Annotated in this window: 54 protein-coding genes and 1 tRNA gene (1 of these 55 cut by a window edge); 25 read left to right on the forward strand and 30 right to left on the reverse strand. The window is 62.3% G+C overall.

The annotated features are described in order from the left end of the window. On the reverse strand, window positions 1–356 hold the 5' end (the start) of the coding sequence (locus tag C6W91_RS04595; protein WP_274866779.1) for a GMC family oxidoreductase. It extends 1,234 nt beyond the left edge of the window; only the first 356 of its 1,590 coding nucleotides appear in the window; the start codon lies at window positions 354–356; the stop codon falls past the left edge of the window. Between the two features lie 279 nt (window positions 357–635). Then, window positions 636–1,094: an Lrp/AsnC family transcriptional regulator gene (locus tag C6W91_RS04600; RefSeq protein ID WP_065271314.1), complete on the reverse strand. Its 459-nt coding sequence runs from the start codon at window positions 1,092–1,094 to the stop codon at window positions 636–638. Window positions 1,095–1,228: 134 nt separating this feature from the next. On the opposite strand from C6W91_RS04600, the gene ald reads away from it, so the two are divergent. Together ald and C6W91_RS04610 are read left to right on the forward strand one after the other, a co-directional pair. Further along, window positions 1,229–2,347: an alanine dehydrogenase gene (gene ald / locus C6W91_RS04605; RefSeq protein WP_370570466.1), complete on the forward strand. Its 1,119-nt coding sequence runs from the start codon at window positions 1,229–1,231 to the stop codon at window positions 2,345–2,347. Window positions 2,348–2,619: 272 nt separating this feature from the next. Then, entirely contained in the window at window positions 2,620–3,429 is an 810-nt protein-coding gene (locus C6W91_RS04610; protein WP_274866780.1) for a mechanosensitive ion channel family protein, read from the forward strand. Between the two features lie 134 nt (window positions 3,430–3,563). Here the strand turns inward: C6W91_RS04610 and C6W91_RS04615 are convergent, their stop codons facing one another. The 3 genes from C6W91_RS04615 to C6W91_RS04625 form a co-directional block, all read right to left on the reverse strand. Beyond that, complete coding sequence (locus tag C6W91_RS04615; RefSeq protein WP_065271317.1) at window positions 3,564–4,094, reverse strand: GNAT family N-acetyltransferase; 531 nt, start codon at window positions 4,092–4,094, stop codon at window positions 3,564–3,566. After that, entirely contained in the window at window positions 4,091–4,540 is a 450-nt protein-coding gene (locus tag C6W91_RS04620; RefSeq protein WP_065273576.1) for a YtoQ family protein, read from the reverse strand. The genes C6W91_RS04615 and C6W91_RS04620 overlap by 4 nt, the downstream gene beginning before the upstream one ends. A 72-nt stretch (window positions 4,541–4,612) precedes the next feature. Next, window positions 4,613–5,251, reverse strand: coding sequence for a class I SAM-dependent methyltransferase (locus C6W91_RS04625; protein WP_274866781.1), 639 nt, complete (start codon window positions 5,249–5,251; stop codon window positions 4,613–4,615). 85 nt (window positions 5,252–5,336) lie between these two features. Between C6W91_RS04625 and C6W91_RS04630 the strand changes: the two genes are divergently transcribed. Then, entirely contained in the window at window positions 5,337–6,227 is an 891-nt protein-coding gene (locus tag C6W91_RS04630) for a LysR family transcriptional regulator (protein ID WP_274866782.1), read from the forward strand. Between the two features lie 53 nt (window positions 6,228–6,280). On the opposite strand, the gene pheT is transcribed toward C6W91_RS04630, so the two are convergent. The 6 genes from pheT to pyk form a co-directional block, all read right to left on the reverse strand. Further along, the gene (gene pheT, locus C6W91_RS04635) at window positions 6,281–8,677 is read right to left on the reverse strand and encodes a phenylalanine--tRNA ligase subunit beta (RefSeq protein ID WP_274866783.1); all 2,397 of its coding nucleotides are present in this window, start codon (window positions 8,675–8,677) and stop codon (window positions 6,281–6,283) included. 146 nt (window positions 8,678–8,823) lie between these two features. Continuing rightward, complete coding sequence (pheS, locus tag C6W91_RS04640; protein WP_065271321.1) at window positions 8,824–9,897, reverse strand: phenylalanine--tRNA ligase subunit alpha; 1,074 nt, start codon at window positions 9,895–9,897, stop codon at window positions 8,824–8,826. Window positions 9,898–10,058: 161 nt separating this feature from the next. Beyond that, complete coding sequence (rplT, locus tag C6W91_RS04645; protein ID WP_065271322.1) at window positions 10,059–10,424, reverse strand: 50S ribosomal protein L20; 366 nt, start codon at window positions 10,422–10,424, stop codon at window positions 10,059–10,061. A 15-nt stretch (window positions 10,425–10,439) separates the two neighbouring features. Beyond that, entirely contained in the window at window positions 10,440–10,640 is a 201-nt protein-coding gene (gene rpmI, locus C6W91_RS04650) for a 50S ribosomal protein L35 (protein ID WP_009178285.1), read from the reverse strand. A gap of 116 nt (window positions 10,641–10,756) precedes the next feature. Then, a complete protein-coding gene (locus tag C6W91_RS04655; protein ID WP_274866784.1) occupies window positions 10,757–10,978 on the reverse strand; it encodes a hypothetical protein in 222 nt (73 codons plus the stop codon). Between the two features lie 45 nt (window positions 10,979–11,023). Continuing rightward, window positions 11,024–12,469 (reverse strand): pyruvate kinase, encoded by a 1,446-nt coding sequence (gene pyk, locus C6W91_RS04660; protein WP_065271324.1) that lies wholly within the window; start codon window positions 12,467–12,469, stop codon window positions 11,024–11,026. 131 nt (window positions 12,470–12,600) lie between these two features. Between pyk and C6W91_RS04665 the strand changes: the two genes are divergently transcribed. The 3 genes from C6W91_RS04665 (at window position 12,601) to C6W91_RS04675 (ending at window position 14,638) form a co-directional block, all read left to right on the forward strand. Further along, a complete protein-coding gene (locus C6W91_RS04665; protein ID WP_274866785.1) occupies window positions 12,601–13,338 on the forward strand; it encodes an N-formylglutamate amidohydrolase in 738 nt (245 codons plus the stop codon). Window positions 13,339–13,403: 65 nt separating this feature from the next. Further along, complete coding sequence (locus C6W91_RS04670) at window positions 13,404–13,718, forward strand: DUF1244 domain-containing protein (protein ID WP_065271326.1); 315 nt, start codon at window positions 13,404–13,406, stop codon at window positions 13,716–13,718. 122 nt (window positions 13,719–13,840) lie between these two features. After that, window positions 13,841–14,638 carry a class III extradiol ring-cleavage dioxygenase gene (locus C6W91_RS04675; protein ID WP_237028435.1) on the forward strand — a complete coding sequence of 266 codons (798 nt, stop codon included), beginning with the start codon at window positions 13,841–13,843 and terminating at the stop codon, window positions 14,636–14,638. 79 nt (window positions 14,639–14,717) lie between these two features. Here C6W91_RS04675 and C6W91_RS04680 read toward each other — a convergent pair whose 3' ends face one another. The 3 genes from C6W91_RS04680 to dgcN form a co-directional block, all read right to left on the reverse strand. Next, on the reverse strand, window positions 14,718–15,581 hold the full coding sequence (locus C6W91_RS04680) for a D-amino-acid transaminase (RefSeq protein WP_065271328.1): 864 nt from the start codon (window positions 15,579–15,581) through the stop codon (window positions 14,718–14,720). Window positions 15,582–15,591: 10 nt separating this feature from the next. Next, the gene (dgcA, locus tag C6W91_RS04685; protein ID WP_274832663.1) at window positions 15,592–16,557 is read right to left on the reverse strand and encodes an N-acetyl-D-Glu racemase DgcA; all 966 of its coding nucleotides are present in this window, start codon (window positions 16,555–16,557) and stop codon (window positions 15,592–15,594) included. A gap of 114 nt (window positions 16,558–16,671) precedes the next feature. After that, window positions 16,672–17,673, reverse strand: coding sequence for an N-acetyltransferase DgcN (gene dgcN / locus C6W91_RS04690; protein WP_370570467.1), 1,002 nt, complete (start codon window positions 17,671–17,673; stop codon window positions 16,672–16,674). Between the two features lie 305 nt (window positions 17,674–17,978). Between dgcN and C6W91_RS04695 the strand changes: the two genes are divergently transcribed. The 3 genes from C6W91_RS04695 to C6W91_RS04705 all read left to right on the forward strand — a co-directional run bounded on the left by C6W91_RS04695 (window position 17,979) and on the right by C6W91_RS04705 (window position 20,212). Next, window positions 17,979–18,938, forward strand: a complete 960-nt coding sequence (locus tag C6W91_RS04695; protein WP_274866786.1) for an L-malyl-CoA/beta-methylmalyl-CoA lyase — start codon at window positions 17,979–17,981, stop codon at window positions 18,936–18,938. 169 nt (window positions 18,939–19,107) lie between these two features. After that, window positions 19,108–19,527: a Spy/CpxP family protein refolding chaperone gene (locus C6W91_RS04700; RefSeq protein ID WP_274866787.1), complete on the forward strand. Its 420-nt coding sequence runs from the start codon at window positions 19,108–19,110 to the stop codon at window positions 19,525–19,527. A gap of 79 nt (window positions 19,528–19,606) precedes the next feature. Continuing rightward, a complete protein-coding gene (locus C6W91_RS04705; RefSeq protein WP_274866788.1) occupies window positions 19,607–20,212 on the forward strand; it encodes a hypothetical protein in 606 nt (201 codons plus the stop codon). Here C6W91_RS04705 and C6W91_RS04710 read toward each other — a convergent pair. Beyond that, window positions 20,209–20,661: an Lrp/AsnC family transcriptional regulator gene (locus C6W91_RS04710; protein ID WP_065271334.1), complete on the reverse strand. Its 453-nt coding sequence runs from the start codon at window positions 20,659–20,661 to the stop codon at window positions 20,209–20,211. The two genes, C6W91_RS04705 and C6W91_RS04710, sit on opposite strands and share 4 nt — an antisense overlap. Before the next feature lie 72 nt (window positions 20,662–20,733). On the opposite strand from C6W91_RS04710, the gene C6W91_RS04715 reads away from it, so the two are divergent. Beyond that, window positions 20,734–21,330 (forward strand): LysE family translocator, encoded by a 597-nt coding sequence (locus C6W91_RS04715; RefSeq protein WP_274866789.1) that lies wholly within the window; start codon window positions 20,734–20,736, stop codon window positions 21,328–21,330. 126 nt (window positions 21,331–21,456) lie between these two features. Next, window positions 21,457–22,419 (forward strand): acetyl-CoA carboxylase carboxyltransferase subunit alpha, encoded by a 963-nt coding sequence (locus tag C6W91_RS04720; protein ID WP_274866790.1) that lies wholly within the window; start codon window positions 21,457–21,459, stop codon window positions 22,417–22,419. 134 nt (window positions 22,420–22,553) lie between these two features. Here the strand turns inward: C6W91_RS04720 and C6W91_RS04725 are convergent, their stop codons facing one another. Both C6W91_RS04725 and C6W91_RS04730 read right to left on the reverse strand, forming a co-directional pair. Then, on the reverse strand, window positions 22,554–23,207 hold the full coding sequence (locus C6W91_RS04725; RefSeq protein WP_274866791.1) for a GntR family transcriptional regulator: 654 nt from the start codon (window positions 23,205–23,207) through the stop codon (window positions 22,554–22,556). A gap of 68 nt (window positions 23,208–23,275) precedes the next feature. Then, the gene (locus tag C6W91_RS04730) at window positions 23,276–23,962 is read right to left on the reverse strand and encodes a M48 family metallopeptidase (RefSeq protein WP_274832656.1); all 687 of its coding nucleotides are present in this window, start codon (window positions 23,960–23,962) and stop codon (window positions 23,276–23,278) included. 99 nt (window positions 23,963–24,061) lie between these two features. On the opposite strand from C6W91_RS04730, the gene C6W91_RS04735 reads away from it, so the two are divergent. Further along, complete coding sequence (locus C6W91_RS04735; RefSeq protein WP_065271339.1) at window positions 24,062–24,388, forward strand: TIGR02300 family protein; 327 nt, start codon at window positions 24,062–24,064, stop codon at window positions 24,386–24,388. A 195-nt stretch (window positions 24,389–24,583) separates the two neighbouring features. Further along, window positions 24,584–24,659 (forward strand) — tRNA-Ala (locus C6W91_RS04740). Window positions 24,660–24,748: 89 nt separating this feature from the next. Here C6W91_RS04740 and C6W91_RS04745 read toward each other — a convergent pair. The 3 genes from C6W91_RS04745 to C6W91_RS04755 form a co-directional block, all read right to left on the reverse strand. After that, a complete protein-coding gene (locus tag C6W91_RS04745) occupies window positions 24,749–25,093 on the reverse strand; it encodes a hypothetical protein (protein WP_274866792.1) in 345 nt (114 codons plus the stop codon). Between the two features lie 78 nt (window positions 25,094–25,171). After that, window positions 25,172–26,500: an aspartate aminotransferase family protein gene (locus C6W91_RS04750; RefSeq protein ID WP_274866793.1), complete on the reverse strand. Its 1,329-nt coding sequence runs from the start codon at window positions 26,498–26,500 to the stop codon at window positions 25,172–25,174. 2 nt (window positions 26,501–26,502) lie between these two features. Further along, entirely contained in the window at window positions 26,503–27,279 is a 777-nt protein-coding gene (locus tag C6W91_RS04755) for a 3-keto-5-aminohexanoate cleavage protein (protein ID WP_274866794.1), read from the reverse strand. A gap of 428 nt (window positions 27,280–27,707) precedes the next feature. Here C6W91_RS04755 and C6W91_RS04760 point away from each other — a divergent pair, with 428 nt between their 5' ends. Beyond that, window positions 27,708–29,105, forward strand: a complete 1,398-nt coding sequence (locus C6W91_RS04760; protein WP_274829759.1) for an aspartate aminotransferase family protein — start codon at window positions 27,708–27,710, stop codon at window positions 29,103–29,105. A 100-nt stretch (window positions 29,106–29,205) separates the two neighbouring features. Then, a complete protein-coding gene (locus tag C6W91_RS04765; RefSeq protein ID WP_065271343.1) occupies window positions 29,206–29,799 on the forward strand; it encodes a GNAT family N-acetyltransferase in 594 nt (197 codons plus the stop codon). A gap of 212 nt (window positions 29,800–30,011) precedes the next feature. Here the strand turns inward: C6W91_RS04765 and C6W91_RS04770 are convergent, their stop codons facing one another. Both C6W91_RS04770 and C6W91_RS04775 read right to left on the reverse strand, forming a co-directional pair. Next, window positions 30,012–31,043, reverse strand: coding sequence for a permease (locus C6W91_RS04770; protein WP_370570468.1), 1,032 nt, complete (start codon window positions 31,041–31,043; stop codon window positions 30,012–30,014). Then, the gene (locus tag C6W91_RS04775) at window positions 31,036–31,347 is read right to left on the reverse strand and encodes a helix-turn-helix transcriptional regulator (RefSeq protein WP_274832649.1); all 312 of its coding nucleotides are present in this window, start codon (window positions 31,345–31,347) and stop codon (window positions 31,036–31,038) included. Before C6W91_RS04775 ends, C6W91_RS04770 begins: the two co-directional genes overlap by 8 nt. A 124-nt stretch (window positions 31,348–31,471) precedes the next feature. On the opposite strand from C6W91_RS04775, the gene C6W91_RS04780 reads away from it, so the two are divergent. The 4 genes from C6W91_RS04780 (at window position 31,472) to C6W91_RS04795 (ending at window position 36,809) form a co-directional block, all read left to right on the forward strand. Then, window positions 31,472–32,932: a PLP-dependent aminotransferase family protein gene (locus tag C6W91_RS04780; protein WP_274866799.1), complete on the forward strand. Its 1,461-nt coding sequence runs from the start codon at window positions 31,472–31,474 to the stop codon at window positions 32,930–32,932. Between the two features lie 186 nt (window positions 32,933–33,118). Then, window positions 33,119–34,897, forward strand: coding sequence for a sulfoacetaldehyde acetyltransferase (xsc, locus tag C6W91_RS04785; RefSeq protein WP_274866800.1), 1,779 nt, complete (start codon window positions 33,119–33,121; stop codon window positions 34,895–34,897). 5 nt (window positions 34,898–34,902) lie between these two features. Then, window positions 34,903–35,658, forward strand: a complete 756-nt coding sequence (locus tag C6W91_RS04790) for a TSUP family transporter (RefSeq protein ID WP_274866801.1) — start codon at window positions 34,903–34,905, stop codon at window positions 35,656–35,658. Beyond that, window positions 35,658–36,809 (forward strand): acetate/propionate family kinase, encoded by a 1,152-nt coding sequence (locus C6W91_RS04795; RefSeq protein WP_370570469.1) that lies wholly within the window; start codon window positions 35,658–35,660, stop codon window positions 36,807–36,809. Before C6W91_RS04790 ends, C6W91_RS04795 begins: the two co-directional genes overlap by 1 nt. Window positions 36,810–36,828: 19 nt before the next feature. On the opposite strand, the gene C6W91_RS04800 is transcribed toward C6W91_RS04795, so the two are convergent. Next, the gene (locus tag C6W91_RS04800; RefSeq protein ID WP_274866803.1) at window positions 36,829–37,680 is read right to left on the reverse strand and encodes a phosphate acyltransferase; all 852 of its coding nucleotides are present in this window, start codon (window positions 37,678–37,680) and stop codon (window positions 36,829–36,831) included. A 33-nt stretch (window positions 37,681–37,713) separates the two neighbouring features. On the opposite strand from C6W91_RS04800, the gene C6W91_RS04805 reads away from it, so the two are divergent. The 4 genes from C6W91_RS04805 to C6W91_RS04820 all read left to right on the forward strand — a co-directional run bounded on the left by C6W91_RS04805 (window position 37,714) and on the right by C6W91_RS04820 (window position 43,448). After that, on the forward strand, window positions 37,714–38,847 hold the full coding sequence (locus tag C6W91_RS04805; RefSeq protein WP_274866804.1) for a citrate/2-methylcitrate synthase: 1,134 nt from the start codon (window positions 37,714–37,716) through the stop codon (window positions 38,845–38,847). Window positions 38,848–38,965: 118 nt separating this feature from the next. Beyond that, window positions 38,966–41,800: a molybdopterin oxidoreductase family protein gene (locus tag C6W91_RS04810; RefSeq protein ID WP_274866805.1), complete on the forward strand. Its 2,835-nt coding sequence runs from the start codon at window positions 38,966–38,968 to the stop codon at window positions 41,798–41,800. Further along, on the forward strand, window positions 41,797–42,561 hold the full coding sequence (locus tag C6W91_RS04815; protein WP_274866806.1) for a 4Fe-4S dicluster domain-containing protein: 765 nt from the start codon (window positions 41,797–41,799) through the stop codon (window positions 42,559–42,561). Before C6W91_RS04810 ends, C6W91_RS04815 begins: the two co-directional genes overlap by 4 nt. Continuing rightward, window positions 42,561–43,448 (forward strand): DmsC/YnfH family molybdoenzyme membrane anchor subunit, encoded by an 888-nt coding sequence (locus C6W91_RS04820; protein ID WP_274866807.1) that lies wholly within the window; start codon window positions 42,561–42,563, stop codon window positions 43,446–43,448. The genes C6W91_RS04815 and C6W91_RS04820 overlap by 1 nt, the downstream gene beginning before the upstream one ends. Before the next feature lie 74 nt (window positions 43,449–43,522). Here the strand turns inward: C6W91_RS04820 and dapA are convergent, their stop codons facing one another. Next, window positions 43,523–44,395: a 4-hydroxy-tetrahydrodipicolinate synthase gene (gene dapA, locus C6W91_RS04825; protein ID WP_274834916.1), complete on the reverse strand. Its 873-nt coding sequence runs from the start codon at window positions 44,393–44,395 to the stop codon at window positions 43,523–43,525. A 140-nt stretch (window positions 44,396–44,535) separates the two neighbouring features. On the opposite strand from dapA, the gene C6W91_RS04830 reads away from it, so the two are divergent. Then, entirely contained in the window at window positions 44,536–46,494 is a 1,959-nt protein-coding gene (locus C6W91_RS04830; RefSeq protein ID WP_274866808.1) for a lytic transglycosylase domain-containing protein, read from the forward strand. Here C6W91_RS04830 and C6W91_RS04835 read toward each other — a convergent pair. Together C6W91_RS04835 and mnmD are read right to left on the reverse strand one after the other, a co-directional pair. Further along, entirely contained in the window at window positions 46,468–47,355 is an 888-nt protein-coding gene (locus C6W91_RS04835; RefSeq protein WP_274866809.1) for a DMT family transporter, read from the reverse strand. The genes C6W91_RS04830 and C6W91_RS04835 overlap by 27 nt on opposite strands. Next, on the reverse strand, window positions 47,352–48,020 hold the full coding sequence (gene mnmD, locus C6W91_RS04840) for a tRNA (5-methylaminomethyl-2-thiouridine)(34)-methyltransferase MnmD (RefSeq protein WP_274866810.1): 669 nt from the start codon (window positions 48,018–48,020) through the stop codon (window positions 47,352–47,354). The genes C6W91_RS04835 and mnmD overlap by 4 nt, the downstream gene beginning before the upstream one ends. A gap of 58 nt (window positions 48,021–48,078) precedes the next feature. Here mnmD and C6W91_RS04845 point away from each other — a divergent pair, with 58 nt between their 5' ends. After that, window positions 48,079–49,143: an FAD-binding oxidoreductase gene (locus C6W91_RS04845; protein WP_274866811.1), complete on the forward strand. Its 1,065-nt coding sequence runs from the start codon at window positions 48,079–48,081 to the stop codon at window positions 49,141–49,143. A gap of 237 nt (window positions 49,144–49,380) precedes the next feature. On the opposite strand, the gene C6W91_RS04850 is transcribed toward C6W91_RS04845, so the two are convergent. The 4 genes from C6W91_RS04850 to C6W91_RS04865 all read right to left on the reverse strand — a co-directional run bounded on the left by C6W91_RS04850 (window position 49,381) and on the right by C6W91_RS04865 (window position 52,777). Continuing rightward, window positions 49,381–50,238 carry a MaoC family dehydratase N-terminal domain-containing protein gene (locus tag C6W91_RS04850; protein WP_370570470.1) on the reverse strand — a complete coding sequence of 286 codons (858 nt, stop codon included), beginning with the start codon at window positions 50,236–50,238 and terminating at the stop codon, window positions 49,381–49,383. Between the two features lie 86 nt (window positions 50,239–50,324). After that, window positions 50,325–50,867, reverse strand: coding sequence for an NADPH-dependent FMN reductase (locus tag C6W91_RS04855; RefSeq protein WP_274866812.1), 543 nt, complete (start codon window positions 50,865–50,867; stop codon window positions 50,325–50,327). Window positions 50,868–51,067: 200 nt separating this feature from the next. After that, entirely contained in the window at window positions 51,068–51,733 is a 666-nt protein-coding gene (locus C6W91_RS04860; protein WP_065271359.1) for an OmpA family protein, read from the reverse strand. 138 nt (window positions 51,734–51,871) lie between these two features. Further along, window positions 51,872–52,777 (reverse strand): bifunctional helix-turn-helix domain-containing protein/methylated-DNA--[protein]-cysteine S-methyltransferase, encoded by a 906-nt coding sequence (locus C6W91_RS04865; RefSeq protein ID WP_274866813.1) that lies wholly within the window; start codon window positions 52,775–52,777, stop codon window positions 51,872–51,874. Between the last annotated feature and the right edge of the window lie 211 nt (window positions 52,778–52,988).

Genomic DNA, 52,988 nt, shown 5'->3' on the forward strand with positions numbered 1-52,988 from the left:
GGCAGCACATCGTCCCAGCCCCAGCCCGCGAGGCCGCGCTGGCGCCAACCATCATAATCCGCTGCCTGCCCACGCAGATACAGCATGCCGTTGATGGACGAGCAGCCTCCCAGCACCTTGCCGCGCGGATAGATCAGCGCCCGACCATTCAGCCCCGGGTCGGCCTCTGTGCGATACATCCAGTCGGTGCGCGGGTTGTTGATGCAGTAGAGATATCCCATCGGGATATGCACCCAGTGATAATTGTCACGGCCGCCCGCCTCCAGCAGCAACACCTGCTTGCCCGCCTCGCTCAGCCGCTTGGCCAGAACACAGCCGGCACTCCCGGCGCCCACAATTATGTAGTCGAACTGCATGATCTGCTCCCCCGTCTTTCCCTCGTCCTCCTGTTGAACCAGAAGCAGGACCGAAATGTAAGACAAATAAGCCCTCTACGCGCCGATCTGCATTCAAAGCACACAACTGTCCGGCCAAAACAGCCAAGCAAGAGGCCCTCCCGCGCCCGCAGGGGCGCCGCCTGCGTCCGCACCCCTTGGCAGCCTTGCGTGGCAGCGCGCCCGCGGGCTGCCACGCCCAACGGGAGGAGGTCTTTTTCATAAAGCCGCCGACGGGCGGGAGCGCGACGAAGAGAAAGCTCAGACGGGCAGCGCCGTTGTCTTGAACACCGTGCGCAGCGCGAAACTCGATTGCATCTGCGCCACCCCCGGAAGCCGTGTCAGATGCTGGCGATGTATGCGGGCAAAATCATCGGTATTTTCGGCCACGACCTTCAGGATGTAATCCGCCGATCCCGCCATCAGGTGGCACTCCAGCACATCCGGGATCCGCGCCACCGCACGTTCAAAAGCATCCAACAGTTCATCCGCCTGCCCCTGCAGGGTGATCTCCACGAAGACGGTTGTCGGAACGCTCAGCTTGCGGGCGTCCAGCAGGGCGACGTAGTCCTTGATATAGCCCTCAGCCTCCAGCCGCTGCACCCGGCGATGGCAGGCAGATGCGGAAAGGTTCACCCGCTCGCTCAGATCCGCGTTGGAAATACGGCCCTGCCGTTGGAGGACCTCCAGAATACGACGATCCGTCGAATCAAGAGACATAATTGCGCAGTACCTTGCTCATATTCCGCATCTATTCGAATTTTCTTCGATCCGCATCTTTTTATTTCGCCCAAAAAAGCAGCACATTTCCCAACAACGGATCTAGGGTTTTAGTATAGCAGGGAGGAAGCTACATGAAAATCGGATGCCCGACTGAAATCAAACCGCAGGAATTTCGCGTCGGCATGACCCCCGACGCGGCCCACGAAGCCATCGCACATGGCCATGACGTTTTCATCCAGACCGGCGCCGGGGCCGGTGCCGGATACACCGATGCCGACTATGCCGCCGCCGGTGCGACGCTGCTGGAGACGGCCGAAGAGATTTTTGCCACCGCAGACATGATCGTCAAGGTCAAGGAACCGCAAGCCGGTGAGCGCAAGATGCTGCGCGAAGGGCAGTTGCTATTCACCTACCTGCACCTGGCCCCCGATCCCGAACAGACCCGCGACCTCCTCGCCTCAGGCTGCACCGCGATTGCTTATGAAACCGTCACCGACAGCTTTGGCGGCCTGCCGCTGCTGGCGCCGATGTCCGAAGTGGCCGGACGGCTGGCACCGCAGGTCGGCGCCTGGACCCTGCAAAAGGCAAACGGCGGCCGCGGCGTCCTGATGGGCGGCGTACCCGGCGTCCCTCCGGCAAAGGTGGTGGTGATCGGCGGCGGTGTGGTCGGCACCCATGCGGCCCGCATCGCCTCGGGCATGGGCGGCGATGTCACCGTTCTGGACCGCTCCCTGCATCGCCTGAAATACCTCGATGATGTATTTGGCCGAGACTTCCGCACCCGCTATTCCACCGCTGCCGCCACCGCCGAACTCGTCCGCGAGGCCGATCTGGTTGTTGGCGCAGTGCTGGTGCCCGGCGCAGCGGCACCGAAACTGGTCTCCCGCGCGCAACTCAGCGAGATGAAACCGGGCGCGGTCCTGGTCGATGTCGCGATCGATCAGGGGGGCTGTTTCGAAACCTCGAAAGCCACCACCCACGCCGACCCGATCTACGAGGTCGATGGCGTGATGCATTACTGCGTAGCGAACATGCCAGGCGCCGTTGCCCACACCTCGACCCAGGCTCTGGGCAATGCAACCCTCCCCTTCCTGCTGGCATTGGCGGACAAAGGCTGGAAACAGGCCTGCGCCGATGATCCGCATCTTCTGAACGGGCTGAACGTCCATGCGGGCCAGTTGACCTACTATGCCGTCGGCAAGGCGCTGGGGATCGATGTCGTTTCCCCAGCACTTGCGATCAAATCCTGAGTTCCGGTCGGCGAACCTGACTGATCATTACGGATCACCCTGCCATATCCCCCCCCGCCAGCGCCTACGCACTGGCGGGGATTTTTATCTTCCGGAAATCTGCCACCACCAGCCGGGCGGCCCGGCGCAAGGTCGCTAAATGCAAACGCGGCCAAGAAATTCCCTGTCAATTCAAACAATCTTGATAGTAACAATAAGGTTGAGTCGGAGAATCCGACGTCGACCAAAGCAGGTCCGCGCCGGATGACAGGATTGAAAGAGGACCTATTGGTATGGAAGAGATGATTGAACAGGCCGGAGCCCTCTGGCCGCTGGCACTGAGCGCTGCCAAGGCGCTTGTTGTTCTTATCCTTGGCTGGGTGGCAGCGGGAATGATCAGCAACATGGTGCGCCGCCGCATCAACAAGACCCCTCAGATCGATCCGACGCTAGGCAATTTTGCCGCCAGCATGATCCGTTGGGCGCTGCTGGCTGTGGTGCTGGTTGCGGTTCTCGGGATCTTCGGCATAGAGGCCACCAGTCTTGTCGCCATGCTGGGCGCTGCCACGCTGGCCATCGGTCTGGCCCTACAAGGCACGCTGAGCGATCTGGCAGCCGGTTTCATGCTGGTCCTGTTCCGCCCCTACAAGCTGGGTCAATACGTCGACATCGGCGGCACCGCCGGGACGGTGAAGGATCTGAACCTTTTTGTGACCGAACTGGCCACTGCGGATAACGTACAGATCATCATCCCTAATGGTCAGGCTTGGGGATCGATCATCACCAACTTCTCGGCCCATGACACCCGCCGGGTAGATCTGGTCTTTGGCATCGATTATGGCGACAGCGCCGACAAGGCCAAGGCGATCATCCTGCAACAGGCTGCCGCCGATGCACGGGTCATGGCAGATCCCGAACCCTGGGTTCGCGTGACCAACCTTGGTGACAGCTCGGTCGATCTGACCGCGCGCCTGTGGTGCAAGGCATCGGATTACTGGGAGCTGAAATTCGCCATGACACAGGCGGTGAAGGAAGCCTTTGACGCCGAAGGCATTTCGATCCCCTACCCGCACAGCGTGGAAATCCAGAAAAAGGAGGGGTAAGCCTCCCGCCCGTTATCGGGTCTTGCAACCCTCTGCCCGTTGGGCCTGGCGCCCCGCCTTTGGCGGGGCGTTGTTGTTTCCAGGCCCCCTGTGCGCCCAATCGCAGACGCCGATGAAGGCAGCCGCGCCGCAGATCAGCTGCCGGAACCCCGGACCATCACGACGGTGGGATCGCCCCGATATACCGCCGCCTCTTCGCGCATCTCGTAGCCCAGTTTCCGGGCAACGTTCTGTGACACCAGATGCTCCGGGTCGAACAGGCAGACCGTTTCCGACCAGTCCATGCAGCGATCCGCCCAGTCATGGATAGAGCGCACCGCCTCGGTCGCGATGCCGCGGCCATGGGCATGGGCTGCCAGCACCCAGCCGGCCTCGGGCACTCCGTTCAGCGGCGGAACGATGCCCCGTTTGAAGTCGGAAAACCCGACCTCTCCCAGGAACCGGCCATCGGTGCGATCCGTGACCGCCCAATAGCCAAAGCCCATCGCCTGCCAGTGCCCCATGTTCCGCAAGAGCCGCGCCCACGAGGCTTCTGGGTCAGAGGGAACGCCGCCGATGTATTTCACCACCTCGGGATCACCCCAAAGCGCGGCCACATCGGGGAAATCCTCAGTCCGGTGCGGACGCAGGATTAGCCGGTCGGTTTCAAGGATGACCTCGCTCACCCGGGCAGCTTGCCCGTCAGCACATAGGTCAGGATTTCCACCACCTGCCGCGGCTCTTCAGCCACCGCCAGCGCGGCGGCGTGCACTTCTTTCAGCGCGTGCTGATGGTCCGGCTGGCTCAGCACGATGATCGATTTGCCCAGCGCCGCCGCATAGCCTGCGTCAAAGGCGGCATTCCACTGCTTGTACTTGTCGCCAAAGCGCACGACGACCACATCGGCATCCTCGATCCCCTTGCGGGTACGGATCGCGTTGACCATGGCCCCTTTGTGATCGTGCCAGTATTTGTTCTCTTCGGCGCCCAAAATGGCCACACCGCAATCATCGCTGGCCCCGTGGTCAGTGACCGGGCTGTTGAAAGCCACGTCCAGATCCGCCGCGCCAGTCACGATCTGCTCGCGCCAGTCCGTGTGGATTTCACCCGAAAGATATACATTCAAAGTCATCGCACCCTCCATTCGCTGTTCCGCCATGCTTAGACCGGATCGCCCGAACGGACCAGCCCCGCCCCCAACAGATCACTTGCGGCGTGCAACCAGAAACCGGTTGGGCGGATCGGCCGGGTAGTTTCCGGTCTCGATGATCTCGAAACCCGCAGCCTCCAGCCGTGCCTGCCAATCGGCCACTGACAGGAAATGCACCACCGAGGGCGGCGCCTTGCCGACAAGCCGCATCACCGGAATCGCGACTCGCATCATCAAACGCTGTACCGCGCTTTTGCTATCGGCCAGGCAGGGCGTTTTCGAGATGAAGGTGCCACCAGGGCGAATGGTCCGGTAGATATGCGCCAAGGCGCCATCCAGATCGCCTATCAGGTGGAACAGGTTGAATGCCATCACCGCGTCAAAGGGTCCCACGGGTGCATTTGCGATGTCAGAGACGACGAACCGCAGATTGGTGAAGCCTGCCTCATCCTTCTTGCGCTGCGCGATGGCGATCATGGAAGGCGCCAGATCGGTGGCAGTATAACAGGCGACCGCCTTCCTGAGGCGCAGCGCGGTGGTTCCGGTGCCGCAGCCCAGTTCCAGAACCCGGTCGCCCGGATTCAGATAGGCCTGAGTGCGTTCCAGCGTATAGTCATAAGCGGCCGGATCCCGGATCTGACTGCGGGCATATTTTTCGGCAATTCCGTCCCAGAACTGAATTGAGGTCTGCATGGTTTTGTCTCCTTTGCGAGGAAACTACGAGAAAGCCATACATGCAGGAATTGCCGAAATATGCAGGCACGATATACGGTAATGTATGACCAGCACCCCAAACGCCTTCGACTGGAACCACATCCGCGCCTTTCTCGCCACCGCCGAGACGGGGTCTCTCTCTGCGGCGGCCCGGCGTCTGAACCTAACGCAACCCACGCTGAGCCGTCAGGTGGCTGCGCTGGAGGAAAGCCTTGGACTGATGCTGTTCGAACGGATTGGCAAATCTCTGCAGCTGACGCAAGCCGGGATCGAGCTTCTGGAACATACCCGCCCCATGGGTCTGGCCGCTGACCGGATCGCCCTTGCAGCGCTGGGACAATCGGAATCCATCACGGGCACCGTCCGCATTACCGCCAGCGATGTTTATTCTGCTTACCTGCTGCCGGATGTGCTGCGACGGTTGCGCCAGTTGGCGCCGGATCTTCACATCGACATCATCGCCTCCAACGACATCCGCGATCTGATGCGGCGCGAGGCGGATGTCGCCATCCGCCACGTGCGCCCCGAGCAGCCCGAGCTGATCGCCCGTCTTATCAACGAGGAAACCGCCCGCTTTTATGCCGCGCCGCAATATCTGGCAAAGGCCGGGCGGCCCGAAGACCTCCGGGATCTGAGCAGCCATGACTTCATCAGCTTCGGCGATGCCGAAGGAATGGTTGGTCATCTCACGCCCTTGGGGATCCCCCTGACAAAGCACAATTTTCGCTATGAATCGCAAAGCGGGCTGGTCGCATGGGAACTGGTCAAACGGGGATTTGGCATCGCCCCCATGTCAGATCGCATCGCCCGGCAAACGCCCGAGGTCGAGCAGATCCTGCCGCAGATGGAGCCAATTCGGTTCCCCGTCTGGCTGACCACCCACCGGGAGCTGCACACCAGCCGCAAGATCCGCCTGGTGTTCGATCTGCTGGCAGAGCATTTTTTCCAAAAATAAGGCCGCACCCGGATCGGGCACGGCCTGAAATTCCAACCATTCCGCTCAGCAGATCAGCCCCGCAGAATGCCTCCGGTGGCCTTGCTCACCTTGGCAATGATCTTCTCGCTCACCGCTTCGATGTCCTTTTCCTTCAGCGTCTTGTCGGTCGGCTGCAGACGTACGGTGATGGCCAGGGATTTCTTACCCTCGCCCAGGCTGCCACCGATGAATTCATCAAAGACGCGCACGTCCTCGATCAGCGCCTTGTCGGCACCGGCAGCGGCATTGACCAGGGTCAGCGCCTCGACGCTCTCATCCAGCACAAAGGCAAAGTCACGCTCGACCGCCTGCAGGTCGCTGATGTCCAGCGCCGCGCGGGTGGCACCGGATTTACGCGGCAGCGGCACCTCGTCCGGCCAGATGGTAAAGGCCACGGCAGGTCCTTTGACGCCCATTTCGCTCAGCGCCTTGGGGTGCAGCTCACCGAAGACGCCCAGCACCTTTTTCGGGCCGAGGCAGATCTTGCCGTGACGGCCCGGATGCCACCAGGCGTCGCCGCCCCGCAGCACCTGCACCTTGGCCGGCGCGCCGATAGCGGCCAGAACCGCCTCGACGTCGGCCTTTGCATCAAAGGTATCGACCGGGCGCGCCGCGCCATGCACATCCTTGGGGCCAGTGCGGCCGACCAAGAGACCCGAGATCTGTTCGCGCTGCTCGCCCGGCTCGCCGCCGTGGAACACAGGACCAGCTTCGAACAAGGCGAGATCCATATAGCCCCGCGCCTGATTGCGCGCGGCGGCCTGCATCAGACCGGCCAGCAGATCCGGCCGCATATGGGACATTTCCGAGGAAATCGGATTGGCCAGCATGGTCGCATCATCGCCACCGCCAAACAGCGTGGCCGAGGCCTTGTCGATGAAGGTGTAGCTGACGATTTCATTGTAACCGAGGCTGGCCGCCGTGCGGCGTGCCATCTGCTGTCGGCGCTGCTGCGGCGTCATCACCGGCTTGGGGATACCCGGCGTCAGGCGCGCCAGCGGCTTGCCCTGCAGCTTGGTCAGCGAAGCGATACGCGCGACCTCTTCCACCAGATCCGCCTCACCCTGCACGTCGGGGCGCCAGCTGGGCACATGGGCCAGGTTTCCCTCCAGCCGGAAGCCAAGGCGGGTCAGGGTCTGACGCTGATCGCTTTCGGGGATGTCCATACCGACCAGCGACTGCACCCGCTCCGGATCCAGCTTGTAAGCGCGCGAATGATCCGGCACATCACCTGCGATCACCACTTCGGACGGCTCGCCGCCACACAAATCAAGGATCATCTGAGTGGCACGGTGCAGCCCTTCGAGGGTGAATTCCGGGTCAACGCCACGCTCAAAGCGATAGCGCGCGTCCGAATTGATCTTGAGCGCACGGCCTGTGGTCGCGATCTGCACATGATCCCAGAAGGCACTTTCGAGGAATACATCAACCGTCTCGTCGGTACAGCCGGTCTCCTCACCGCCCATGATACCGGCGATGCTTTCGGGGCCATTTTCATCGGAAATCACCATCTGGCCTGCGCCAAGGGTGTATTCCTTTTCATCCAGCGCCAGCAGCGTCTCGCCGCCCTTGGCGCGATGCACCCGCAGATCGCCCTGCACCTTGGCCACGTCAAAGACGTGCAGCGGACGGTTCTGATCGAAGGTGAAGAAGTTGGTGATATCCACCAGCGCCGAAATCGGGCGCAGACCGATGGCTGTCAGCCGGTCCTGCAGCCACTGCGGGCTGGGGCCGTTCTTGACGCCCTTGATTACCCGGCCAGTGAACAGCGGACAACCATCCAGCGTGTCTTCGTCGATGGTCACCTTGACCGGGCTTTCGAAGTCACCCGGGACCGCCTCGTAGTCGTGGGTTTTCAGCGTGCCGATCCCGCGCGCCGCCAGATCGCGGGCAATGCCAAAGATACCCAGCGCATCGGGGCGGTTCGGAGTAATGGCGATCTCGATCACCGGATCAACCTTGGCCGGATCGTTCTCTGCCAGCCAGTCAATGAACCGGTCGCCGACCGCACCCGAGGGCAGCTCGATGATGCCGTCGTGTTCATCGGACAGTTCCAGCTCCCGCTCGGAGGCCATCATGCCGAAGGATTCGACGCCGCGGATCTTGCCAACGCCGATGGTGATATCCAGACCCGGCACATACATGCCCGGTTTGCAGACCACCACGGTGATGCCCTCCCGGGCATTTGGCGCGCCGCAGATGATCTGCATCTCACCTTCGTCGGTGTCCACCTTGCAGACACGCAGTTTATCCGCATCAGGATGCTTCTCCGCGTGTTTCACATAGCCCAGGGTAAAATCCTTGAGCCGGTCGGCGGGGTTCGAGACCTCTTCGACTTCCAGTCCCAGGTCGGTCAGGGCCTCGGTGATCTCCGCAACGGAGGCATCGGTATCAAGGTGGTCTTTCAGCCAGGAGAGAGTGAATTTCATATCTCAGCGCCCTTTTGGCAAATCGGTTGACTGGCGGCCCGGCACTCCATTTCTGGCAGCGCGCCCGGCCCGGGGTGGGTGCGGAACGCGCCCGCCCATGGGGCGGGTCGGGCGCGTCGCAGGGCCAAGGCCCTGCGGTTCAAGCGTTATCGGCTCAACCCGCCATGCAGTGTTGGAACGTCCAGGCAGCTGAAGCCATAATGGCGCAGCCAGCGCAGATCGCTGTCAAAGAAGGCACGCAGATCGGGGATGCCGTATTTCAGCATCGCCAGACGGTCGATACCGATGCCAAAGGCAAAGCCCTGGTAGACCTCGGGGTCAATGCCACCGGCGGCAATCACCTTGGGGTGGACCATGCCGGAACCAAGGATCTCCATCCAGTCGTCGCCCTCGCCGATCTTCAGCTGGCCATTATCCCAGGAGCAGCGGATATCCACCTCGGCCGAAGGCTCGGTGAAGGGGAAGTGGGAGGCGCGGAAGCGCAGCTCCACATCGTCCACTTCGAAGAAGGATTTGACGAATTCCTCCAGCACCCACTTGAGGTTCGCCATCGAGATGTCCTTGTCGAGCGCCAGGCCTTCGACTTGGTGGAACATCGGCGTGTGGGTCTGGTCGTAGTCGGCGCGGTAGACACCGCCCGGGCAGATGACGCGCAGCGGGGCGCCCATCTTCTCCATCGACTGGATCTGTACGGGCGAGGTGTGCGTGCGCAGCACGTGCGGCGGGCGGTCATCGCCTTCGGCCCGATGCATGTAGAAAGTATCCATCTCGGCGCGGGCCGGGTGATGGCCAGGAATGTTCAGCGCATCGAAGTTGTACCAGTCGGTTTCAACACGCGAGCCTTCGGCGACCGAGAAGCCAAGTTCGGCAAAGATCGCAGTCAGCTCTTCGCTGGCCTGGCTGATCGGGTGCAGGCTGCCGCGGCGCTGCGGGCGCGTGGGCAGGGTCACATCCAGCCACTCAGTGCGCAGACGCTCGTCCAGCGCGGCATCGGCCAGCGCGGCCTTCTTGGCGGCCAGCGCAGAGTTGATTTCATCCTTGAGTGCGTTGAGCGCCGGGCCCACGGTCTGGCGCTCCTCAGGCGTCATCTTGCCCAATTCCCGCATCTTCAGGGCCACCTCGCCCTTTTTCCCGACGGCGGCGAGGCGGATTGCCTCCAGCGCGTCCTCGTCGTGGGCATCGGCGATCTGCCCCAGATATTTTGCCTTAAGATCGTCCATGACGGTCCCCTGAATTTTGCTTGGCTCGTGCTACCACAGCAGCCGCTGAAAGCAAGGCCCGACGGACCAGCCTTCCCCAGCTTAGGGATCCGTTTCCTTGGCCAAAGCGCAAAAAAGCCGCCCCTGAGGGGCGGCTTTCTTAAATCTCAGCGTGGAACGCTTCAGGCTGCCAGTGCGGACTGTGCCTGCTTGACGATCGCACCGAAGGCTTCGGGCTCGTGCACGGCCAGATCGGCCAGGACCTTACGGTCAACTTCGATACCGGCCAGGTTCAGACCGTTGATGAAGCGCGAGTATGTCAGCGATTCGTCGTGGCTGCGGACGGCAGCGTTGATACGCTGGATCCACAGGGCGCGGAAGTTACGCTTGCGCGCCTTACGGTCACGGGTTGCGTACTGGTTTGCCTTGTCGACGGCCTGACGGGCGACCTTGAAGGTATTCTTGCGGCGGCCATAGTAACCTTTGGCTGCCTTGATGACCTTCTTGTGACGGGCGTGAGTTGTGGTACCACCTTTAACGCGGGACATGTGTCAAATCTCCTCTTAGCGGTCGTAGGGCATGAAGCCCTTGACGATCTTGGCGTCGGGGGCGGACAGGGTCGTGGTGCCGCGGGCATCACGGATGAATTTCTTGTGACGTTTGATCATGCCGTGGCGCTTGCCGGCCTGACCTGCCATCACCTTACCGGTGGCGGTCACCTTGAAGCGCTTTTTGGCGCTCGATTTCGTCTTCATTTTGGGCATTTCCGTCTCCTTCAATGCGAGTTCGGTAGATACGCGACTCGGCATGCCACTCTGGCCGGCCACGTGAACAGGGCCGCCATGTACGAAAACGGGATCACAAGGGCAAGCGGTTTCTTCTAAAAAACCTGGCCAATCACGTTGAAAAACGCATCTGGCACATCGCGCAGACGATAACCGCCCGGCTGCGTCAGAAATGCATAGGCGATCAGGCCCGCACTGCCCAGCAGCAGGAAGACAGAGACCTGTGGCCGCCGCTTGTCGCTATAGGCCGATAACATGGACGGTACCGCCAGCCATGCAAGCAGAAGGCCAAGCACCAGAAACAGGTCACTGTTCATGCAACATCCCTCCAACCGCAGCCCGACGCCGGGCTGGAGGAAAGCTTATTCCGGGTCGGTGCTGTAAATCAAACGTTCATCACAGGGGGCGACGCGCAGGATGTTAGTGGTGCCGGGCACGTTGAACGGCACGCCTGCGGTCACGACGATCTGATCCGTCTCGGAGGCGAACCCGCCGGCGCGGGCGGCGCGGGCTGCGTTGACCACCGCCCCCTTGAACCGGTCCTGTCCGCTGGTCACCACGCAGTGGCAGCCCCAGCTGAGCGCCAGACGCCGGGCGGTGCCTTCCAGCGGGGTCAACGCGATGATCGGAACACCAGGACGTTCCCGCGCGGTCAGCAGTGCAGTTGTGCCGCTCTGGGTGAAGCAGCAGATCGCCTTGATATCCGTCTTCTCGGCAATTTCGCGGGCGGCAGCAACGATGGCATCCGCAATCGTGTTGCCCTTGGAGGAGCGCGAAGAGGCGATGATCTGCGCATAGGTGGGGTCGGTCTCCACCTCGGCGGCGACGTTGTCCATGGTTCGCACCGCTTCGACCGGATACTGCCCGGCAGCGGATTCAGCGCTCAGCATGATGGCATCGGTGCCCTCATAGATCGCGGTCGCCACGTCCGAGACCTCGGCGCGCGTGGGCATCGGGCTTTCGATCATGCTTTCCAGCATCTGGGTGGCGACGATCACCGGTTTGGCCGCCGCGCGGCATTTGCGCACCAGCCGTTTCTGGATCGGCGGCACGGCAGACACCGGCAGTTCGACGCCCAGATCGCCGCGCGCCACCATGATCCCGTCCGAGGCATCGAGGATTTCCTCGAACTGCTCCACAGCCGAAGGTTTCTCGATCTTGGACAGCACCGCAGCGCGGCCATCGACCAGGCCTTTGGCCTCAAACACATCCTTGGCCCTCTGCACGAAGGACAGTGCGATCCAGTCCACACCCAGGGTGCAGGCAAACTCCAGATCATCACGGTCCTTGTCCGACAGAGCCGCCAGGGGCAGAACCACATCGGGCACGTTCACGCCCTTGCGGTTGGAGATGGTGCCGCCGGTCACGACGCTGCAATCGGCAAAATCGGCGCCGCAGCGCTCCACCCGGAGGCGGATCTTGCCATCATTCACTAGCAGATGCGCGCCGGGCTCCAGCGCCTGAAAAATCTCGGGATGCGGCAGGCAGACCCGCGTGGCATCACCATCGGTGGGATCCAGATCCAGCCGGAAAGACGCGCCCTCTTCCAGTTCCTCGGAACCATTTGCAAAGACGCCCACGCGCAACTTGGGCCCCTGAAGGTCGGCCAGAATACCGATCGAGCTGTCCAGATCCTTTTCCACCTTGCGGATGATCTCGTGCTTTTGGGTGATCTCTGCATGGGTCCCGTGCGACATGTTCAGGCGGAACACGTCGGCGCCGGCCTCGTGCAGGGCGCGGATCGTTTCATAGGTTTCGGACGCCGGTCCCAGGGTGGCAACAATCTTCACACTGCGGGAACGTTTCATGGGGTGGGTCCTTCTGGTGTCAGCTCAGCAATAGGCGGTGTTACCGCAAACATATCTTGCGGTGCTTATCGCGCAATTTCCATTTTGCCGCAACTCCCCTAAAGGTATCGTCAACAATCGATGACAGGCGCATGACATATACTCCCTTCTTTGTTCACGGGGCCGACCGCCCTGCCCGCTGGCTGATCACCTGCGACCATGCCACCAACCGCGTACCTCCCTTCATCAACGGCGGCGACCTTGGCCTGCCGCATGAGGATATGGAGCGTCATATCGCTTATGATGTGGGGGCCTATGCCGTCGCCCGCCATCTGGGTGAGCTGCTGGACGCGCCGGTTGTGGCCTCCAATTTCTCCCGTCTGGTGATCGACCCCAACCGGGGCGAAGATGATCCAACTCTGCTGATGAAGCTCTATGACGGGACCATCATTCCCGCCAACCGTCACGCCGATGCGGCAGAGCGCGCGGCGCGGCTTGAGGCCTGCTACCGCCCCTATCACGCAGAAGTGAGCCGCCTTGCCGCGCGCCCGGACACGGTCATCGTCTCGATGCATTCCTTCACCCGGCAATTGCGCGGACGTCCCCCACGTCCCTGGCAAATCGGCGTGCTCTTCCCCGAGGGAGAGCGGTTTTCCCCGGAGCTGATCGACACATTGCAGGCCGAGCCTGACCTTTGTGTCGGGATCAACGAGCCCTACACCGGCTACCTGCCCGGCGATGCCATCGACACCCACGGCACAGCCCATGGTCGCCCTAACACGCTGATCGAACTGCGCAACGATCTAATCGCTGATGCGGCAGGACAGCGGCAGTGGGCCGAACGACTCGCCAAGCTCCTGCCCCGGGCCCTTGCGAACTCGGGCCTGTAGCAGAGCTTGCCTCTGGACAGTGGCACCCACATATTACGGAACGCAAGACAACCGGGAGGATCCCCATGGACCAGCAAACCGAGATCGAACTTCAGGCCGCCGCATTCCGCCGCCTGCAAAAGCATCTGATGGAAGACCGCACCGATGTGCAGAACATCGACCTGATGAACATGGCCGGGTTCTGCCGCAACTGCCTCAGCCGCTGGTATCAGGAAGCAGCAAACGAACGCGGCATCGAAATGGACAAGAATGAAGCCCGCGAAATCTACTATGGCATGACCATGGATGAGTGGAAGTCCAAGTACCAGACCGAGGCCAGCCCGGAAAAACAGGCCGAGTTCGAAGTCGCCTTCAAGGAAAACGTCACAGACAAGGCCTGATCCCTGGCGGATTGCCCCCCCCTGTCGCCATCGGCGCACAGGGGGTGTTCGCTGCTGGGGATAACCCCGGCGGCCCGGATCCCTTAACATCTGAACCAACAGTATGTGTGATGGAGGTTCGGATGCGTTCAAGGATGCCAAGCTATTTCATTTCCCACGGCGGCGGACCGTGGCCCTGGATCCCGAACATGCGGGAGGCGCTGGCACCGCTGGCAGATGCGCTTGCCCGTATGCCGCAGGAAATCGGGCGCCGTCCCTCGGCGGTTCTGATGATTTCCGGCCACTGGGAAAAGGACACATTTGCAGTGATGAGTGCTGCAAAACCGCCGATGGTCTATGACTATTACAACTTCCCGCCAGAGACCTACGAAATCCAATACCCGGCGCCCGGCGCGCCAGAACTGGCCCAGCACACTGCGGATCTGATCGCAGCGGCGGGATTGCCGGTCTCGATGGACGCGGAACAGGGATACGACCATGGCACCTTCGTGCCCATGGCCCTGATGTACCCGGAGGCCGATGTGCCGCTATTTCAGGTCTCCATGCGCCATGGCTACAGTCCAGAAGAGCATTTCGCTCTTGGCCGCGCGCTTGCCCCCCTCCGTGACGAGGATGTGCTGATCGTTGGCTCCGGTCTCAGCTACCACAATCTGCGGGAATTCGGCCCCCGGGCCAAGGTGCCCTCGGAAGAGTTCGACACATGGCTGAATGCGGCGCTGCAACTGCCAGCCGCCGCGCGGACCGAGGCACTGCTCAACTGGGAACAGGCCCCCTATGCCCGCGCCTGCCACGCGCAGGAGGATCACCTTGTGCCGCTCTTTACGGCCCTTGGCGCGGCAGAAGAGGAAGCAGCAACGCAGGTCTACCACCAGAAGGACATCTTTGGCGGCGTCACAGCCTCCAGCTTCCGGTTTGGATAAGACCTCGTGCCTCACCTGTAACGAAAAAGGCCGCTCCTGACGGGGCGGCCTTTCTCGTGAACAAGCGGGGAAGCAGCGCTTAGATTGCGGCCTTCACCGATTCATCCAGATAGATCTCGCGCAGACGCTTGGCGATCGGGCCCGGCGTGCCGTCACCCAGCGCGGTGCCATCAATCTCCACGACCGGCATCACGAATGCGCTGGCAGAGGTGGTAAAGGCCTCATCCGCCTCTTTCGCCTCGTCGATGGTAAAGAGACGCTCTTCGATTTTCAGCTGCGCTTCTTCTGCCATGCGCAACACGGCCTTGCGGGTGATGCCGTGCAGGATGTCATTGGAGAGCGGGCGGGTGACGATCACACCATCCTTGACGAAATAGGCGTTGTTCGAAGTGCCCTCGGTCACGTAGCCGTCTTCGACCATCCAGGCGTCATCGGCTCCGGCCTTCTTGGCCATCATCTTGCCCATCGAGGGGTACAGCAGCTGCACCGTCTTGATGTCGCGGCGGCCCCAGCGGATGTCCTCGATCGAGATGATCTTGGCGCCTTTCTTGGCGGCGGGGCTGTCGGCCAGACCCGGCTTGTTCTGGGTGAACAGCACAATCGACGGTTTGGTGGTCTCGGGATCGGGGAAGACGAAATCGCGGTCGCCATCGGACCCGCGGGTGACCTGAAGATAAACCAGCCCTTCGTCGATGCCGTTCAGTTCCACCAGCTTGCGGTGGATCTCCAGCAGTTCGTCCTTGGTGCAGGGTTCCTGCATGTCCAGCTCATCCAGCGAGCGTTTCAGGCGCACCGCGTGGCCTTCGAAATCAATCAGCTTGCCGCCCAGAACCGAGGTCACCTCGTATACCGCATCAGCCATCAGGAAGCCGCGATCGAAGATCGAGACCTTCGCTTCGTCTTCCGGCAGGTATTCGCCATTCACATAAACAGTACGGGTCATTGTCATCTCCTCAGCCCCAGAGTTCTGCCTTGGGCGGATGCACACCGGCAGCATCGTATTCCATTGTCGTTTCGCGGTCTTCGGACAGAAGCAGCGGTCCGTCAAGGTCCGTCACCATCGCCCCTTGTGCCAACAGCACCGCAGGCGCCATAGCCAGCGACGAGCCCATCATGCAGCCAACCATCACGCGGTAACCTTCGGCCAGCGCCGCTTCGCGCAGTTTCAGCGCCTCGGTCAACCCGCCGGTCTTGTCCAGCTTGATGTTGACCACATCGTATTTGCCTTTGAGTTTCGGCAGGCTGGCGCGGTCATGGCAGCTTTCGTCCGCGCACACCGGCACCGGGCGCTCCATGCCAATAAGCGCGTCATCTTCACCGGCGGGCAAGGGCTGTTCGACCAGCGACACGCCCAGACGCACCAAATGCGGCGCAAGCTCGGCATAGACCCCGGCGCTCCAGCCTTCGTTGGCGTCGATAATGATATCCGAGTCCGGTGCCCCGGCGCGCACGGCTTCCAGTCGCGGCATGTCATCGGCGGTGCCCAGCTTGATCTTCAAAAGCGGGCGATGGGCGTTCTCGGCGGCCTGCTCCTGCATCACCTCGGGTGTGTCGAGCGACAGGGTATAGGCGGTAATTTCGGGGCCGGGTTTCGGCAGTCCGGCCAGTTCCCAGACCCGTTTGCCCGTCAGTTTCGCCTCAAGATCCCAAAGCGCGCAATCCACCGCGTTGCGAGCCGCACCGGCAGGCAGCAGGTCCTGCAGCTCTTCGCGGGTAAAGCTGTCGGGCAGGCCGGTAATTTCGGCGGTCACGCTGTCCAGCGTTTCATCATAGCGGGCATAAGGCACACATTCGCCCCACCCCACAGCCCCGTCCTTTTCGATCCTGACGGTCAGCACCTTCGCCTCGGTCCGCGAGCCGCGGGAGATGGTAAAGGCCCGCGCCAGTTTGAATACATCCGGCGTCACGGTGACTTTCATGTTCGATCCTTTCGGGGTCTTTGTTCGGTTTCTGGGAATGGGTAAGGCCGCACACCTCAGACGCCTGAATTCACATAAAAAGGGCGCCTGCTGCCAGACGCCCCCTTATAACAATCAGATTGCGGCGAGCGCGTCTACCAAGCGGTCGGCGCCATGGCGGTAGGGATCCACCGCGGGGAGCCCCATGCGCTTTTCCACTTCCTCAAGGTAGGCAACCGCCTCTTCCTCGTTCAGGTGCTGAGTGTTCACCGAGATACCGACAACCTGACAATCCGGGTTGCCCTTGCGCGCCAGCGGCAGCGCGGTATCGCGCAACTCTTCGAGGCTGGGCAGGGAATAGCCCGGCAGACCGCGCATATGTTCACGGGTCGGCTCGTGGCACAGGATCAGCGCATCGGGCTGACCGCCATGCACCAGCGCCATGGTCACACCGGAATAGGAAATGTGGAACAGGGAGCCCTGCCCTTCGATCATGTCCCAGTGGTCTTCATCGTTGTCCGGGGTCAGATATTCGATGGAACCCGCCATAAAGTCGGCAATCACAGCGTCCAGCGGCACACCCTGGCCAGTGATCAGAATGCCGGTCTGGCCGGTGGCGCGGAAGGTGGATTTCATACCGCGTTTTTGCATCTCGGCGTCCATCGCCAACGCAGTGTACATCTTGCCCACCGAGCAGTCGGTGCCAACGGCAAGACAGCGCTTGCCTTTGCGCTTCACGCCATTTGCAATCGGGTAGCCGACCGAAGGCACACGCACGTCATGCAGTGTGCCGCCGTGAGTTTGGGCAGCAGCGACCAGATCGCCTTCGTCGCGCAGCAGGTTGTGCAGGCCGGACGCGATGTCATAACCCATTTCAAGCGCCTTGATCAGCACTTCCTTCCAGGCGGGGGAGATGATCCCGCCGCGGTTGGCGACACCGATCACCAGCGTCTTTGCACCGGCGGCCTTGGCCTCTTCGAGCGACATTTCGGTCAGTCCCAGATCGGCGCCGCAGCCCGGCAGAGAGATCTGCCCGACCGCGTGGTCCGGGCGCCAGTCGCGGATGCCGATGGCAACCTTTGCCGCAAGCATATCGGGCGCATCGCCCAGGAACAGCAGATAGGGTGTCTCGATCATCTCGGGGCCTCCGTTAAACGTGATTCACCGCGAACGATAATCGAGCGGCCTTGCGAAGCGGTCCCATTTTTGCATTTGCAGGAAAGACATGATCGAAGTTTCTTCTACAAAAATACATTTTCATCGAAGAAAATTCCGACAATGGCGCATTACTCGCTCACTATTATGCGGCAACACGGGAATTCATTGCGATTGCAGCATAGTTGATGCTGCGCCTGCAAAGTCCCTCTTGCATGGGGTTGCGCAATTTCATACCACAATGACCAGTCAAATCGTAATTTCCTTTCCCAGCAAGGAGCGCCCTCATGAGCTTCCGCATCCAGCCCGCCGCCCCGGCCCGTCCCAACCGCTGCCAGTTGTTCGGCCCCGGCTCCAATACCAAACTCTTTGCCAAGATGGCCGCCTCGGCTGCGGATGTGATCAATCTGGATCTGGAAGATTCCGTTGCTCCCACCGACAAGGACATTGCCCGCGCCAATGTCATCGAGGCGCTGAACACCGTGGACTGGGGCAACAAATACATGTCGGTCCGCATCAACGGTCTGGACACGCCCTATTGGTACCGCGACGTGGTCGATCTGCTGGAACAGGCCGACGACCGTCTGGACCAGATCATGATCCCCAAGGTCGGCTGCGCCGCCGATGTCTATGCCGTCGATGCGCTGGTCACCGCCATCGAGCGCGCCAAGGGCCGTACCAAACCGATTTCCTTTGAGGTGATCATCGAATCCGCTGCGGGCATCGCACATGTGGAAGAGATCGCCGCCTCCTCTCCGCGCCTGCAGGCGATGAGCCTTGGCGCCGCCGACTTTGCCGCCTCCATGGGCATGCAGACCACCGGCATCGGTGGCACTCAGGAAAACTACTACATGCTGCATGGCGACACGCGGCACTATTCCGATCCGTGGCACTGGGCCCAGACCGCCATCGTCGCCGCTTGCCGGACCCATGGTGTACTGCCGGTCGATGGTCCCTTCGGTGATTTCTCGGATGACGACGGCTATATCGCACAGGCCAAACGCTCGGCCACGCTGGGCATGGTCGGCAAATGGGCCATCCATCCGAAACAGATCGCCCTGGCAAACGAGGTCTTCACCCCCTCGGAAGAAGCCGTCGCCGAAGCGCGAGAGATCCTGGCCGCCATGGAACAGGCCAAGGCCAACGGCGAAGGCGCCACAGTATACAAGGGCCGCCTGGTCGACATCGCTTCGATTAAACAGGCCGAAGTGATCGTCGCACAGTCAGAGCTGATCGCAAAAGGCTGACCTTTGAACGCAGCTGACCATGGGGCGTCCGGAATCCGGGCGCCCCATTTTTATTCCGCATTCGCCAAACACATTCAATTTTTTTGATGCATATCAACTCAAGAACCCTCCAGTGCTGGAATGTTGCCGCAGAACAAAACCGACAGAATCGGCAACCACTGGTGACGACATGAAAAAAGCCCTTCTTTCCGCAGCACTTGTTCTGGCAACTGCGACCGCCCTCCCCGCCCAGCAAGGCAAGAACCGGAGCGAGCTCTCCGCGCCCATCGTGCGCCTGACACCGCTGATCAAACAGAATGCCTCCGCGCTTGGCCTGACGGCAGAGCAACGCGCTGATCTGCAGAACTGGCTGGCGACCAGCCCGCCCAAACGCAAGGCCTTGGAAGCCGAGGCAATCGAAGCCCGCGCCGCCCTGCGCACCGCCATTCTGGACGGTGCCCCGGCAGAGGAGCGCGCCAGCCTTGCAGCCAAGGTCGGGGAGTATGAGGTCAAGCTGGTGACCATGCGCTCCAACTGCGCGGACCACTGGCGCACGGTTCTGACCCCGGAACAGTTCGCGCAGGTCGTGGCCATGGCGCAGAAACAATAATCCCAGATCATTCTTTGGGTCGGCCCCGTTGCCTTTGGCGCCCTATTCCGCGACTAATTGACAGAAACGCGGGGCCGACATGACAGATCTGACCTTATTCCACACGGCCGACGTGCATGTGGCGACATTCGATGCCCTGGCACCCGAGGCCGATCTGACGCATGTGGTGCGTACCGACTGGCTTGAACGGGCCCAGACCGGCGTCGATGCCGCTCTCCGTCGGGAAATTGCCGAAGCGATCCGCGCGACAGAGGGGCCCTCCTTGTGCACCTGCACCACCATCGGCGCAGTGGCTGAAGAAGCAGGCGCCACGCGAATTGACTGGCCGATGATGCAACAGGCCGCGGGCACCGGTGGCCCGGTGATGCTGGTCTATTGTCTGGACAGCACCCGCCTTCCCTCCACCGCCCTGCTGGAACGCGCCTTCACGGAACAGGGCCGCGCGCCCGACATCCGCACCCTGCCTCTGACCGGCCTTTGGCACCATTTCACCAACGGCGACACCGAAGAGTTTCACAAACAAGTCGCCACCTGGGTGAGTACAAGCCTCACACTCACGCCTGGCACCGCTTGCGTGGTTCTCGCGCAAGCCTCGATGGCGGGCGCGGCCGCGCTGATCGACAGCGATGTACCGGTGCTGACCTCGCCCGAGACCGCCATGGCGGCCCTTCTGGGACAGGGTTAGGCGCGCATATCCTTGGGCGATCCCATGACCACATAGGTTGTGATCCCCGTGACATAGGGCGAGGTGCCCAGAATATCGGTGTGAAACCGTTTGTAGCTGGGCAGATCCGCGCATTCGACCCGCAACAGATATTCGATGGTGCCGGTGATATTGTGGCATTCCACCACTTCGGGCGCGGCCTGCATGGCGCGCTCAAACGCCTCTTGCGCCTCCTTCGTGTGTTCGCCCAGGCCGACACCGATATAGGTGACAAAGCCCACCCCCATCGCCTCGCGGTTCAGCACGGCCTTGTAGCCGGTGATGACTCCGGCGCGCTCCAGATCCTGCACCCGCCGCAAACAAGCCGAGGGCGACAGGCCCACACGCTCAGCCAGCTCCAGGTTGCTGATCCGCCCGTCACGGGACAGTTCCTGCAATATCTGCTGATTTATGCGATCATTTTTAGCCATTGGTTGCAATTTTTCGCAGCTGACGCACAAAAACGCAATTTCATTCGGGCATTGACGCGTCAAATTCTCGCCATGACATACGATCTTCTCCTCGCGCTTGCGCTCTTCGCCTTTGTCTCGTCGATCACGCCGGGACCGAACAACCTGATGCTGATGGCCTCGGGCGCCAATTTCGGCTTTCGCCGCACCATCCCGCATATGCTGGGGGTGGCGTTGGGGTTCGTCTTCATGGTCGTTCTGGTCGGCGCCGGTCTGGTCGGGATTTTCGAAGCCTTCCCCGTCAGCTATACCGTGCTGAAGGTCGCCTCTGTGGCCTATCTTCTGTATCTGGCCTGGAAGATCGCCAACGCGGGGCCTGCAGAAACCGGCGAAGGCAAGGGCAACCCGATGACCTTCCTGCAGGCCGCCGCCTTTCAATGGGTCAACCCAAAGGCCTGGGCGATGGCCCTGACCGCGATCAGCGTTTATGCCCCGGATCAGACCCTTTGGGCGATCCTTCTGGTGGCGGCGCTGTTTGGAGCGGTCAACCTGCCCTCGGTCAGCTCCTGGACCCTGCTGGGGCAGCAAATGGCGCGGGTGCTGACCAATCCGCGCCGCCTGCTGCTGTTCAACTGGGCTATGGCGGCGCTGCTGGTCGCATCGCTTTACCCGGTGATCTGGCCCGCGTAACGCCACCGGCCTGCGCCGCCGCAAGCCACCGGGGACAAGACAGATGCGTGTGGCGAGTTGCATCCGGCGCCCGACAAGGCCATATATCGCACAAACCGCGCACCGTAAGGCGCTCAGTGAGGCGACATGACCCAGTATCTGGAATTTGAAAAACCGCTGGCCGAGATCGAAGGCAAAGCAGAAGAACTGCGCGCCCTGGCCCGCACCAACGAAGAGATGAACGTGGCCGATGAGGCCGCCGCGCTGGATGCCAAGGCCGAACAGCTGCTGAAGGATCTCTACAAGGACCTGACGCCCTGGCGCAAATGCCAGGTCGCGCGCCATCCCGAGCGCCCGCATTGCCGCGACTATATCGATGCGCTTTTTACCGAATACACGCCGCTGGCCGGTGATCGGAACTTTGCCGATGATCTGGCGGTGATGGGCGGTCTTGCCCGTTTCAACGATCAGCCGGTGATGGTGATCGGCCACGAAAAGGGCGCCGATACCAAGACCCGCATCGCGCATAACTTTGGCATGGCCCGCCCCGAAGGTTACCGCAAGGCCGTGCGCCTGATGGAAATGGCCGGGCGGTTCGGCCTGCCGGTAATCACCCTGGTGGACACCACCGGCGCCTACCCCGGCAAGGGCGCCGAGGAACGCGGCCAGTCCGAAGCCATCGCCCGTTCCACTGAAATGAGCCTCCAGATCGGCGTGCCGGTTGTGTCGGTCATCATCGGTGAGGGTGGATCCGGCGGCGCCGTCGCCTTTGCCACCGCCAACCGGGTCGCCATGCTGGAACATGCGGTTTATTCGGTGATCAGCCCCGAAGGCTGCGCCTCGATCCTGTGGAAGGATGCCGAGAAGATGCGCGAAGCCGCCGAGGCGCTGCGCCTGACCGCGCAGAACCTTCTGGAACTGGCCGTCATCGACCGGATCATCGCCGAACCGCTGGGCGGTGCCCATCGGGATGCCTCCGGCACCATTGCCTCCGTCGGCGCAGCGATCACAGCGATGCTGGATGAGCTGAAGGACAAGGACGGCGCTGCCCTGATCAAGGACCGCCGCCAGAAATTCCTCGATATCGGCTCCAAGGGCCTCGCGGCCTGATGTGACCTGACCGCGGCGCCGCTGCCAGCGGCGCCCGGCCCAACGGGCCGCGGAGTTTCGCAGAAACACCAAGGCCGGGCGGGAGCGCTCCTCCCCACCATTCACAATCACACATGGATTGATTTTCCGGCGCCCTAGCCCGCCAGCAGGCGCAGACCCTGGGTCACATCCGACCGCACCGCCAGCCGCAATCCCGGCTCATCCCCTGCCTTCAATGCCGCGATGATCAGCTTGTGATTATGCGGCGGTTCGGTCCGGCGAAGGCGGCCATAAAGCGCCCGCATGGTCGGCCCCAGCTGCAACCAAACCGTTTCCGCCATCGCCAGCATCGCAGGCGCCTGCGCCCGCAGGTAAAGCGTGCGGTGAAATTCCAGATTGGCGCGGATGTATCCCACCGCATCGCGTTTCGACACCATTTCGGCCACGGTGACATTGATCGCCTGCAGCCTGTCGATCAGCGCCATGTGGGCCCGCGGCAACGCCCGGCTCGACAATTCCACCTCCAGCAGCGACCGCAGCGCTGCAAGCTCCTCGATCCGTTCGTTGCTCAGCTCGGGTGTCGACACCCGCCCCGAGGAGGACAGGAACAAGGCCCCCTCGGCCACCAGGCGGCGCACCGCTTCCCGGGCCGGGGTCATGGAAACATCGAACTCACGTCCAATCCCGCGCAGGGTCAGCGCCTCACCGGGCGCGATCTCTCCGTGCATGATACGCGTGCGCAGCGCCCGGTAAACGCGGTCATGGGCTGACGACAGCCCGTCGGATGTGGAGCGGGTAGACAAGGTCATGGCCTGTTGTGATCACAAATGGAACCAAGGTCAATGCGCCACGCGCGCACATCCCTGGCTCGCCCCGGTCAATCCGTGAACCGGTAGCGGTGCAACTGGCTGCCATTCTCCCTCAACCATCTGCGCGGTGCCTCATGATCACCGAAAAGATCCTGAACCACGGCCCAGAAATCTGCCGAATGGTTCATTTCCTGCAAATGCGCCACCTCATGCGCCGCCACATAGCGCAGGACCTCTGGCGGGGCGAGGATCAGACGCCAAGAATACATCAGCGCCCCGGCCGAGGAACAGGACCCCCAGCGCGAGCGCGTGTCGCGCAGAACCAGCTTGTGAAACGGACGGCCCAGCTGCGCCGAATAGGCATCTGACGCCGCGGCCAGCCGATCTCGGGCCAATTCCCGCAGGTAGCGTTCCAACGACCGGGCCGGCCTGTCGCCTGAGACCGCGATCTCATCCCCGGCGACCCGCACGCCCCGCGCCTGCCCGCGCACGACCCGCAAGTCGCGCCCAGCCACCGGCAGCACCGTTCCAAATGTCACCGCGACCTGTCCGGGATGACGCGCCAAATGCCCGCGGATCCAATCTTCCTTCTCGGCAGCAAATTCCAGGGCGGCGCGTTCAGGCAGGGATTTCGGCAATGTCAGCGTGACCCGGCCATCGAGCGCCGAAATCCGCAGGCTGATCCGACGCGCACGCGCGGAGCGACGCAGAAGCAGTGGCACCGGAGGGTCCCCCGGCAGATGATGGGCGCTCATCGGCTCTCCCTTGCAGGCAAAGGCTTTGACAGTACCATCCTCATATGGCAAGGCACCTGAATCGTCGATACGACTCACCAGTAAATCAAGGGGATCCACATGCCCAAGGAAGAATGGGGTGTAAAGCGCGTTTGCCCGACCACCGGAAAACGCTTTTATGACCTGAACAAGGACCCGATCGTCAGCCCCTACACGGGCGAGGTCGTTGCCCTCGACACCGGCAAGAGCCGCATGATCGAAGCCGACTCGGAAGACGCTGCGTCGATGAAGGCCAAAGAGAACATGGACGGGGACGACGCAGTTCTGGAAGATGACGAAGACGTCGATCTGGATCTGGGCGATGACGTTCTGGACGATGATGACGATGACGACAACGTCTCGCTCGACGAGATCGCCGACGTCGCATCCGAGGACGACGAGTCCTGATCCAAGGCCCGCGTATGGGCCCGGATGCCGCCAAATGGCGGATTGACCGGGGCAGTTTCGGCCCCGTTTTACCCGGGCCCGGATGGGCCACAAAAAAACTCTGAATGATGGTGCATTTTGCACTTGCAGCCTGCTCCATCGTCCCTTAAACGACCACTCACACCGGATGAGGCAACAGCCAAGCCGGATGTGAATGGGGCCTTAGCTCAGTTGGGAGAGCGCTTGCATGGCATGCAAGAGGTCAGGGGTTCGACTCCCCTAGGCTCCACCATTCACCCCCAGACATTGTAAGCTGTTCAGCCTTCTAGGCATGTATTTTGCGAGCCTCCCGCTTTCGACCTATGGGCAAATCAGGGATGCTCAGCCTGCGTCAATCCAAGGCGGTTCAATCCGGTCACCGTTCACCCGCACCTCATCCTGCTTATTGTCGAGCACGACAGGATTGTCGTAGATCTCCAGCGTCGGGCGTACACCAAAGCGCCCTTCCATCCAGTCCGCCCATCCTTCATTGAACCAGGCTTCGGCATCCGCACGGGTATCGAACTCATAAATTCCACCACCACCTGCGTCGCTGTTGAGGAAATACTTGCGCCTCAACCCCTTGACGTTGTGGAAAATCTTCGTCGCCTCAACGGATTGGCGGGTGACCAGATCCGTATCCCGTTTCGGTCCTTCCAGAGGAATTCTGACGATGGCGATGATCATGACGATGGCCCTCCCTGGCTCGTTCATGGGCACGAGACAAGTCTAAGACCATCGTCCGTTTCAAGACAATGACCCCTGTCAGCGTTGAGGCAGGGACTGTGTTATCGCCACGTCCAGCTTGTCGACCACCTCGGTGATCTGATCCTCTGAAATGATAAAGGGCGGCGCCAGAAGGATGTGATCGCCGTTGCGGCCATCGCGTGTGCCCGACATCGGATAGCAGATCAGCCCGGCTTCAAAAGCGGCCTTCTTGATCTTCGCGGCCAATCCCAGTGACGGGTCAAAGGGCGTCTTGCTGTCGCGGTCACGGACCAACTCGATGCCCCGGAACAGACCACGCCCGCGAATGTCGCCGACATTGGGATGCTGGCCGAACCGCTCCTGCAGGGCAGATTGCAGGCGATCGCCCATTGCCGCGCAGCGGGTCACCAGATCCCGCTCCAGCATTTGGCTAACCACCGCCAGCCCGGCGGCTGTGGCCACCGGATGGCCGATATAAGTATGCCCGTGTTGGAAAAAGCCGCTGCCACCTTCGATGGACTCGTAGATCTGGCGGGAGCACAGCATCGCCCCGATCGGCTGATAGCCGGCGCCCAGCCCCTTTGCGATACACAGGATGTCGGGCGCGACACCGTCGGCGTCACAGGCAAACAGGTGACCGGTGCGCCCCATGCCGCACATAACCTCATCCAGGATCAGCAGCACGCCATATTTGTCGCAGATCTCGCGGATGCGTTTGAAATAGCCTTCGACCGCAGGTACCGCCCCGGATGTGGCGCCCACTACTGGTTCGGCCATGAAGGCCATCACGGTTTCGGGGCCAAGACGCAGGATCTCCGCCTCCAGTTCGTTCGCGGCGCGCTGGCCATAGTCAAAACTGCTCTCGCCCTCGGCCCGGTCCACATATTCATAACAAGGCGCGATATGGGACACGCCGATCAGCAGCGGATCGAATTGCTGCCGCCGCCAGGCATTGCCACCCGCCGCCAAGGCGCCAAGCGTGTTGCCGTGATAGCTTTGCCGCCGGGCAATCAGGTGCCGCCGCTCCGGCTCCCCCTTTTCAAGGAAATACTGTCGTGCCAGCTTGATCGCCGCCTCGGTCGCCTCGGATCCGCCAGAGACAAAATAGACCCGGTCAAGATCGCCCGGCGCATTGGCTATCAGCAGATCGGCGAGCGCCTCGGCCGGTTCCGAGGTCATGAACCCGGTATGGGCAAAGGCCAGCTGTCCCACCTGCTGCTGCACCGCCGCGATGACTGCCGCATCGGAATGGCCAAGGCAGGACACCGCCGCGCCGCCCGATCCGTCGAAATACCGCTTTCCTGTCGAATCAATCAGATAACAGCCATCGCCCCCCACGGCAGTGGGCAGGTTCGCCTTGGTATGACGGGGAAATACATGAGACATTTTCAGCCCTCCTTGAGGCTGTGACCGGCATCCTGTGCGGCCCTGACCAGCGCCGCTACCGAGGCTGCATTGTCCTGCAGCATCTCGCCCTCCGGCGTTTCAATATTATTCTCAAATCCGATTCGCGCATCCCCTCCGGCAGCAATCGCCGCCACCAGGCAGGCCCGTTCGTTGCGGCCAAAGGCGCAGGCGGTCCAGTTGAGTCTCAGATCCGCTGCCGCCGACAGAAACCCGGCCAGATCCTCCGGCTGCCCCAACACCGGCGGTGCGTAGCTTCCGAGGACAAAGATCGCATCGCGCATCGAGGGCGGCACCGTGCCATCGCCGTACCATTCCTTCAGCTGCGCGATACAGGACGGCCCATACAGGATATGCTGAACCCGCGTTCCGACCTCAGCACTAAATGCATAGGCCCGCGCGGCTACTGCCAGATCCCGCGCCATTTCCCGGACCGAGACCGAGGCCGCCGCCGGGCGCAGCTGCATCAGGCAATGTAACTGGTCCTTGGGAGAGAAGAGACCCGCGCTTTCGGTGGTGATCTGCACCTTCATGCCGGGCGCCGCCTCCTGCACCGCTTCCATCGCCGTGCGATAGCGCCCGACGTCCAGCGAATGCCGACCCTCCTCATCCCGCACATGCAGGTGCAGCGCCCCTGCTCCGGCCACATAACAGTCCGCGGCCGTCTGCGCGATTTCCTCAGGTGTCACCGGCAGGTTCAAATGATCCCGCTTGCCACGCCGTGCCCCACTCGGGGCAACCATCACTGTGAACTCCGCCACGCCCATTCTCCGCTGGCCAATGCTGCGCCCGACCATGATAGGAAAAATGCACGCTCTCAATTAACACACGAAAGAACACACGTTCTTTTGATCTGCACCGGATCGCGATATACTGGGAAAACCCGCGTTTATCCCCGGATCACCCGCCCCGGAACACTGCCACGCCCGATTTTCGGGCAACCTGCCGGGCCACATGCGGAAAACCGCTGGAGCATAGCGGCGCACCCAAGGCAAAGAACGGAAGTTCTGCCCTTGAAAACAGGAGCCTGATGCGGGCGGCGCAGGAAACTCGCTGCACTGGCCACAAAGCTCATCACCATCTGGACCTAGTGCAAGCGGCAGATTTGGCGTTTCGTCAAACTCAGAAAAGTCCGGCTTGCCCTTTTGCGCGCCGGACCAGAACACCACTTTTTAGGGAAGGACATGTCATGGACGGCACGTTCAACGAAAACGACCTCAGCCGGGTGATTGACGCCGACAAGGCGCATGTCTGGCACCACCTGATCCAGCACAAACCTTTTGAGACCAGCGACCCCCGGATCATCGTCGAAGGCAAAGGCATGCGGGTCTGGGACCAGAACGGCAAGGAATGGCTGGACGCGGTCTCCGGTGGGGTCTGGACGGTGAACGTCGGCTATGGCCGTGAGGAAATCTGCAAAGCGGTCTATGATCAGCTGATGAAGCTTTGCTATTTCGCGCAGTCCGCAGGTTCTATTCCCGGCTCGCTCTTTGCCGAAAAGCTGATCGAGAAGATGCCCGGCATGAGCCGCGTCTACTACAACAACTCCGGCTCCGAGGCGAACGAGAAAGCCTTCAAGATGGTGCGCCAGATCGCGCACAAGAAATACGGCGGCAAGAAGCACAAGATTCTCTACCGCGACCGCGATTACCACGGCTCCACTCTGGCGGCGATGTCGGCGGGCGGCCAGGATGAGCGCAACGCCCAATACGGCCCCTTTGCCCCCGGTTTCGTGCGCGTGCCCCACTGCATGGAATACCGCAAGCACGAGCTGGGTCTTGAGCATCTGTCGGGCGAGGAATTCGGCATCGCGGCCGCCAACCTGATCGAAGAGGTTATCCTGCGCGAAGGCCCCGACACCGTTGGCGCCCTCTGCCTGGAACCGGTGACTGCCGGCGGCGGCGTGATCGAGGCCCCCGAAGGCTATTGGCCGCGGGTGCAGGAGATCTGCAAGAAATACGACATCCTGCTGCACATCGACGAGGTGGTTTGCGGGATCGGTCGTACCGGCACCTGGTTCGGCTACCAGCACTACGGCATCCAGCCCGATTTCGTCACCATGGCCAAAGGCGTCGCCTCGGGCTATGCTGCGATCGCCTGCATGGTCACCACCGAAGAAATCTTCGAGATGTTCAAGGACGACGCGGACGATCCGATGAACTATTTCCGTGACATCTCCACCTTCGGCGGCTGCACCGCTGGTCCCGCTGCCGCGCTGGCCAACATGCAGATCATCGAAGACGAGGGCCTTCTGGACAACTGCACCGCCATGGGCGAGCGGATGATGAACAACCTCAAGGCGCTGCAGGAAAAACACCCCGTGATCGGCGATGTGCGCGGTAAGGGTCTGTTCCTCGGCGCCGAACTGGTCACCGACCGCGAAAGCAAGGAACCGGTGGACGAGAAACAGGCACAGGCCGTAGTGGCCGAGGTCGGCGCCCAGGGCGTTATCATTGGCGTAACCAACCGTTCGATCCCCGGCAAGAACAACACCCTCTGCTTTAGCCCGGCACTGATCGCAACGGCCGAGGATATCGACGCCATCACCGATGCGGTGGACGTGGCCCTGACCAAGGTCTTTGGCTGATCAGGCCAATTGGACTACTTAGATTTTTGAAAGGCGGCCCTTTGCACCAGGCCGCCTTTCGCTTTTTCTGGCGGGGTGACACAGCACAAGGATCCCTGCCATGCCCGCTCCCCTCTGGATGACAGCATCCACCCTGACCTCGGACAATGTGACTCTGGCACCGCTTACGCAGGATCATGCCGCCGATCTGGCAGAGGCGGCGGGCGATGGCGCCCTGCACCGGCTCTGGTACACTGCGGTTCCCGCACCAGACCGGGTCCCGGCAGAGATCAACCGCCGCCTTGCCCTGCAAAAGGCTGGATCCATGGTGCCCTTCGCCATCCTCGACCCACAGGGCCGCGCCGTGGGCATGACTACCTATATGAATATCGACCACGGCAACCGCCGCGTCGAAATCGGCTCCACCTGGTACCGCAAATCGGTACAGCGCACCGGGATCAACACCGCCTGCAAGCTCATGATGCTGCGCCACGCATTCGAAGACCGCGATGCCATCGCGGTGGAATTCCGCACCCACCGCCTCAACCGGCAAAGCCGCGCCGCAATCGAACGGCTCGGCGCCCAGCTCGACGGTATCCTGCGGGCGCACATGATCATGCCCGACGGCAGCCTGCGTGATTCCGCTGTCTACTCCATAACCGCCGCCGATTGGCCCGCGGTCCGCGCAAACCTGGAATTCATGACCCAAAGGTGATCCCCCCGCGGGTCAAGGAGGCCGCAAGGCCCCGCCGTCAGGCGGCTTGTCCTTGACGCGCAAATCTTAAGACACTCGAAAACGGCCCTTGTGGGGCAGACCTGCCCCGTAAGGGCCATCTCAGCAAGAAAGAGCGCCGCGCCCTGGCCCAACGGGAGAGGGGCAATCTTCGATTGCCACGATCCGGGCGGGAGCGCTCCGCCCGCGCGCCCTCACAGCATCTGAAACAGAATGCCGGACAGGATTGCACCGCTGACCCCCAGCCCCAGATAGGCGGCAAAGACCTGCGGCTTCACCAGCGACCAGACCGCAGCCATGGCCGGGATCGAACTCACCGCACCGGCAATCATAAAGGCCATGGCCGCCCCAGCGCTCATCCCCTGCTCCATCAGCCCCGCCAGCAGCGGCGGCGCTACGTAGGAGTTGAGGTAGGCCGGCATGCCCACCAGCGCGGCCACGGCAATCGGCACCACGCCTTCACCGCCAACCAGACCCGTAATGACATCCGCCGGGACATAGGACACAAGCAGCGCCTCCAGGACATAGGCCAGCGCCAGCCACTTCAGCAGGAACAGACCGTTGGCGACAAATTCGCTGCGGAACCGTTGCCGACGCTCAGGTTCGGACCAGAAGGCCCAGACCGGCTTTGCATCGGCCTTTGGCGCACCGCAGCCGCAACAGCTGGTTTTCTGCACCTGTTTTAGCGGGTTTGCAAAGACACCATGGCCCATCAGTGCCTTGATGGCAAAGCCCCCGAACAACCCCAGCGCCACGGCAGCAACCGCCTTGCCGATGGCAAAGGGCCAGCCCAGCGCCCCGGCAGTGATCAGCAACGTCGGCGGATCGATCAGCGGCGACGACAGCCAGAAGGCCATGACGGCTGACAACGGCGCCCCCAAGGCCAGCAGCCCGGCGATAAAGGGAATGACCTCGCAGGAACAGAAGGGCGCCAGTCCGCCAAACACCGCCGCAAGAAAGATCATCCGCACCTCGCGCCCCTCAAAGGCCCGCGCCACCAGAGCTTCGGCGCCGGTTGCCTTCAGATACGCCAGCAGCAGCACCGCAAACAGGATGTAACGACCGGTATGGGCCAGCGCATTCAGCGCAAAGATCACAATGGTCTGGAAATTTCCCATATCCAGCACCGCAACAGAAACCAGCAGCGCCACGATCACGGCCCAGGGCGTTTTGAGCCAGCGCAGCAGCGCCTGCGAGGCCCCGAGATTTTGAGTGAGATCAGCCATCGTTTGCAGCCTCCTGCATTTGATCCGAGCAGCATTCACAGAGAATGAAGTCCGCCAGCGCCCGCAGCCGGTCGAAATCGGCCCGGCTAATCGTCGCGCGTCCCACCTTCTCCTGCACCACGACACCGGCGCCCGAAAGAAATTTTAAATGATGCGCCAGCGTCGAGGGCGCGATGCCCGTGCGGGTCTGAATGTCCTGAACCCGCAATCCATCGCGCCCTGCCCGGACCAGACAGCGCAGGACCTTCAGACGCGCCTCTGACCCCATGGCCGCAAAACCACCTGCTGCTTCTTCCCACTGCATGACATGCTCCATTATAACCATAAAACTAGTTATTTCGATTCGATATTCAAAATCAAGCTCAAAAAATCATCCAGGACGGTAAGTCCAGATTGCGCTCCCCCTAAGGCCAGCCTACTGTCCCGGAATGGCCATTTCCGTCGACACATTCTTTCTCAACCCGGATGCGCAGGGCACGCTTCAGGCGCAGATCCAGGAGATGATCGCCGAAGGCGTTCTGTCGGGCCGTTTCCGGGTCGGAGAGAAGCTGCCATCCTCGCGCAAACTTGCCAGCCACCTTGGCATCAGCCGCATCACCGTGACGCTGGCCTATACGGAACTTCTGGCCAATGACTATCTGACGTCGCGCGGGCGGTCTGGGTATTACGTCTCGGAAAACGCGCCGGTGCCGCCCAGTTACACGCCGCCGCAACGCTCTGATGACGCGGTAGACTGGTCGCAGGCCATTGCCCGCACCTTTACCGGTGGCGATACGCCTCGCAAACCGCGCGACTGGCGCAACTACCGCTATCCTTTCATCTATGGTCAGGCCGATGCCTCGCTGTTTGATCATGCCAACTGGCGGCTTTGCGCACTGCGGGCGCTGGGGCAGAAAGACTTTGCCGCGCTGACCAACGACTATTTCGATCAGGATGATCCCCTGCTGATCGAATATATCGCCCGCCACACCCTGCCACGCCGTGGTGTCACCGCTCGCCCCGAGCAGATCCTGATCACCCTCGGGGCGCAGAATGCCCTGTGGCTGGTGATCCAGCTTTTGCTGAACCGGGGGCGCAAGGCGGCGATCGAGGATCCGACCTATTACACCCTGCGCGATCAGCTGACCCATGTGCGCTGCCAGATGGATTGCATTCCGGTTGATGCCGACGGTCTGCCGCCGGAGCAGATCGCGGAAGACACCGACGTGATCTTTTGCACCCCGAGCCACCAAAGCCCGACCACCGCCACCATGCCCATGGCCCGGCGCAAGCAACTGCTGGAGCGCGCCCGCGAGATCGATGCGGTGATTGTCGAGGACGACTACGAGTTCGAGATGTCCTTCCTCGGCGCCCCCTCCCCGGCGCTCAAATCCCTGGATACCGACGGGCGCGTGGTCTATGCCGGCAGCTTTTCCAAATCGCTGTTTCCGGGGCTGCGACTGGGCTATCTGGTAGGCTCTGAAAGCTTCATCCGTCAGGCCCGCGCCCTGCGCGCCAGCGTGCTGCGCCACCCGCCTGGGCACATTCAGCGCACGGTCGCCTATTTCCTTTCCCTTGGGCACTACGATTCTCAGATCCGCCGCACCGCCAAGGAGCTGCACAACCGCCGCCTGGTCATCGAAGAGGCCATCGCCGCGCATGGGCTGTCGATCTCGGGTGTTGGCGTCTACGGTGGCTCATCTCTCTGGATGCGCGCGCCGGAGGGCGTCGATACCGCCGCCGCAGCAGAGCGCCTGAGGGAAAAGAGCGTCATCATCGAACCCGGCGCGCCCTTCTTTGCGCCCCAACACCGCAAGCAGAACTATTACCGGCTGGGCTATTCCTCGATCCCGGCAAGCCGTATCGAACCGGGGCTGGCGCTGCTGGCCGAGGCGCTGAAACCGTCCTGAGGTTGCCGCGGCCACAGGCGCGCATGCGTTTTCTGCAACCGCGATACACCCCCATCAGGCCGCGCCATATCTGGCCCTAATCCGGACAGGTATCTGGCCCTAACCCCTCCCCTTCCGACAGCCTAAACCGGATGTAACGCCCGGCGCCGGCCCGGCCCTGTCAGCGTCTCATCAGGAGAACACACCATGAAAATGACCACCGAGGAAGCCTTTGTCAAAACCCTGCAAATGCATGGGATTGAACATGCTTTCGGGATTATCGGCTCGGCGATGATGCCGATTTCGGACCTGTTTCCCAAGGCAGGCATCACCTTCTGGGACTGCGCGCATGAAGGAAGCGCCGGCATGATGGCCGATGGCTACACCCGCGCCACCGGCAAGATGTCGATGATGATCGCCCAGAACGGCCCTGGCATCACCAACTTTGTCACCGCCGTCAAAACCGCCTACTGGAACCACACCCCGCTGCTGCTGGTCACCCCGCAGGCGGCGAACAAGACCATCGGTCAAGGCGGTTTCCAGGAAGTCGAGCAGATGAAACTGTTCGAAGACATGGTCGCCTATCAGGAAGAGGTGCGCGATCCTTCCCGCGTGGCCGAAGTTCTGAACCGGGTGATCATGCAGGCCAAACGCGCCTCGGCCCCGGCGCAACTGAACATCCCGCGCGATATGTGGACCCAGGTCATCGACGTTGCTCTACCCGCCATCGTCGAATTCGAACGCCCCACCGGGGGCGAAACCGCGCTAGCGCAGGCGGCTGAGCTGCTGTCCGAGGCCAAGAACCCGGTGATCCTGAACGGCGCCGGTGTGGTGCTGTCCAAGGGTGGCATCGCCGCCTCCAAGGCGCTGGCCGAACGTCTGGATGCCCCCGTTTGCGTTGGCTACCAGCACAATGACGCCTTCCCCGGATCGCATCCGCTGTTCGCAGGTCCGCTTGGCTACAACGGCTCAAAGGCCGGTATGGAACTGATCAAGGACGCCGATGTGGTGCTCTGCCTTGGCACCCGGCTCAACCCCTTCTCGACCCTGCCGGGCTACGGCATGGAATACTGGCCCACCGAAGCCAAGATCATTCAGGTCGACATCAACCCGGACCGCATCGGCCTGACCAAACCGGTCACGGTCGGCATCGTTGGCGATGCTGCCAAGGTGGCAACGACGATCCTGAACCAGTTGAGCGACAGCGCAGGTGATGAAGGCCGCGCGGATCGCAAGGCGCGGATCGCCGAAGCCAAGTCCCGCTGGGCGCAGCAGCTCAGCTCGATGGATCACGAGGATGACGATCCCGGTACCACCTGGAATGAACGCGCCCGCGCCGACAAACCGGATTGGATGAGCCCCCGCATGGCCTGGCGCGCGATACAATCGGCGCTGCCCCGCGAGGCGATCATCTCTTCCGACATCGGTAACAACTGCGCCATCGGCAACGCATATCCGTCCTTTGACGAGGGCCGCAAATATCTGGCGCCGGGACTGTTCGGTCCCTGCGGATACGGTCTGCCTGCCGTGGTCGGCGCCAAGATCGGCTGCCCGGACGTGCCGGTTGTCGGCTTCTCCGGCGACGGTGCCTTTGGCATCGCCGTGAACGAGCTGACCGCGATCGGCCGCGATGAATGGCCCGCTGTCACTCAGGTGGTATTCCGCAACTACCAGTGGGGCGCAGAGAAACGGAACTCGACCCTGTGGTTCGATGACAACTTTGTCGGCACCGAGCTGGATCAGCAGGTCTCCTATGCCGGGATCGCCAATGCCTGCGGCCTGAAAGGCGTCGTCGCCCGTACCATGGAAGAGCTGACCGCTGCGTTGGCACAGGCGGTCGAGGACCAGAAGAACGGCATCACGACCCTCATCGAGGCGATGATCAACCAGGAACTGGGTGAACCCTTCCGCCGCGACGCCATGAAGAACCCGGTCGAAGTCGCCGGGATCTCTGCCGACGACATGCGTCCGCAGCAGGTCGGCTGAACGCAATGATGCTGCCCTTTGATCTGCCATTTGATCTGAATGGAGGTCAGGGCGCCTATCTGGCCGCCGCATTGTTTGTGGCGGCCTTTATCCGTGGCTATTCGGGATTTGGGTTTTCCGCGATCTTCATCATCCTGGCAGCGCTGGTGACCAACCCACTGCCGCTGATCCCGGTGGTCTTTGCTTGTGAAATCACGATGACCGCCTTTCAGGCGCGCGGCATCCGGCCTCATATCGACTGGCAGCGGGCACTGTTGCTGCTGGGCGGGGCCGCCATTGCCACGGTCCCCGCCATCTCCATCATGTCCCGCCTGGGCGAAGATCAGGCCCGGCTTGCCATATCGGCACTTGTGCTGATGCTAAGCCTCATCCTGCTCAGCGGCTGGCAGCTGCGCCGCCCCATCGGGGGCAAAGGCAACCTCGGCGTCGGTCTTGTGGCCGGCATTGCCAACAGCGCCGGTGTCGGCGGCCTGCCCGCTGCCGCGTTTCTGACCGCTCAGCCGATCCCCCCTGCCGTATTTCGCGCCACCATGATCGTGTTCCTGACCGGCATCGACATGATGGCCCTGCCGGTGATGGCGGCAAACGGGCTGACCGGGGTCGACACGCTTTACGGTGTGCTGCTTGCCTTTCCCATCCTTGGGGCCGGGATCTGGACCGGCAGCCAGCGCTTTGCCAGCGCCGACCAGAAGAATTTCCGCCGTGGTATCGTGCTGTTGCTGACCGTGCTTTCGGTGTTGAACATCGTGCGGGTGCTCTGATGGCCGATGCACGGGTTCTGATCCTCAATGCCGGATCCTCTTCCATCAAATTCGCTGTCTTCGACAGCGCGTTCGAAGAGCAGGTGCAGGGGCTTGCCGACGGGATCGGCGGCGCCTCGCGGCTGATCGTGGACGGCGCCGAGACCGAAATCCCCTTTATCGACCATAAGGCCGCGCTTTCGGCCATCCTAAAAGCGCTGGCGGATCGCGGCATCACGGCAGGCAGCTTGACGGCGATAGGCCACCGGGTGGTGCATGGCGGACGCAATCTGACCGCCCCCACCCGCATCACGCCCGAGGTCCGCGCCGAGATCGCCGATTGCACCCCGCTGGCGCCGCTGCACAATCCACACAGCCTGGCCGCCATCGACACCATGGGGGAACTCGCCCCGGACCTGCCGCAGTTCGCCAGTTTCGACACTTCGTTTCACGCCACCAATCCCGATGTGGCGACACGCTATGCCATCCCGCGGATGATCGAAACGAAGGGCATCCGCCGCTATGGCTTCCATGGGCTGTCCTACGCGGCACTGGTGCGGCGCCTGCCGGACCTCTCTGGTGATAAACTACCCGCCCGGCTGCTGGCCTTTCATCTGGGCAATGGCGCCTCGCTTTGTGCTATCCGGGGCGGGCAATCCATCGCCACCACCATGGGCTATTCACCGCTGGACGGGCTGACCATGGGTACCCGGTCGGGCGGCATCGATGCCAACGCAGTTCTGCGCCTCGTGGAAGACAACGGGCTGGAACGCACCAAGGCGATCCTCAATCACGAAAGCGGGCTTCTGGGCCTATCGGGTGGCAAATCCGACATGCGCAAGCTTATGCTAGACCCCAGCGCCGACAGCGCCTTTGCCATCGATCACTTCTGCTACTGGACCCTTCGTCATGCGGGCAGCCTGATTGCCGCGCTCGAAGGGCTCGACGCCATCGCATTCACCGGCGGCATCGGAGAGAACGCCACCGCCATCCGCGCGCGAGTTCTGCGGAGCCTTGAATGGATTGGTGTGCGCATGGACCCCGATGCCAATGAGGCCCGCCAGATGGCGCTGCATTGCCAGTCTTCAGCGGTGAAGATCTGGGTGATCCCAGCCGATGAAGAGCGCCAGATCGCCATGGACGCCCTTACCCTGATGCCGGCGGCGACATGAGCTGCGCCCAGCATATCCCTCAGACCTGCGCGGCGGTCAGCACCGTTGCCGCGACGATGTCGTCAACGCTGGCGCCACGGCTAAGATCGCAGACCGGGTGGGCAAAGCCCTGCAGGAACGGCCCCAGCGCCTGCGCGCCTGCCAGTTCTTGGCACAGCTTGTACCCGATATTGCCCGCATCCAAGCTGGGAAAGATCAGCACATTGGCATCCAGAGCCTCGATCCCCTTCTTGGCGGCAATGGCACCGTTCAGCGCCGCATCCGCCTGCACCGGCCCAGCAAAGCCCGCAAGCTCGGCTGCTTCGCGCACCCGCGCCACGCTGTCGCCGTCACCCGATGTGCCGGTGGAAAAGGACAGCATCGCCACCCGCGCCGTGCCCAGCAGAGCCTTGGCGGAGGCCGCCGAAGCGCGTGCGATATCGGCAAGTTGCGCCGCATCGGGTGCCACATTTACCGCGCAGTCAGCAAAGACCAGTTCGCGCCCACCCGGAAACACCATCAGGAAGAACGACGAGGGCAAGGACACCCCGTCGGCCAGCCCGATACCGATGCTGGCGGCCTCGATCACCCGGCGGGTGGGAACATCCGCGCCTGCGACCATCGCATCTGCCTCGCCCAGCGCAACCATCGCGGCAGCGCGGTACAAGGGTTTGGAAACCATGCGTTTTGCGATCGCCTCTTTCAGACCGCGCGCGGTAACCAAGGCCTCCACATGGGCCTCGGACGGCTCCGCCAGCGGCAAGGGGTCGCACAGGCCGTCGGCGCGCAGACGCTGCGTGGCCTCTGCCACCCGTGCGTCTTCCATTTCCGGGAAAACCACCCGCGCCCGCCGTGCCTTTGCCGCTTCAAATGCATTTTCCAGAACAGTCATATCATTCTCCCTTGCCACACGAAGGAGCCAGCAATGAGCGAAAACGTCAAGATCAACCGCGGCCTGAAGGGCGTCTACTTTGAACGCTCCGGCGTTTCAGATATTGATGGGGCCAAGGGCGAGTTGAGCTATCGCGGCTATTCCATCCACGATCTGGCTACCCATTCCACCTTTGAAGAGGTCTGTTACCTGCTGATCTACGGCGAACTGCCAACCGCAGGGCAACTGGCGGATTTCGATGCCGATCTGAAAGCGGCGCGGGTGCTGCCGGATGAGATCCACGCAATCATCCGCGCCTGCAAGGACGGCCACCCGATGGATGTGCTGCGCACCTGTGTGTCGGCCCTTGCAGCGTTAGAGCCTGCCAGCCAGCAGGTCGGCGAGGAGGCCTTCCTCGCCAATGGCGTGCGTCTGACCAGCCAGGTGCCGATGATCATCGCCGCGCATGAAGCAATCCGCAACGGCCGCGATCCGGTGGCGCCCGACATGACCCTTGGCCATGCAGCCAACTGGCTGTGGATGCTGAAGGGAGAGAAACCCAGCGCGGATGCCGCGCGCCTGGCGGATGTGGATTTCATTCTGCACGCCGAACACGGCTCCAACGCCTCCAGCTTTGCTGCCCGCGTCACAGTCGGGACCGAGGCTAATCTTCATGGCGCCATCGTCACGGCGCTGTCGACCCTCGCAGGTCCAGCCCACGGCGGCGCCGCCGAGGACGTGATGAAAATGGTCCACGAGATCGGCACCCCGGACAAGGCCGCCGCCTACGTGAAGGCCAAGCGCGCGGCGAAAGAAGCCGTCACCGGCTTTGGCCACCGGGTCTACCGCAAGGAAGATCCCCGCGCTCGCCACATGCGCGAAGGCGTGCGCAAGCTGGGCGAGGAAATGGGCGCCCCCGAGTGGTACGAAATCCTACAGGCGGTGGTCGAGGCCATGTCTCCCTATGCCCGCCACGGCCTTAATGTGAACGTCGATTTCTATTCCGGCGTGATCTACCAGCTGCACGGCATCCCGATGGACCTCTATGTGCCGATCTTCGCCATTGGGCGCATGCCAGGCTGGGTGATCCAATGCATCGAGCAGCAGCGCGGCAATATCCTGATCCGGCCGCTGACGCTGTACAACGGGCCGGAACCGCGCGGTTATGTGCCGATTGCAGATCGCTGATCCCCACCAAAACGATTTCAAAGAACACATTCCCGGAAAAACCGGGAAAAACAGAAAACTCTCGCGCGGCAGACTGATCCGACCTAGCCTGCCCCGACGCGACGAACAGGGATGACCCATGGGTTTCAACCAGCCTCAGATCGACACCTCGCCCCCGGTTTCCGAGGAGATCCGCCAGACCACCTGCTATATGTGCGCCTGCCGCTGCGGCATCAACGTGCACATGAAGACAGGCAGCGATGGCAAGAAACAGGTCGCCTATATCGAGGGCAACCGCGACCACCCGGTGAACAAGGGTGTTCTTTGCGCCAAGGGCAGCGCTGGCATCATGCAGCACAACGCGCCCTCGCGGCTGCGTGCGCCGCTGAAGCGGGTCGGCCCGCGCGGATCGGGGCAGTTCGAGGAAATCACCTGGGACGAGGCGCTGGATCTGGCGGCCTCCTGGATGGAGCCGCTGCGCAAGAATGCACCAGAAAAGCTGGCGTTTTTCACCGGCCGCGATCAGTCGCAGAGCTTCACCAGTTTCTGGGCGCAGAATTTCGGCACCCCCAACTATGCCGCGCACGGCGGCTTCTGCTCGGTCAATATGGCGACGGCAGGCATCTACACCATGGGCGGCGCCTTCTGGGAATTCGGTCAGCCCGACTGGGATCATACAAAACTGTTCATGCTGTTCGGCGTGGCCGAGGATCACGACAGCAACCCGATCAAGATGGGTATCGGCCAGATCAAGGCGCGCGGCGCGCGGGTGATCGGCGTCAACCCGATCCGCACCGGCTATAACGCGGTGGCGGATGACTGGGTCGGCATCACGCCGGGCACCGACGGGCTGTTCATCCTCTCCATGGTGCACGTGCTGCTGAAGGCCGGTAAGATCGACCTTGATTACCTCAGCCGCTACACCAATGCGCCGGTGCTGGTAAACGCCAGCGACGGACCTGAACAGGGCCTGTTCCTGCGCGATGAGACTGGCAAGGAGTTGGTGATCGACCGCAATACCGGCAAGCTGACGCCCTTTGACCAGCCAGGCGTGCGCCCGGACCTGCATGCCACCTATCGCCATGCCGGTGTCACCCACAGGCCGGTGTTCCACCTGATGGCTGAACGGTATCTGTCTGACGAATACGCCCCTGAAACCGTGGCCGAGCAATGCGGTATCCCCGCCAGTCGCATTCGCGCCATCGCCGCTGAAATTGCCCGTGTCGCCTTTGACGAGGCGTTCGAGCTTGATCAGGAGTGGACCGATTTCCGCGGCGAGACTCACAAGACGATGGTGGGGCGCCCGGTATCCTTCCACTCCATGCGCGGGGTGTCTGCTCATGCCAACGGGTTCCAGACCTGCCGCGCGCTGCACGTCCTGCAGATCCTTCTCGGCACGGTCGAGGTTCCCGGCGGCTTCCGCTTTAAACCGCCCTACCCCAAGCCCGCGACCGCGCATCCCAAACCGCACTGCGGCGTGAAACCCGACTGCGCGCTGGATGGCCCGCATCTGGGGTTTGTGCATGGCCCCGATGATCTGGCCCTGTGCAAAGACGGCAGCCCGGCCCGCATCGACAAGGCTTTCACCTGGGAAAACCCGATGAGCGCCCATGGCCTCATGCATATGGTGATCTCCAACGCCCATGCAGGCGATCCTTACAAGATCGACACGCTGTTCATGTATATGGCGAATATGTCGTGGAACTCCTCGATGAACACCCGCGGGGTGATCGAGATGCTGACCGACCGGGATGACAACGGCGAATACGTCATCCCGCGCATCATCTACTCGGACGCCTATTCATCCGAAATGGTGGCCTATGCCGACCTGATCCTGCCCGACACCACCTATCTGGAGCGGCACGATTGTATCTCGCTGCTCGACCGCCCGATCTGCGAGGCGGATGCCGCCGCCGATGCCATCCGCTGGCCGGTGGTGGAGCCGGACCGGGATGTGCGCGGGTTCCAGACTGCGCTGGTGGAACTGGCGAACCGGATGAAACTGCCCGGTTTCACCAATGAGGACGGCAGCGCGAAATATCAAGATTACGCCGACTATATCGTCAACCACGAGCGTAAGCCCGGCATCGGCCCGCTGGCGGGATGGCGCGGCGATGGCGAACAGTCTGGGCGCGGCGCTGTGAACCCCGAACAACTCGACCGCTATATCGAGAACGGCGGCTTTCACGTCAGCCATATCCCCGATGCGGCGCTCTATTACAAACCGTGGAACAGCGCCTATCAGGACTGGGCCGTGGGCATGGGGATCTATGACAAGCCCGAACCCTATCTGTTCCAGCTGTATGTGGAGCCGATGCGGAAATTCCAGCTGGCCGCCGAAGGATATGGGGAGCGCCAGCCGCCAGACCATCTGCGCAAGCGGATCAAGGCCACCATGGATCCGCTGCCGATCTGGTACGAAACAGACCAGCAGGGCAACGAAGGGTTCACCGTCAACGCCCTCACCCAGCGGCCCATGGCGATGTATCACTCATGGGGCAGCCAGAACGCGTGGCTGCGGCAGCTCCATGGGCGTAATCCCCTTTACGTGCCGACGAAACTGATGCGCGAAAATGGCTTGTCTGATGGGGACTGGGCGCGGGTCACCTCTCCGCACGGAGAGATCACCGTGCCGGTGATGGAGATGGCTGCGCTGAATGAGAACACGGTGTGGACCTGGAACGCCATCGGCAAGCGCAAGGGCGCCTGGGCGCTCGATAAAAACGCGCCGGAAGCGACAAAGGGCTTCCTGCTCAATCACCTGATCCACGAGCTTTTGCCACCCAAGGGCGATGGTCTTCGCTGGGCAAACTCGGACCCGATCACCGGACAGGCGGCCTGGTTCGACCTGAAGGTGAAAATCGAAAAGGCCGCCCCGCCGGATGGCATCGCAGAAAGCCAGCCCGCGCTTGATCCGATTGCATCTCCGGTGGGCACCGGTCCGGACACACTGACATGGAAGGTAGGCAAATGACCGAGCTTCCCACACAGACAAATCGCAAAATGGGGCTGGTGATCGACCTTGATACCTGCGTCGGCTGCCATGCCTGCGTAATCTCCTGCAAAGGCTGGAACACCGAAAACTACGGCGCACCACTGTCGGATCAGGATCCCTATGGCGCCGATCCCTCGGGTACCTTCCTCAACCGGGTGCATTCCTATGAGGTACAGCCGGAGCAAGGACATGCCCAGCTGGTGCATTTCCCGAAATCCTGCCTGCATTGCGAAGATGCACCCTGCGTCACCGTCTGCCCCACCGGCGCCAGCTACAAGCGGGTCGAGGATGGCATTGTTCTGGTCAATGAAAGCGACTGTATCGGCTGCGGGCTTTGCGCCTGGTCCTGCCCTTACGGTGCGCGCGAATTGGATCTAGCCGAGGGGGTGATGAAGAAATGCACCCTTTGCGTGGACCGGATCTATAACGACAACCTGCCCGAAGAGGATCGCGTTCCGTCCTGCGTGCGCACCTGCCCGGCGGGCGCACGGCATTTCGGGGATCTTGGCGATCCTGACAGCGAGGTTTCTCAACTGGTTGCGGAGCGCGGCGGCATGGATCTGATGCCGGAAATGGGCACCAAACCTGTGAACAAATACCTGCCGCCCCGCCCCAAGGACCGCATCGAGGACCAGATCGACGTGCTGGCGCCGCTTCTGGCACCGGTCGCGGAGGAACCCAGCGGTTTCCTTGGCTGGCTCGACAAGGCACTGGATAAACTGCCCGGAGGAGACAGCTGATGCATCCGGCCCCTTCCGTCATCATCTTCACCACCCTGTCCGGCCTCGGCTTTGGCCTACTGGCCTTTCTCGGGCTTGGGATGCCCGCCGTTACCGGCTGGGTCGCCTTTGTCTTCTATCTCATCGCCTATGCGCTGGCCGTGGGCGGGCTTCTGGCCTCGACCTTTCACCTCGGCCATCCCGAACGCGCCTGGAAGGCTTTCAGCCAGTGGCGCACAAGCTGGCTCAGCCGCGAAGGCTGCGCTGCCGTTTCCGCGCTGGTCATCATGGCAATCTATGCCGCCGGAGCCGTTTTCCTTGAGACCGACTGGCGTATCCTAGGCGTCCTTGGCGCGGTGCTCAGCATCGGCACGGTCTTCACCACCGCGATGATCTACACTCAGCTAAAGACGATCCCGCGCTGGCACAGCCCGCTGACGCCGCTGGTCTTTCTCAGCTTCGCAGTCGCGGGTGGCGCTCTACTGGCCGGTCGCGAGAGCCTTGCGCCGTGGCTCTTGGCCCTGGCCGGGGCGATCCAGCTGATCTATTGGGCCAAGACGGACAAGGCGCTGGCGCACTCCGGCACCGACATCGCCACCGCCACGGGGCTGGGCACGCGCGGCAGCGTACGCGCCTTCGAGCCGCCCCATACGGGCAGCAATTACCTGCTGCGCGAATTCGTCTATGTGGTGGGGCGCAAACACGCGCTGAAGCTGCGCGTCATCGGCTTTGGCCTGGGGTTCGCGCTGCCGATTGCCCTGATGGTGATGCCGTTTGACAGCGTGATGCTGAAACACCTGATGGCAGGCGTCGCGGTGCTGCTCCATATCGCGGGCATCGCCTGCCTGCGCTGGCTGTTCTTTGCCGAAGCTGAACATGTCGTCGGCCTCTACTACGGCAAACGCTGAACGCATCTGATTTGAACAACGAAAAAGGCGGCCCCGAAAGGAGCCGCCTTCTTAAATCGGAAAACCGGTTGGCCTTAGATCAGACCTGCGTGCTTCATGGCCGCGTCGATCGCTGCCTTGGTGCTGTCCTCCAGCGTGGTCAGCGGGCAGCGGACCTCTTCGCTGCACAGGCCCAGTTTCGACAGGCCGTATTTCGCGCCCACAAGACCCGGCTCGATAAAGATCGCCTCGTGCAGGGGCATCAGGCGGTCCTGATATTCCAGCGCGGTCTTGTAGTCGCCAGCAAGGGTCGCGGCCTGGAACTCAGCGCAGAGTTTCGGCGCCACGTTTGCGGTGACCGAGATGCAGCCAACGCCGCCATGGGCATTGAAGCCAAGAGCGGTTGCATCCTCACCCGACAGCTGGATGAAGTCGGGCCCGCAGGAGCCGCGCTGCTGGCTGACGCGCGCCAGATCGCCGGTGGCATCCTTGACGCCAACGATACGGGGCAGCTTGGCCAGCTCACCCATGGTCGCCGGTGTCATGTCGACGACCGAGCGGCCCGGAATGTTGTAGATCACGATCGGAATATCGGCGCAGTCGTGCAGGGCCTCAAAATGCGCCACCATGCCGCGCTGGGTCGGCTTATTGTAATAGGGCGTCACCACCAGCGCCGCATCTGCACCGATACGCGCCGCAAACTCGACAAAACGAATCGCTTCGACGGTATTGTTGGAGCCAGCGCCCGCGATGACCGGCACCCGGCCTGCCGTCGCCTTGACCACCTCGGCGATCACGGTCTCGTGCTCTTCATGGCTCAGCGTCGGGCTTTCGCCAGTGGTGCCAACGGGCACAATACCGGTCGAGCCCTGCTCGATATGCCATTCTACCAAGTGTTTGAGCGTATCCAGATCCAGCTCGCCGTTGCGAAACGGGGTGACGAGGGCTGGCATAGAGCCTTTGAACATGGGCACGCTCCCTTAGTTGCGAATGGTCGGCAGGCAAAGCGCCGCCGGAATAGTGGACTTGACCGGGTTTTGAGTTGATACCGGCGCGTCACGGATTATCGTCACAGCCTCTATCCCCGGTTCACGAGAAAATGCAAGACATGACACGCATTCTGGCCTTCATTCTGCTGCTCCTACCCCTGCTTACTCCGCAGATAGCCCGGGCAGACAGGCTTGCTGACGCTCTGGAGCTGGTCCGGGGGCAGCAATGGGACGCCGCCGGAGAGATGGCAGGCCCCGAAGCCACCATCGCCCGCGACGTGATCGAATGGCACCGTCTGCGGGCGGGCGAAGGCTCGGCGCGCGATGTCATGGCCTTTTTGGCGCGTCGCCCCGACTGGCCCGGCCTGCCCTATCTGCGGGAAAAAAGCGAAGCGGCACTGGCCACGGCCGACCGCGAGACCATTCTGTCATTCTACTCTGGCAACCGACCCCAGACAGCCGAAGGCGCGCTGAGCCTTGGCCGCGCGCTGATCGCGGCGGGGCGCCGGGGCGATGGTGAGGCCGAAATCGTCATGGCCTGGCGCACCATGCCGATGAAATCCGAGGTACAGGACGCCTACCTCGCCGATTTCAGCGCCCTGCTGCAACCGCATCATGCGGCGCGGCTGAACCGGCTCTTGTGGGACCGCCACCATGTCAGTGCGCCGCGCATGCTGGACCTGATGCCGGACGGTCCGCGCAAGCTGGCCGAGGCCCGTCTGGCCCTACAGCAGCGCACCCCGGGCGTCGATGCCAAGATCGCGGCGATCCCAGCGGATTTGCAGGATGATGCCGGCCTGGCCTACGACCGGTTCGACTGGCGCGACAAAAAAGGACGCCGCGAGGACGCCATCCAGATGCTGATGGATCGCAGCACCAGCGCCGACAAATTGGGCGTGCCGGAGAAATGGCTGCGCCGCCGCCGCGATCTGGCCCGGCAGGACATGCGGGACGGCAACCACGAACGCGCCTACCAGCTGGCCGCCCATCATTTTTCCACGCCCGAAGCAGGCTATGGCTATTCCGACTGCGAATGGCTGGCTGGCTATATTGCCCTGCGCAAGCTGAACGATCCCGGTCTGGCCGCAAAGCATTTCGAGCGCTTCCTCGCCTCGGTCGAAACCCCGATCTCGGTCGGGCGCGGCGGCTACTGGTTGGGCCGTGCCTATGCCGAGATGGGAGAAGTGAACAGGGCGCATGATGCCTATTCCCGGGCTGCCGCCTATCAAACCTCCTTTTATGGGATCCTCGCCGCCGAGGCGCTTGGTCGACCTTTCGATCCGGATCTTGCCAATCCGCCTGCGCTGCCGGACTGGCGCAGTGCCCCCTACCTCAATTCCTCGGTCACCGAAGCGGGCCTGCTGCTGCTGCGCGCCGGAGAGGATGTGCTGGCCGAACGGTTCCTCACCCATCTGACCGAAAGCCTGCCGTCCGAGCAGGCCTTTCAGCTGGGTCAGATGGCGGTGGAAATGGACCGGCCACACCTGGCAGTGATGATCGGCAAACGCGCGGCACAATCCGGGATCGAGCTGAAAGGCGCCTATTACCCGCTGCACCCGGTGGCGAAAAAGGACCTGCCGATGGCGCCCGAGATGACCCTGGCCATCGCCCGGCGCGAAAGCGAATTCGACCCCGGTGTGATCAGCCACGCAGGCGCACGCGGGCTGATGCAGGTGATGCCCGCCACAGCAAAACTGGTGGCGAATGAACTGGGCATCCTGTCCGAGCACGAGACTGCCCGCCTGACCGCTGAATGGGACTATAACGCAACCCTTGGCGCGCAGTATCTTGCCCGTCTCGCCGAAGAGTTCGGTGGCAACGTGGTGATGATGGCAGCTGGCTATAACGCAGGCCCGCATCGCCCTGCGGCCTGGATGGAACGCTATGGCGACCCCCGCGACGGCACCCCGAACATCATCGACTGGATCGAGCACATCCCCTTCAACGAGACCCGCAACTACGTAATGCGCGTCACCGAAAGCCTGCCGGTCTATCGCGCACGGCTGGGGCAGACACCGCTGCCGGTGCCGTTTTCGCGGGAGTTGACCGGATCAACGCTGGCGGCGTTCGCGCCATAGGGTGAACAGCCCCGCCGCCACCACGATCCCGGCGCCCAGCGCCACGTTAAACCGGATGGTTTCCGAAAAGATCACAAGCCCCAGCATCGCCGCCCAGGGCAGTTGCAGATAGGCAAAGGGCTGCACCGCGCTTGCCTCTGCCGCCTCATAGCAACGGATCAGCAGATAGTGCCCCAGAGCGCCGGTCAGGCACAATAGCCCCATCCAACCCCAGTCCGGCGCGCTCATTGCCTCCCAGTTCCACAGGCCGATCGGCGTCATAAAGACAACGCCGACAACGCCCACGTAAAAGAAACTGGTGGCCGAATTGTCCTTGCGCGCGGCATAGCGCGTCAGAAGCCCATAAAGAGCGAACATCAGTGCAGCCAGCAGCGGTACCAGTGCAGCCGGTTGGAACACACCGATCCCCGGCTCCAGAATGATCAACACCCCAAGGAAACCGATCAGAATGGCGCTCCACCGCCAGATCCCGACCTTCTCCCCCAGGATCGGCCCGGACAGGGCCGCGATCATCAAGGGGTAGGAAACAAAGACCGCGTGGCTTTCCACCAGCCCCAGCAGGGTAAAGGCCAGAACCATGACACAGATTTCCGCCGCGCAGACAAAGCCGCGAAAGATCTGTAGCCAGATCTGCCGGGTCCGCGCCACCTTTTTCAGACCGCCCGGCTGCCGCAAAGCGATGGAGACGACAAACAGAGACAGGAACCAATAGCGGATCATCACCACCATGTAGACGTTGTATTCCCCCGCCAGATGTCGCGAGATCCCGTCCTGAAGCGCGAACACGATGGTGGCACCAATCATCAGCATCACGCCCAGCCGCGTGTTATTGCCTGCCTCGTGGACTTCTACGCTGCTCATGCCAGTTCCGCCTTTGTCATATGCCGTTTGCGCCCATAACCAGGGATGCGCGTAACGGCAAATCCCGCCGCCTCCAGGCCCCGGCGCACGAAACCCGCCGCCGTGTAGGTCGCGGCGCTGCCGCCCGCGGCGGTGTGCCGGGCCACTTCGGCCATCAGATCCTCACCCCACAGCTCCGGATTCTTGGCCGGGGAAAACCCGTCCAGAAACCAGGCATCGGCCTGCCCCGTCCACTCTGGCAGCGACAGGCGCGCGTCGCCGGTGATCATCTCGAAGCAAAGCGTGCCCAGATCGCAGCTGCCCTGCCCCGTCCAGACCGCGAGGAACCTTTCGGCCCAGGGCGCGACCGCAGGAAAGGCCTCCAGCGCCCGGGCCATATCGCCAGTCACCATTGGGAAGGCCTCGAAACTGGTGAATTGCAATGCGCCCACCTGCCCACTTTCCTCCCACAGCTTCCAGGCGGCGAGCAGGTTCAGACCGGTCCCGAACCCCAGCTCGGCAATATGGAAACCCGGGCGGAACCGCGCAGGCAGATCATTCCCGGCCAGGAACACATGCCTCGTCTCGGCCAGCCCGTCGTGGATCGAAAAATAGGGGTCATCGAACTGATCGGACACCGGAATGATGCCATCACGCCAACTGAGCCGGGCCTGCTGGTCTGCCATGCTGTTTTCCCCTAAGTGATGTCACGGAACGGCGCGACACTGGCGAAAGGGCGGGCGAATGGCAATGGCAGATATCACGGTGCGCGGCGCGGGCATTTTTGGTCTTTCGATCGCCTGGATCTGCGCCCGGCGCGGCGCAAAGGTTCAGGTGATCGACCCCTTCGGCCCCGGCGCCGGTTCCAGCGGCGGCCTTGTCGGTGCCCTCGCCCCGCATGTGCCGGAAAACTGGAATGCCAAGAAACAATTCCAGTTCGAAAGTCTTTTGATGGCACAAGATTTCTGGCGCGATGTGGAACATGCGGGCGGCGTCTCCCCCGGCTATGGCCGCACCGGCCGTCTGCAGCCCATCAATGACGATCGAGTACTGGATTTGGCCCGCCAGCGCGAAAGCACCGCTGCCCAGCTTTGGCGCACCGATGCCGGGCAACAGGCCGAATGGCGCGTCTGCGCAGCAGAGGAGTTCGGGGGGTGGGCCCCACCCAGTGCCACCGGCCTTGTGATTCACGACACGCTCAGCGCCCGCATGCATCCGCGCCGAGCCTGTGGTGCTCTCGTCGCAGCGTTGAAGGCACAGGGTGTGGCTGTAGGCGCAGACGGTACCGATCAGGGTCAGGTTGTTCACGCCACCGGCCATGCAGGGCTACTGAACCTGAACCAAACGCTCGGCAAAACCGTGGGCAAAACCATCGGCAACGGTGTCAAAGGACAGGCCGCCCTGCTGTGCCATGATGCCGGAAAGGTCCCGCAGCTTTACGCCGACAGCCTGCACATCATCCCGCATGTGGATGGCACAGTGGCCATCGGCTCCACCAGCGAGCGGGAGTTCGAAAACGGCACAGAGACGGACGCTCAGCTCGACGACATCCTTGCACGCGCCCGCGCCGCCGTTCCCATTCTCCAAGGCGCCGAGGTCATCGAACGCTGGGCCGGGGTGCGCCCGCGCGCAAGATCCCGGGCGCCAATGCTTGGCCCCTGGCCGGGCCGCAGCGGGCATTTCATCGCCAACGGAGGCTTCAAGATCGGCTTCGGCATGGCCCCCAAGGTCGCCGAGGTCATGGCCGATCTGCTGCTGGACCAGATCGATGCCATCCCTGCAGGCTTCCGCGTCGAAGACAACCTCTGACACCGCCGCCTCTGCCCCACCGTTTCGCTCCGGGTCAAGGGAGGCGCAGCCTGCGCGCATCGCGCGCCTTGCCCTTGAGGCGGAGCGGAACATCCCAAACTGGAACAGGCGCTTTTGAGGGCAGATCTGCCCCTCAAAACGCTTCTCAGCAGATCTTTTCACGCCGCGCAGCGGCGCCGGGCCCAACTGGCAGCGCCCTATTCGCAGAATATGGCCCGGCAGGCGGGAGCCTCCCCCTCATGCGAACTCTGCCGTGGCGCTCATGCATTGTCGTCCATCCGGGCCTCTGACCCACAGATCCTCGCCATTGCGGCAAAACGTAGCCGTTTCAAAATGCATCAATGGCGAGGAAGCGCGAAAGGCAAAGCTGCGCAAGGCACCCCCCACCTCCTCGGCCAGCAACATCAGGTGTTGCGCCAAAAGCGGACCATGCACCACCAGACCGTCATAGCCTTCGACATCGCGCGCATAGTCGAGATCATAGTGGATCCGGTGCCCGTTGAAGGTTAGCGCCGAATAGCGGAACAGCAGCGTCGATGAAAACGCCGCCTCCCGCGCATCACGCTCATCCGTCCGCGCCTCAGGCGGTACCGGTTTTGGCGCCTGTGGGTCCGGATCCTCGCGATAGACAAGATCCTGCCATTCGGTGAGGCACAGTTCTCCCTTCTGCCAGATCTCATGGCGCAGGGTGACAAAGGCCAGCGGCCCGCTGCGCCCGTTTTTATGTTCGGCCTTTTCCAGAACCGAGCGTTTTTCTGCCGGACTGCCCGCCCGCAGGGGCGCGTCGAACTGCAACTGCCCCCCAGCCCACATGCGCCGCGGCAGACCCAGATCCGGGATCAGCCCCCCTGTGCCGCCGACCCGCGGATGACCATCGCGGCCCAGTGCCTCGGGCGGCTGCGGGGTCCAGAAATACAGCTGGTGAAAGAACGGCGGCAGAACGCTGCCCTCGGTGACTTCCGCTTGCTGCCCCAGCGCCACCTGAAAGGCTGCGGCGCGGGCCGGGTCCATGACATCGGTTTGCCGGACCTCAGAGCTGGTATCGGGGCCAGGTTCGGTACGGGGGGCGGGATTTTTGGGACTGAAATCACTCATCCCGTGACCTTAGCCACGTCTTCGGAAAGGACAAGCCGCCGAAGACCGGGAGGGACGCTGACGCGCCCCTGCCCCTTACGGTTTGATCAGCGCTCGATTTCGCTGCGCAGGTTCTGCATCAGCGCCTCCAGCGAGCCCCGATAGATCTCGCTTGTCAGCTGGCCGCTTTCGTCGAACTCCTTGGAGGAATTGGCCAGATGCACCTCGGGCCCGGACACAAGGCGCGGCTGAAACGGCACCATGAAACCGCGCAGCACCATCTGCGCCCGCTCACCACCCGAGCGGCCACCCGCCGCCGACATGACTGCCACGGGTTTACCCGCCCAGGGCTTGCCCTTGGTACGGCTGACCCAATCCAGCGCGTTCTTCAGAACCCCGGAGGGGCCTTTGTTATACTCCGGGGTCGAGATCAACACCGCATCCGCCGCAGCGATCTGATCAGCCAAGAGCTGCACCCCGGCAGGCACACCATCGCGATCTTCGTCATCGCCATCGTACAGCGGCAGGTTCAGGTCGCCCTCCACGTGGGAGCAGGCACCGAACAGACGCACCGCCTCTTTCAGCAGCATGCGATTGGTTGCAGCCCCACGCAGGGATCCGGAGAGAGTGAGAAGTAGCGGATCGGACATCAGAACATTCCTCGACTAACACATTGACATGCAAGGCCCTGTCATGGGCCTGACTTGCCAATAGCTTAAGCAAAGACCGGGATGCCTCATACCCGAATGACCGCGCAAGCGTTGTGCGGCAACTGGCAAAGCCCGCGCCCGGGGGCGCGGAAATGCACAGCCTGCGCGCGTCCTGGCGCAGATCACCCGGCCTGCCAGGTTCAGCCGCCGGTGGGGATGACGACGATTTCCACCCGCCGGTTCTGCGCCTTGCCAGCTTCGGTCAGATTGCTGGCCACGGGCTGCTCTTCGCCGCGCCCGATGGTGCGGATCCGGTTGTAGGGCACACCGCCAGCCTGGATCTGATCGGCCACGGCATTGGCGCGACGCTCGGACAGGCCCTGATTATAGGCCGCATCCCCGTCACTGTCGGTATGGCCGATAACCTGCACGGTGCTGTTGGGATAGCGCACCAGACTGTCCGCCACTTTCAACAGGTCAGAACGAACCGACGGGCTGATTGCGGAACTGTCGGTGGCAAAGGTCAGATCATTGGGCAGCGATACCACCAGCCTGTCGCCGGTGTTAACGATCGAGATGCCGTCGCTCGAAATCGACTGACGCAACTCGGCTTCCTGCTTGTCCAGTTGGCTGCCGATCAGCCCGCCCGCAATCGCCCCGACCGCAGCGCCGCCCAGAACGGCGCCCGTCTTGTTGCTGGAATTCGAGAGGGCACCGATACCCGCACCCAGAATGCCGCCTGCAATCAGGCCCTGCTTTTCCTTGCTGGGCGTACCATCGCTGTTCAGCAGTGCCGGATCGGTGCAGGCGCCAAGGCCCAGCGCAACCGTCACTGCCGCAACCGTCGAGAATTTCAAAATCGTCATTTTGCCAACCTTCTTGCCTGTTTCGCGCGCCTCTGTCCGGGCTTGTCTCGTCCTGGCCCGGCGAAGTCTCACGCACCGCTGATTTTATTTGATTATATCATCGCTGCGGCGCTGCTGCTCAAGCGCAGAGTGCAAAACCTAGGCGGTTTGCCGCCCAGTTTCTTCGGCTTCGCCTGTCACAGCCGGAAAGTCCGCTTCTTTCTCCGGCGCGCTGTCATCACGCGCGGCCTCAAAGGCCAGCATCGCGCGTTTGACCGGCACTCCCCAGTGATAGCCACCGATATCGCCGCCCTTGCGCAGGACCCGGTGGCAGGGAATGAGCCAGCTCATGGGGTTCTTGCCCACAGCCGTCCCCACAGCCCGCACCGCGCGTGGGTTATCAATGGCACGGGCGAGTTCGGAGTATGTGGTGACATGACCCGACGGGATCCGCAGTAGCGCCTCCCAGACCTTGATCTGCAGCGGCGCGCCCATCATGTGCAGCGCAGCCTCGCCTTTTTGGGCAAAGATCGCCTCGGCCAAGGGGCGCAGCATCATCGGGTCTTCGACATAATCGGCATTTGGCCAGCGCGCGCGCATATCGGCCAGGGTCGGCTCAGCCCCGGTTTCGGCCGCAAAAGCGAGACCGCAGATCCCCTTCTCGGTGCCCATGACAAGCGCCAAACCGAATGGACTGTCGAACCAACCCCAACGGATTGTCAGCCCCGCGCCTTTGCGGGCGTATTCGCCGGGGCTCATCGCCTCCCAGCGCAGAAACAGATCGTGCAGCCGCCCGGAGCCGGACAGCCCCACCGCGTGGGCCGTTTCAAGGGTTGAAAACCGCTCTTGCAGCAGGCTCTTGGCGTGGCCCAGCCGCAGATACTGCTGATAGCGTTTGGGCGAAACACCAACCCAGGCCGAAAACACCCGCTGGAAATGCGCAGGGCTCATGTTCATGTGGGCGGCCAGTTCTGCAAGGCCAAGATCCTCTCCGCCCGCGTCGATCAGCTCAATGGCCCGGCCTATGACGCCATAGTGATAGCTCTGTTCACCCGCTTCGCGCATCTTTCCCTGTTCTCCTGCAAAGGGTCCAGCAACACAGTAGAGCGGACACCGGCGACCGGCGACCCGGAATTTGCGCATTGCGGGGGCCCGAGCGATCTGTTGCAAGCACAACAGCGCCTGCGGCACGATGAAACCATTGGAGTTTTTTCATTTGCGCCCTTCGCCGCAGACCGGCAAAAGAAGCAGCATGGCCAAGCAACTCGACTATCAT

The sequence above is a fragment of the Phaeobacter sp. SYSU ZJ3003 genome (genome assembly GCF_041300735.1).
Taxonomy (GTDB): Bacteria; Pseudomonadota; Alphaproteobacteria; order Rhodobacterales; family Rhodobacteraceae; genus Phycobacter; species Phycobacter gallaeciensis_A.

What these genes read in the sequence shown, in the direction of transcription:
- C6W91_RS04600 (WP_065271314.1), bottom strand. Translation starts at nt 1,094, where the DNA reads ATGTCTCTTGATTCGACGGATCGTCGTATTCTGGAGGTCCTCCAACGG.
- ald (WP_370570466.1), top strand. Translation starts at nt 1,229, where the DNA reads ATGAAAATCGGATGCCCGACTGAAATCAAACCGCAGGAATTTCGCGTC.
- C6W91_RS04610 (WP_274866780.1), top strand. Translation starts at nt 2,620, where the DNA reads ATGGAAGAGATGATTGAACAGGCCGGAGCCCTCTGGCCGCTGGCACTG.
- C6W91_RS04620 (WP_065273576.1), bottom strand. Translation starts at nt 4,540, where the DNA reads ATGACTTTGAATGTATATCTTTCGGGTGAAATCCACACGGACTGGCGC.
- C6W91_RS04625 (WP_274866781.1), bottom strand. Translation starts at nt 5,251, where the DNA reads ATGCAGACCTCAATTCAGTTCTGGGACGGAATTGCCGAAAAATATGCC.
- C6W91_RS04630 (WP_274866782.1), top strand. Translation starts at nt 5,337, where the DNA reads ATGACCAGCACCCCAAACGCCTTCGACTGGAACCACATCCGCGCCTTT.
- pheT (WP_274866783.1), bottom strand. Translation starts at nt 8,677, where the DNA reads ATGAAATTCACTCTCTCCTGGCTGAAAGACCACCTTGATACCGATGCC.
- pheS (WP_065271321.1), bottom strand. Translation starts at nt 9,897, where the DNA reads ATGGACGATCTTAAGGCAAAATATCTGGGGCAGATCGCCGATGCCCAC.
- rplT (WP_065271322.1), bottom strand. Translation starts at nt 10,424, where the DNA reads ATGTCCCGCGTTAAAGGTGGTACCACAACTCACGCCCGTCACAAGAAG.
- rpmI (WP_009178285.1), bottom strand. Translation starts at nt 10,640, where the DNA reads ATGCCCAAAATGAAGACGAAATCGAGCGCCAAAAAGCGCTTCAAGGTG.
- C6W91_RS04655 (WP_274866784.1), bottom strand. Translation starts at nt 10,978, where the DNA reads ATGAACAGTGACCTGTTTCTGGTGCTTGGCCTTCTGCTTGCATGGCTG.
- pyk (WP_065271324.1), bottom strand. Translation starts at nt 12,469, where the DNA reads ATGAAACGTTCCCGCAGTGTGAAGATTGTTGCCACCCTGGGACCGGCG.
- C6W91_RS04665 (WP_274866785.1), top strand. Translation starts at nt 12,601, where the DNA reads ATGACATATACTCCCTTCTTTGTTCACGGGGCCGACCGCCCTGCCCGC.
- C6W91_RS04670 (WP_065271326.1), top strand. Translation starts at nt 13,404, where the DNA reads ATGGACCAGCAAACCGAGATCGAACTTCAGGCCGCCGCATTCCGCCGC.
- C6W91_RS04675 (WP_237028435.1), top strand. Translation starts at nt 13,841, where the DNA reads ATGCGTTCAAGGATGCCAAGCTATTTCATTTCCCACGGCGGCGGACCG.
- C6W91_RS04680 (WP_065271328.1), bottom strand. Translation starts at nt 15,581, where the DNA reads ATGACCCGTACTGTTTATGTGAATGGCGAATACCTGCCGGAAGACGAA.
- dgcA (WP_274832663.1), bottom strand. Translation starts at nt 16,557, where the DNA reads ATGAAAGTCACCGTGACGCCGGATGTATTCAAACTGGCGCGGGCCTTT.
- dgcN (WP_370570467.1), bottom strand. Translation starts at nt 17,673, where the DNA reads ATGATCGAGACACCCTATCTGCTGTTCCTGGGCGATGCGCCCGATATG.
- C6W91_RS04695 (WP_274866786.1), top strand. Translation starts at nt 17,979, where the DNA reads ATGAGCTTCCGCATCCAGCCCGCCGCCCCGGCCCGTCCCAACCGCTGC.
- C6W91_RS04700 (WP_274866787.1), top strand. Translation starts at nt 19,108, where the DNA reads ATGAAAAAAGCCCTTCTTTCCGCAGCACTTGTTCTGGCAACTGCGACC.
- C6W91_RS04705 (WP_274866788.1), top strand. Translation starts at nt 19,607, where the DNA reads ATGACAGATCTGACCTTATTCCACACGGCCGACGTGCATGTGGCGACA.
- C6W91_RS04710 (WP_065271334.1), bottom strand. Translation starts at nt 20,661, where the DNA reads ATGGCTAAAAATGATCGCATAAATCAGCAGATATTGCAGGAACTGTCC.
- C6W91_RS04715 (WP_274866789.1), top strand. Translation starts at nt 20,734, where the DNA reads ATGACATACGATCTTCTCCTCGCGCTTGCGCTCTTCGCCTTTGTCTCG.
- C6W91_RS04720 (WP_274866790.1), top strand. Translation starts at nt 21,457, where the DNA reads ATGACCCAGTATCTGGAATTTGAAAAACCGCTGGCCGAGATCGAAGGC.
- C6W91_RS04725 (WP_274866791.1), bottom strand. Translation starts at nt 23,207, where the DNA reads ATGACCTTGTCTACCCGCTCCACATCCGACGGGCTGTCGTCAGCCCAT.
- C6W91_RS04730 (WP_274832656.1), bottom strand. Translation starts at nt 23,962, where the DNA reads ATGAGCGCCCATCATCTGCCGGGGGACCCTCCGGTGCCACTGCTTCTG.
- C6W91_RS04735 (WP_065271339.1), top strand. Translation starts at nt 24,062, where the DNA reads ATGCCCAAGGAAGAATGGGGTGTAAAGCGCGTTTGCCCGACCACCGGA.
- C6W91_RS04745 (WP_274866792.1), bottom strand. Translation starts at nt 25,093, where the DNA reads ATGATCATCGCCATCGTCAGAATTCCTCTGGAAGGACCGAAACGGGAT.
- C6W91_RS04750 (WP_274866793.1), bottom strand. Translation starts at nt 26,500, where the DNA reads ATGTCTCATGTATTTCCCCGTCATACCAAGGCGAACCTGCCCACTGCC.
- C6W91_RS04760 (WP_274829759.1), top strand. Translation starts at nt 27,708, where the DNA reads ATGGACGGCACGTTCAACGAAAACGACCTCAGCCGGGTGATTGACGCC.
- C6W91_RS04765 (WP_065271343.1), top strand. Translation starts at nt 29,206, where the DNA reads ATGCCCGCTCCCCTCTGGATGACAGCATCCACCCTGACCTCGGACAAT.
- C6W91_RS04770 (WP_370570468.1), bottom strand. Translation starts at nt 31,043, where the DNA reads ATGGCTGATCTCACTCAAAATCTCGGGGCCTCGCAGGCGCTGCTGCGC.
- C6W91_RS04775 (WP_274832649.1), bottom strand. Translation starts at nt 31,347, where the DNA reads ATGCAGTGGGAAGAAGCAGCAGGTGGTTTTGCGGCCATGGGGTCAGAG.
- C6W91_RS04780 (WP_274866799.1), top strand. Translation starts at nt 31,472, where the DNA reads ATGGCCATTTCCGTCGACACATTCTTTCTCAACCCGGATGCGCAGGGC.
- xsc (WP_274866800.1), top strand. Translation starts at nt 33,119, where the DNA reads ATGAAAATGACCACCGAGGAAGCCTTTGTCAAAACCCTGCAAATGCAT.
- C6W91_RS04790 (WP_274866801.1), top strand. Translation starts at nt 34,903, where the DNA reads ATGATGCTGCCCTTTGATCTGCCATTTGATCTGAATGGAGGTCAGGGC.
- C6W91_RS04795 (WP_370570469.1), top strand. Translation starts at nt 35,658, where the DNA reads ATGGCCGATGCACGGGTTCTGATCCTCAATGCCGGATCCTCTTCCATC.
- C6W91_RS04800 (WP_274866803.1), bottom strand. Translation starts at nt 37,680, where the DNA reads ATGACTGTTCTGGAAAATGCATTTGAAGCGGCAAAGGCACGGCGGGCG.
- C6W91_RS04805 (WP_274866804.1), top strand. Translation starts at nt 37,714, where the DNA reads ATGAGCGAAAACGTCAAGATCAACCGCGGCCTGAAGGGCGTCTACTTT.
- C6W91_RS04810 (WP_274866805.1), top strand. Translation starts at nt 38,966, where the DNA reads ATGGGTTTCAACCAGCCTCAGATCGACACCTCGCCCCCGGTTTCCGAG.
- C6W91_RS04815 (WP_274866806.1), top strand. Translation starts at nt 41,797, where the DNA reads ATGACCGAGCTTCCCACACAGACAAATCGCAAAATGGGGCTGGTGATC.
- C6W91_RS04820 (WP_274866807.1), top strand. Translation starts at nt 42,561, where the DNA reads ATGCATCCGGCCCCTTCCGTCATCATCTTCACCACCCTGTCCGGCCTC.
- dapA (WP_274834916.1), bottom strand. Translation starts at nt 44,395, where the DNA reads ATGTTCAAAGGCTCTATGCCAGCCCTCGTCACCCCGTTTCGCAACGGC.
- C6W91_RS04830 (WP_274866808.1), top strand. Translation starts at nt 44,536, where the DNA reads ATGACACGCATTCTGGCCTTCATTCTGCTGCTCCTACCCCTGCTTACT.
- C6W91_RS04835 (WP_274866809.1), bottom strand. Translation starts at nt 47,355, where the DNA reads ATGAGCAGCGTAGAAGTCCACGAGGCAGGCAATAACACGCGGCTGGGC.
- mnmD (WP_274866810.1), bottom strand. Translation starts at nt 48,020, where the DNA reads ATGGCAGACCAGCAGGCCCGGCTCAGTTGGCGTGATGGCATCATTCCG.
- C6W91_RS04845 (WP_274866811.1), top strand. Translation starts at nt 48,079, where the DNA reads ATGGCAATGGCAGATATCACGGTGCGCGGCGCGGGCATTTTTGGTCTT.
- C6W91_RS04850 (WP_370570470.1), bottom strand. Translation starts at nt 50,238, where the DNA reads ATGAGTGATTTCAGTCCCAAAAATCCCGCCCCCCGTACCGAACCTGGC.
- C6W91_RS04855 (WP_274866812.1), bottom strand. Translation starts at nt 50,867, where the DNA reads ATGTCCGATCCGCTACTTCTCACTCTCTCCGGATCCCTGCGTGGGGCT.
- C6W91_RS04860 (WP_065271359.1), bottom strand. Translation starts at nt 51,733, where the DNA reads ATGACGATTTTGAAATTCTCGACGGTTGCGGCAGTGACGGTTGCGCTG.
- C6W91_RS04865 (WP_274866813.1), bottom strand. Translation starts at nt 52,777, where the DNA reads ATGCGCGAAGCGGGTGAACAGAGCTATCACTATGGCGTCATAGGCCGG.